The sequence below is a fragment of the Georgenia sunbinii genome, from assembly GCF_036421875.1.
Taxonomy (GTDB): domain Bacteria; phylum Actinomycetota; class Actinomycetes; order Actinomycetales; family Actinomycetaceae; genus Georgenia_B; species Georgenia_B sunbinii.
Map to the genome: position 1 here is coordinate 1 of NZ_JAZGOL010000002.1, position 57671 is coordinate 57671.

The window sequence follows — 57671 nt, forward strand, 5'->3', positions numbered from 1 at the left end:
CTCGTACGACCCGGCCTCAACCACGTCGTCACCGATGAGGTACTCCACGCCATCGACCGCAGGAACGGTGTAGGAGTCGTTCTCCGTCCCGTCCTCGTCGATGAACGTCACCGCGTGCGGCACGACCACCGGGTCGGGGTCGGGACCGGGCTCATCGCCGGCGACCGCGAACGTCAGCTCCTGGATGTCGCTGATGTTCCCGTCGGCGTCGGTGGCACGGAACTCCACGGTGTGGTCACCGGGCTCGACGACCTCGACCGCGGACTCGTAGGCCAGCCAGTCGCCGCCGTCGATCCGGTACTCGACCGTGTCGACGCCGGAACCGTCGCCGTCATCGGCGTCGAGCACCAGCGAGGCCGGTGCGTCGTAGGCCGCGAAGTCGGCGCACACGATCGGCAGCCCGGGGAGGCCCGACTCGTGGATCATCACCGACAGCGGCTGCTGCCGGACGATCCAGTCGGCGAGTCCCCAGCCACGTGCCACGCCCTGGGCGTTGGGCACGAGGTCGCCCCGGGGGTCGGTGTTGGACGACACCCAGATCTCGTTCGGCGGTGCTGACGGCCCGTTCGGGTCGTGCTTGTAGTGCCCGCCGTGGGTCTGGCACGAGCCGTCGTGCAGGTGCGCCGGGTACGGCTGACCAGGCAGCAGGCCGCTGGCCTGGATCATCACGCTGGTCCCGGCCGTGCTCTTGGTCATGGTCGCGGTGCCCTCGACGGTCAGGTCGCTGGTGCCGTGGCCGTGGTCCATCGGGCCGAACTCACCCGTCGACGTGCCGAGGACGTTGCCCGACACCGTCGGGGCCTCCTCGTCGACCGGCGGCGTGACGTCGTCCTCGACCACCCGGAAGTAGTCGAAGCTGACGGTGGTCGGCTCGGTCTGCTCCGGTCCGATGGCCACCAGGCCGAAGGTCGAGAGGTCACCGGCGTGCGTCACCGCGTCGCCGAGCGAGGTCCAGGTCTCGCCGTCCTCGCTGACCCAGCCCTGGTAGCTGTCACCGGTGCGGGTCATCCGCAGGTGCCAGTAGTCACCCTCGGGCTCACCGGCGAGGTCGATGCCCCGGTTGCCACCGGCACCGAAGCCGCCGTTGACCTCCGAGACGAGCTCGGCACCGAGCGCGAGCGGCTGCCCGGCCTGGTTGCGTGCTACGACGTCGAGCTTCACGTAGTCGTCGTCGCCGCCGTACGCCAGCAGGCCGGCGTACTGCCACTGGTGGATCAGCGGGGCGTGGAACCGGGTCTCGATCGTCCAGTCGCCCGCCGGAGCGGACTGCAGGATGAAGTTCTCCGGCGAGATGGGGTTGTCGTTGTTGACGTCCCCGGGCTGGGTGACGATGTGCAGCTCGCCGTCGGCGACCGAGACGTTCTCCGCCTGGTAGCGCACCGTGCTGTCCCAGCGGCAACCGTCGAGCGCGTCGCCGTCGAACTCGTCGTTCGGCTCCCGCTCGCCGGTGTCCTCCCGGTCAGGGGTGACCCGGAAGTGGTCCACCGCCGCGACGACATCGGGCTCGCCGGTGTCGCCGGCAGCCACGACGCCGAAGGTGGCGTCCGGGTCGAGGACCGCGGACCCGTCCAGCGTGGTGAACTGCTCGCCGTCCAGCGAGTAGGCCGCCGTGAGGCTCTCGCCGTCACTGGTGAGGCGCAGGTGGACGGCGTTCGCGGCGTCAGCCGGCAGGGTGACGTTGCCTGCGTGCTGGGTCCGGGAACCGTTGGACTCGGTCCAGAACTCCAGGAAGCGGCTGCCGTTCTCGTGCTTGGTGAACGTCAGCTTGGTGTAGTCGTCGTCCCCGGAGTGCACCATGAGGCCGCTGTACTGCCAGTGCCGCCCATGCTCGACGCTGACCTGCGTGTCGACCTGCCACTCGCCTGACGGCACGGGCTGACCGACGTAGCTGATCGGGCCGGTGTTCGCGCCGTCGATGTCAGCGCCGGTGACCGGCAGGTGCAGTGCACCGTCGGCCACCGTCACCGGTGAGCCGTCGGCGCTGCGCACCGTCGTCCAGCGCTGACCGTTGAGGTCGTCGCCGTCGAACTCGTCGCTCATCGTGGTGGCGCAGATCGGTCCGGGACCCGGCTCGGGGTCCGGGTCCGGGTCGGCCGGGTCGTCGTCGAAGACGAAGTCGGCGAACTCGACCTCACTCGTCGCGGACGCGTGGTGCGCGGTGACGAACAGCCCGATGTCCTGGACCGACGCCGCACCCGGCAGCTGGACCGGGGCGCCGATGCGGGTGAAGTTCTCACCGTCGGTGCTCCAGAACGCGGTGTAGTCGTCGCCGTTGCGCTCGAGGCGCATCCACGCCGGGTAGCTGGTGCTGCCGGCGTCGCTCGAGGCGTTGAGCTGCCCCGAGGTGTTGGTCGACCGCAGCCACTCGAACCCGCCGTTCGGGCGGAGCCCCAGCGCGGCGTACCCGGCCGACTCACCGGGAGCGGTGACGTCGTTGCGGACGATGAGGCCCGCCTTGGCGCTGCCGTGGCTGTTGCCCTGGCTGTTGATCTTCACGGTGGCGGACCACCGCTCGTCGGCGCCCGCGGGCATGTAGAGCGCGCTGTACTCGTCGACCGCGTTCCACATGTTGCCACCACCGGAGTTGATGGTGAACGTGCCGTCCTCGCCGCGGCTGAACTCGCCGTCGACGTTGGAGAACGTGAGGAAGTCGCCGAACGCGTCACCGATGGTGATCGGCACGATCCGCGACGTCGTCTCGGCGCCGTTGTTGTTCGTGGCGACCGCGGTCAGGTGGTAGACCGCCTCGTCCGCGGCGTCCCAGGTGACGCTGTACGGCGCCTCCTCGTCGACCCCGAGAGACTCGTCACCGACGAAGAACTCGACCTGGGTGATCTCGTTCTCGGCGTCGGTGGCGTCGGCGGTCACCGTGACCTCACCGACCTCGACCTCGTCGGCCACGGTCGGTGCCGTGATCGCGACGCGGGGCTTGGAGGTGGGCGAGATGCCCTGGCCGTCGGCCTCGATGAAGTTCAGCCGTCGCTCGCCCTCGCCCGGGAAGACGACGAAGAGCTCGAAGGACTCCCCCGGGTCCTCGATCTCGACGGCGACGTCGGTGTACCGCGCCAGTCCGCCGGTCGAGGGGACCTCCGCGGTGGCGAGCAGCTCGCCGTCGACGCCGTCACGCCGCAGCTCGATGTCCCCGCCGGTGGCCGAGGCCACCCGCAGCACGAGCTGGTCGATGTTCACCAGGTTGATCGGGTCGTAGGACGCCCATGCGCCGTCCTGCCCGCCGATCGAGGTGCCGTGACCCTCGATGTCGCGCGAGGCTGTGGCCGTCATCCCCTCCGAGTCGGTGAAGAACTCCGCCTCGCGGATCTTGCCGAACAGCAGCGAGGTGTCCTGACCGGTGAGGGCAGGCACCCCGTCACCGCCGGAGTCCTGGTAGCGGGCGTCGAGCACGTAGAAGACGTTCATGTCGTCGCTGTGCCCACCACCCAAGCCGGTCTCGACCGACCCGGTGCGGCCGGTGTACGGCTCGGCCGGGTGGGCGTGGCCGTCGTGGCCCAAGGCGGGCTGCACGATGAGCTCGGAGTCGTCGATCTCGTCCTCGGCGTCGGACGCGTCGATGTCCCAGGTGACGACGTCACCGAAGTCGAAGAACGCGCCGGTCGGCGGCAGGTTGAAGCTGATCTCCGGCCGGGTGTTGCCGACGGTGATCGGCACCGTGGTGGTGCCGGTCTTGCCGTGCGGGTCGGTGACCGTCAGGCGAGCGTCGTAGACGCCGTTCTCCTCGTAGGTCGTCGTCGGGCTGACGTCGGTGGAGTCCACCTCGCCGTCGCCGTCGAAGTCCCAGGCGTAGCTGAGCTCCTCGTTCTCCGGGTCACTGCTCGTGGACCCGTCGAAGGTCACCTCCAGCGGCGCGAGGCCGCTGTCCGGGGTGGCGGTAGCGACCGCGGACGGCGAGCGCGAGCCGGAGACGTAGTCGATGCGGTGCAGGCCCGAGTCCGGGTTGTGCCGGCCGAAGCCGCCGCCCCAGTCGAGCACGTACATCGAGCCGTCCGGGCCGAACTTCGCCTCGATCGGCGCCATGAACGGCTCCGACGGCAGGAACGCGTTGACCTTCTCCAGGCCGGTGCCGGCCTCGTCGAGGATGAAGGAGTACATCTTGTTCCGCGCCCACTCGAAGAAGAAGGGCTGGCCGTCGAACGACTCGGGGAACTTGGTGTCCGACTCGGACGCGGCGTCGAAGTTGTAGAACGGGCCGCCCATCGGGGCCAGGCCGCCACCCTGCGTGATGATCTCGGGGTGGGAGGCGCGCTGGTAGCCGTACCACATGTCCGGTGCGACGGCTGCGGGCAGCTCGGTCAGCCCGGTGTTGAGGATCGAGTCGTTGACCGGGGCGTCGCAGTCGAAGAACTCGCCGACGGCGGGTGGCTGCTGGCGGTAGTCGACGTCACGGAACGGCTCGTTGTTACCCATGCACAGCGGCCAGCCGTAGAAGCCGGGCTCGTCGATGATCATCCACTCGGCGATGCCGGCAGGCCCGCGGTTGGCGGGGTTGTCACTGCCGTTGTCCGGGGAGTAGTCGGCCATCGAGATGTTGCCGGTGACCTCGTCGATGGCGAACTGGAACGGGTTCCGGAAGCCCATCGCGTAGATCTCGGGCAGCGTCTTGTCCTCGGTGTCCTCCGCCTCGTCGAACATGTTGCCCTCGGGGATGGTGTACGTCGTCCCCACTCCGGGCTCGGCGTCGGCCGGGATCTCGTCCAGCGGCGTGATGCGCAGCAGGCTGCCGCGCAGGTCGTTGGAGTTGGCCGAGGTGGCGCGGGCGTCGTGGAACTGGCCGTCGCGCTCCGACAGCGGTGCGTAGCCGCCGGACGGCTCGGAGTGCGGGTTCACGTCGTCGCCGACACCCAGGTAGAGGTTGCCCTCGGCATCGATCTCGACGACACCACCGGTGTGGCCGGGCTCGTCCGGCAGCCGCCGGGCGGGAACCTCGAGCAGCACGCGCTCGGTGTCGGGCTCGATCAGCCCGGTCTCGTGGTCCATGGTGAACCGCGAGAGGTTGCTGTAGAAGTTCGCCGGGTCGGTGTCGTCCTCGCTCTCCGGCGAGTAGTAGAGGTACAGGTGACCGCTCTCGGCGAAGTCCGGCGCCAGCGCGATGCCGAGCAGGCCGTCCTCACCGCCGGAGTACACGTCGAGCTGCAGGGCGGTGGTGGTGGTGTGCGAGGCCGGGTCGTAGACCTGGACCTGCCCGCGGACCAGCTCGGTGAAGAAGACGCGGCCGTCGTCGGCGATGTCCATCCCGAACGGCGCGGAGGTGTTCTGGTCGAGCGCGACGCGCTCGTACATGCCCCAGTCGGTCCCGCCACAGTCACCCTCGACGAGGCCCGCGGCCCACTGCACGCCACCGAGGATGTGCTCGACCAGGTCGGGCTCGTCGGTGAAGTGGGAACCGAAGTGGCCCATGCCGGTCATCCAGGCGCGGCCACCGTCGTAAGGCTTGCACCAGGAGATCTGGTGGTCGTAGCCCATCGCGTTGCCGCCGGGCTCGTAGGTCGACTCGTCCATGGTGGCGAGCACGTGCGCCTCACCGCGCACGTTCGCCGAGTAGTTGTACCACTCGTCGGCCCGCTCCCACCGCTGGGGCAGGTGCTCGGTCGACGGGTGGGTCTGGTCCTCCACCCGGACGGTGCCGGGGAGGCCCGGGTCGGAGCCGGTGGCGGCGTGACCGGGCATCAGCGCGCCGATCATGTCGTCCCACCAGTCGTAGCTCCCGCGCATGTCGGTGGCGTTGTGGATGGCAACGATGCCGCCGCCGGCCTGCTGGTAGCGCTCGAGGGCGGCCTTCTCGTCGGCGTTCCACGGGTCGCCCGAGGTCTGGAACATCACCAGCGCGTCGAACTTGGCGAGGTCCTCGTCGTTGAACAGCGAGGAGTCCTCGGAGTGCACCGACTCGATGCCGGCGTCCGCGAAAGCGTCGATGAGCACCGGGGTACCGACGTCGATCGCGTCCTCGTGCCGGTACTGGGTGGTCGCGGTGAAGATGAGGACCTGGGGGTCGTCATCGTCGGCAGGCGGCGGCTCCGTGCCGGCCACCGCGGGTACCGCAGTTAGTAGTGACAAGGTCAGCACACTGGCGGACGCTGCAGTGAGCGTTCGCCGCAGGCGGCTCTGCCCGAGAGTGCGAGTCATAGTTTCCTTTCAAGGGTCGTATCGGTCGGTAGTGACGGTTGGTCGCCCCCCGTCGGGACGTCGCGTCCTCGCGAGTCCCGGTCAGCTCAGCTGTGCGCCATCAACCTCCTCAGGTGGGCCAGACCATCGACGGCGATGGCGTCCTGGGTGACGGCCAGCGGGCGCCAGATCGACGCCGCGGTCGCGATGGTGGCGTTCTCCGCGGTGAATGACTCGATGCAGATCGGCCCGGTGTAGGCGGCGTCGTCCAGCGCGCCGAAGATCTCGGACCACGGCAGGTGGTCAGCACCGGGGGCGCCGCGGTCATTCGCAGAGACCTGCACGTGAGCGATCCGGGCGCCGGCGCGTCGGATCGCCGCCGGCACATCGGTCTCCTCGATGCTCATGTGGTAGACGTCGAGCAGCAGGCCGACCTCGGGCAGCGGCGCCAGCGCCGTCAGGGCCTGGTCGACCGTGTTGATCAACGACGTCTCGTACCGGTTGAGCGGCTCGACCGCGATCTGCACACCGGCGCCGCGGCCGTGCTCGGCAACCGGGGCGAGGTGCTCGACGAGCTCGTCGTAGCAGCCCTGCCGCTCGGCCTCGGTCATCCGCCAGGTGCGACCCACCGAGGCGTAGGCGGGCCCGGCGATGACCGCCGAACCCACGGTGTGCGCGACGTCGATCACGCCGCGCAGGTAGTCCTGGGTGGACCGGACGATCGCGGCGTCGGTGGCCACCAGCTCCGACCCCTCCCCCATCACCAGGGTGACAGTGGCGCCGAGGCCGAGGTCGGTGAGCAGCGCGGCCGCCGAGTCGGGGTCCCAGTCGCCGAGGTTCTCCACCGGCAGCTCGATGACGTCGAAGCCCCAGTCCTTGATAGTCGGGGCGAGTCGTCGCAGCGACTCATCGGTCAGCGGGGAGGTCCATACCCAGGTGTTGACGCCGATCCGGCGTCGCACGTCAGACGTCATCGTCAGTCCACTTCGTCGTCGATGTAAGCAGCGGTGCTCGGGTGACGCTGTGGGGCGCGGGCCTCGCGCCGGGACGTGGTCCGGCGGCGGTCGCGCGCCCCACAGCGGGTGGTGCTAGTTGCCCTGCCAGGCCTCCGGGAACCCGGGCAGGTCCTCGCCACCGAACTTCGCGTAGTGCAGCGACGGCATGTCGGCGTTGCGCTCGAGGTAGTCGGCCAGGTCGGCATCGGTGACCGGCTGCTGCGGGAGCACCCACTCCGCGGGGACCTCTTCGCCGTTCCAGATCATCTCTGCGGCGAGCACCGGGGTGCGCCACTGGAAGTTGGAGTAGCTGAGGCCGACGGCGGTCATGCCCGTCTCGTCCCACTTGCGCATGAAGCTGAGCTCGTCCTCACCGGCGAACACCGGGTAGTCCGCGCCAGCGTCCTCGAATGCCTCGACGGCGGCGACGGCGCCGTCGCCGGCGTCCATCCAGATGCCGTCGACGTCGCCGCGCTGCAGGTACTGCGTGACGATGTCCTTGATCTTGGCCGCGTCACCCTCGGTGAACTCCTCGCCCACGACCTCGAGCTCGCTGCCGGCGAAGATGTCGTTCGCCGCACCCCAGCGGTGCTCGAGGACGTCGACGCCGGGCAGGATGCGCAGCGCGAGGACGGTCGAGCCGGGCTCGAGGTTGTCGACGAGGAACTCCGCACCGGTAGCACCATAGGCGTAGCCACCGATCGGGTGGATGAAGGTGACGGCGCAGTCGGTGTTGACACCGCGGTCGAACACGATGACCGGCGCGCCGCTCTCGCACGCCGCCTCGACGGCCGGCGTCAGGGTGGCGGTGGTGGAGGGCGAGATGACGATGGCATCGCAGTCGCCGTCGGAGATGAAGGACTGGATGTCGGAGATCTGCTTGTTGTCGTCGTCTGCGGCGTCCGCCACGCGGAACTCGCCGATGACGCCCTCGTCCTGGAGGACCTTCACCTGCTCCTGCATGGTGATCCAGCCGGTGTTGCGCCACGGGTTGGAGACCGAGGCGTTGGAGAAGCACAGCGTGTTGTCGCCGCTGTCGGAGGCGAACTCGGTGGTGTCGACCATCTCGCCGGGCTCGATCATCTGCAGCCACGGAGTGGCGTCGTCGCCCTCGGGGGCCATGTCGCGCTGGGCGAGCTCGCGCTCGAAGTCCGCGCGGACGAAGAACTCGCCCTCGGGCGTGCCCTCGGCGTCAGCGTCGACATCGGTGTCGGCGTCGGCGTCGGTCTCCTGGGTGGTGGGCGTGTCCGGCTCGTCGCCCTCGGTGGGCGCGTCGGTGGTGCAGGCGGACAGGACCAGGCCCATGCCGAGGAGGCCTGCGGTGAGGCGGATAGTACGGCGCATCAAATACCTTCCTTGGTAACGATGTGAGTGAAAAGCTTCGGGGGATTCTCGGGGGGACGTGAGGTGCCGCAGCGTCGCGGCAGCGGGGTGATCAGGTCATCCGACTCCCACGGGCTGAGGTTCGGCGGGGGTCTGGGCCGCGACGCGGGTCCGCCGGGTACGGGACTGGTTCGCGGCGAACGCGACGGCCGCGATGATGATGACCCCCTGGATCGTGGGGTTGAGGGTCGAAGGCATGTCCAGCTGGACGAGCAGCCGCGAGAGCAGCTGGTAGGTGAGGGCACCGGCCATCGCGCCGACGATCCAGCCTCGTCCGCCGCCGAGCAGCACGCCACCGAGCACGACGGCGGTGATCGCGGTGAACTCCATGCCCTGGCCGACCTGGGCGGTCACGCCGGCGAAGCCCCCGATGAGGATGCCGGCGACGGTGGCCAGGAGCGAGGAGAGCACGAAGGCGGTGGTACGCACCCGCCACACGCGGCCGCCGGCAAAGGTGGTGGCGGTGTCGTTGTCGCCGGTCGCGATGAGGACCCGGCCGTACGACGAGCGCATGGCGAGCACGCCGATGACGGCGATGACCAGCATGATGAGCAGCGCGTACGGCAGCTGGCGCAGCACCGGCATGTCGATCCCGGTCCTCCCCCACTGCCGGAAGCTCTCCGACAGCGCGCCGGTCGGCGCGCCGCCGGTCCACAGCCGGATCGCCCCGTAGAGCACGAGCATCGTGCCCAGCGTGGTGATGAACGACGGCACGCGCAGCAGGGTGGTCACCAGGCCGTTGACGAGCCCGACGACCAGCCCGAAGCCGATCATCAGCGCGATCACCGGCCAGGTGCGGCTCTCCTCGCCCTCGATGAGCCGTGCGGCGATGACCACCTGCGCACCGACGAGGCTGCCCACCGACAGGTCGAACTCACCCGAGACGATGACGAAGTACTGGCCGATCGCCAGGATGACGAGGGGTGCTGCGCTGCGCAGGAACGCCATGAGCGACGGCGGCTCGAAGAATCCCGGGTTGAGGAACAGCATCGCGACGACGAGCACGGCGAGCACGATGAACACCGGCCCGCTGCCGTTGCGACGGAGCCGTTCGCGAAGGGATGGGGCCGCGGGGGCCGCGGCGGGTCGAGACGTCATGACCGTCCTCCTCGGGCGGTGCGTGCCGCCGGTCTGCGGCGACGCGAGGACGTGAGGTCCTGGAACCGTGCTCGGGCCTTGTTGGGATCGATCTGTCGCCGCGCGTACATCGCGACTGCGGCGATGATGATCGTGCCGCGCAGCACGTCACGGAAGAACGGGTTGATCTGCAGCTCGTTGAAGAGACTGTCGAGCACGCCGAGGATGAGGACCGCGGCGATGGTGCCGCCGATCCCGCCGCGGCCGCCGAGCAGCAGCGTGCCGCCGAGGACGACGGCGGCGATGGAGTCGAGGTCGTACCCCGAGCCGTAGATCTGCGCGCCGACACCGGTGCTGAAGCGGGCGGCGAGCAGCAGCCCGGCCAGGCCGGCCATCGTCGAGCACATGACGTGCGCGATGATCAGCGTCCGGTCGGTACGGATCCCGGAGAGCCGCGCGACGTCGATGTTGCCGCCGACGGCGAACATGCTGTGCCCCAGCCGGCTGCGGTGCAGCATGACCGCGCCGAGGACGGCGATGAGCAGCATGATCACCGCCGAGAGCGGCAGGATACCGATCCTCGTGTACCCGAAGCCCTGGAACGACGCCGGGACGGACCCCGAGGGGCCGGGGAACCGGGTGTCGAGGAAGCCCTTGATGATGAGTCCGGCGCCGAGCGTGGTGATGAAGGCGTGGACACCGAGCTTGGTGGTGACGATGCCGTTGAACAGCCCGACGGCGGCGGAGACCGCCAGCGCGGCGGCGACGCCGAGCAGCACCCGGGACTCGTCGCCGTCCATGACGACCGCGGCGACGAGGCTGCTGAGGGCGGCCACGTAGCCGACCGACAGGTCCAGCGAGCGGCACAGGATGACGAGCGTCTGGCCGATCGCGATGAACCCGAGGAGGCTCGATCGGGTAAGGATGTCGATGATCGAGCCGCCGCTGAAGAGGTTTTCGCCGCGGGTTGCCAGCAGGATGGCGCCGATGACGAGGATCGCGAGCAGCGCGACGTAGATCAGTGGGATGGAGCGCAGCGGGGACTGGCGCCCCGGTGCCTTCTTGGTGGGGGCAGGCGGCCGGGGAGCCAGCCCGACGTCTGGTGTCGCGGTCATGCGCTTTCCTCGATGGTGTCGTGGCGGGTGGCCAGGGCCATGACGGCTTCTTCGTCGCATCCGCCGGGCAGCTCGCCGCTGATCTCGCCGTCGTGCAGGACGATGATCCGGTCCGCCATCCCGATGACCTCGGGCAGCTCGGAGGAGATGAGGACGATGGCGACCCCCTCGGCGGCGAGGTCGCGCATGAGCTCGTACACCGCTCGCTTCGCGCCGACGTCGATGCCGCGGGTCGGCTCGTCCATGACGATCACGCCCGGGTCGGTGAGCAGCCACTTGGCGAGCACGACCTTCTGCTGGTTCCCGCCGGAGAGGAACCGCACCTCGTGGGCGCCGCTGCGCGCGGTCAGCTCGAGGGAGGAGAGGATCCCGGGAGCGCGGCGGGCACCCTCGTCGGCCCGGCGGGGCATGACGGCGTCGAGGACGAGGCGGGCGTTGGCGGCCACCGACTGGTTGAGGGCGAGACCCTCGACCTTGCGGTCCTCGGTCACCAGCGCGATGCCGGACCCGATCGCCTGCCGCGGCGAGCTCGGGTCGACGCGGTTGCCGTCGACGTAGACCTCGCCCTGGGCGAAGCGCTCGACGCCGAACAGCCCGTGGGCGATCTCGGTGCGGCCGCTGCCCTGGAGGCCGGCGAGCGCGACGATCTCTCCGCCGCGGACCTCGAAGCCGATGTCGCGCACCATCCGGTTGCCGGCGCCGCGGACGGCGAGGCGGACGTCGCCGAGCGTGGTGCCCTCGCGAGGTTCGGGGAAGATCGAGCTGATCGATCGCCCCACCATCTTGCGCACGAGCTCGTCGCCGCTGATGGCCGAGGCGTCGACGGTGTCGACGAGGGTGCCGTCCTTGAGGATGGTGATCCGGTCGCAGAGGTCGAAGATCTCCTTGAGCCGGTGCGAGACGTAGAGGACGGCGACGCCGCGCTCCTGCAGCCGTCGGACGAGGCGGTAGAGCAGCTCGACCTCGTGGTCGGCGAGGGCGGCGGTGGGCTCGTCCATGGAGATGATGCGGGCGTCGAAGGACATCGCCTTGACGATCTCCACCACCTGCTGCTCGGCGACCGACAGGCCACGGACCTTGCCGTAGGGCGAGATATTCTCGATGCCGAGGTCCTCGAGGAGCTTGGCGGTGTCCCGGACCATCGCAGCTCGGTCGACGAGTCCGTAGCGGCGCGGCTCGCGTCCGAGGTAGACGTTCTCCGCGACCGTTCGCTCGGGGAGGAGGTTGAACTCCTGGAAGACCGTGGTCACTCCCGCGGCTTGCGCCTCGAGGGGATGGGAGAAGCTCACCTGTCGGCCCTGGAGGGTGATGGTGCCGCCGTCGGCCGGGTGGACGCCAGCGAGGATCTTCATCAGGGTCGATTTGCCCGCGCCGTTCTCCCCGACCAGGGCGTGCACCTCGCCGGGGTAGACCTCGAGGTCGATCCCATGGAGGACCCGGACCCCGAAGAACGACTTGGTGATGCCGCTCACTCGCAGGAGCGGTCCATCGCCCACGTCCACATGTTGGTTCACAAGCTCTGCCTCTCGTCGTCGGCCCTGACGGCGTCCATACTGAGCGGTATACTAGTCGGGTACTTCCAGTTCCTGTCAACCTTGAGGCGAAAGCCTGATGTAGCAATACGGCTCAGGTGCGGACTGGAGCGCGCAGCGCGGCACCTGACACGGGCCGGGATCCAGCATCGTGGCGCGGATCGACCGAGCCGTGCACAAACAACCTCGGAGTGCGGGCTGAGGACCTAGCGGCCCGGGGTCGTCGGCCGGCCGAGGAGCGAGGCGAGCTGCCGGCGGATGCGCACTTCACTGTCCGGTGCGGCGGTGAACGGGCGGAACAGTGCCAGTTGTTTGACGCCCTCCATCGCGGAGACCATCACCTCGACGGCGCCGTCGACGTCGTCCACTTCGAGTTCACCGGCGCCCACGGCACGATGGACCAGCCCGAGGAAGTGCCGCTCAACCTCGTCCTGGAAGCCCGCCCAGCTCGCGCGGATCTCCTCGTCGTACAGCGAGCTGGCAATGATCTCCAGGGTGAACACGCGGTTCGCGTCATCGAGCAGACAGTCCCGCACCGAGAAGGCGATGGCCGCCTCCACAGCGGCAAACCTGCTCTGCGCACCCTCGAGGGCGGCCCCCATGTTCTTGCGCCAGCGCTGGTAGTACACCGCGCACGCGGCCAGCACGACCTCCTTCTTCGAGGAGTAGTGCCAGTAGAGACTGCCCTTGGTGACTCCTGCCTCCGCCGCGATGGCGTCCATGTTGACGCCGGCGATCCCGCGCGAGGAGAACAGGCGAAACGCCGCCTGGGCGAGCTCGTCACTGCGCGCAACCGGCGCTTCGGTGGTCGGCACGGTCGTCGCGGTCATGCCAACATGCTAGCGCTATACCGTACGCGTCGGTACAGCAGCTCAGAATCCGGCGGTCCCTCGCCGACGAACTGCCGGTTGGCGGACTGGCCTCAGGCGAGGACCAGAGGAAGCCCGCCGTACCGCCGGGTACAGAAGCGCATCGAGCGGTACCCCACACCGTGTCACCGCTCGACCTCCACCCAGCTGCGCGATGCGGCGGACTGCACGACGGCGTCGGCGAGGCGCGCGGCGCGCAGCCCGTCGGCGAAGGTCGGCAGGCCGTCCGGGGCCCCGCCGCTGATCGTCCGGGCGGTGTCCGCCACGAAGCTGGCGAAGCACTCCTGGTACCCCTGCGGGTGGCCGGCCGGGACGAGGGCGTACTTCGCCGCAGCGGTGGAGAGCGTGTCGGGGTCGCGGACCAGCAGCTGGGAGCCCTCCCGGCGTCCCTGCCAGAGCTTCTCGGACTCCTCCTGGTCGAAGGCGAGGGTCGACTCCGAGCCGGAGACCTCCAGCATCAGGCGGTTCTTGCGGCCCGGGGAGACCTGGGAGATCGTGGCGGAACCCAGGACGCCGGCAATGGTCTCGAACTGCAGCACGACGAGGTCCTCGGTCTGCACCGAGCCGGCTCCGTCGCCGCGCTGCTGGTTGACGGTGTCGCTGCGGGCACTGACCGCACGGATGGGGTCACCGGTGACGAACTCCAGCAGGTCGCACCAGTGCGAGCCGATGTCGCCGAAGGCGCGCGTCGCGCCGCCGAGACTGGCGTCCACCCGCCAGTTGTCGTCGGCGGTGGCGCTGAGCCAGTCCTGCAGGTATGAGCCGTGGGCGAGGAAGACCCGGCCCAGCTCGCCGCGGCGGACCCGCTCACGGGCCTCGCGGACCATCGGGTGGAACCGGTAGACGAAGGGCACGGCGCCGACCTTGCCGCTCCGCTCGAGGGCGGCCCACATGCTGTAGGCGTCGGCGGGGTTGGTGGCGAGCGGCTTCTCGCAGACGATGTGCTTGCCGGCCTCGATGGCCCGCATGACGAGAGGGTGGTGGAGGTAGTTCGGGGTGCAGACGTGGACGACGTCGATGTCCTCGGCGGCGAGCAGCTCGTCCACCTCGGCGAACCGACGGCTGGCCAGCATGGTCTCCGCCGCCTGCGCCGAGCGCTCCTCGTTGCTCGCGACGACCCCGACGACCTCGCCGCCGTTGACCCTGATGGCGCGGGCATGGACCTCGCCCATGAAGCCCGCACCGATGATCCCCGCGCGATAGCCGGTGGTGATCACGGCCGCGCTCCCCGTGTCAACAGTGACACCCGTAACAGTCATGGGTGGAAGATATGGGGACTTTTGCGCTTTGTCAACGCAAAGTCGAAAGATGTGGGCGGGACATATGTGCGAATGGTTGCGAGAAACGTCACACCCGCCCGGAACCCCCTGCCGGGTCGGGGATCTCGTGGGGCCGGTAACCAGGCAGCCGACCCGCCGGCACGATCGCGGTCGCGCTGACCGCCGCGAGCAGGAGCAGGCCGAGCTTGAGCGTGCGCAGCCGGGCGTCCTCATGGACGGCGACAACTGCGTCGACCTGCTGCGGCTCGGCGTCGGTGGTGGCCAGCACGTCGCGGAGCTCGTCGTTGCTCACGAAGTCCGCGTCGTCGAGCTCCGCTTCGATGACCAGCTCGGGCGGCACCTCGACGTCGTCCATCAGCGCCCGCCCGACGTTGAGGCTGAGCAGGGTCACCAACAGCGCTGCCACCACGGCGGTCCCGACCGCGGACGCGAGGTTCTGGGTGGTGCCGCGGATCGAACCGACGTCCCCGGCGGACTGCTTCGGCGCCGCCGTGATGAGGACGTTGAAGACCAGGGTGACGAGCGCGCCCTGGCCGACCCCGAAGACGAAGAGGCCGAGGATCGTCGGGAGGGTCTCCCAGTTGTTGGTGACCACGAAGGCCAGCCACACCAGTGCCGCGGTGGTCAGCACGAAGGAGAAGACACCGATCGCGCGTGGGCTGTACCGCTTGTAGAAGCGCACGACGACGGTGGCGGTGACGAACACCGTGAGGTTGAACGGCATCATCGCCAGCGCGGTGTCGAACGGGGTGCGGCCCTGGACGATCTGGATGTAGAGCGGGACGGTGAAGTTCAGCGCGGCCTCGAGGGCGACGACGATGAACATCGCGTACACCGCGGCGCGCTCCCGGCCCGAGCTGAGCACCCCCAGGTCAACGAGCGGGACCTTGCCGGCGGCGATCCGTCGTCGGGTCCACCAGAAGAATGCTTGTCCCAGCACGATCCCGACGACGACGAAGACCGGGGCAGGCGAGACACCGAGCAGGTCGAAGGGCGCTCCGGCCGAGGCGTAGAACAGGCCCCAGGCGTTGAGGTTGTTGAAGCCCAGGGTCAGCAGCACGATGGCGACGCCGATCAGCAGCGCGGCCACCAGGTCGATACGGATCCCGGGGTCGCCGCGATCGGACCGCAGCTGGAAGCTGAGGACGAACACGACCACTGCCAGCACCAGCACGATGCCGAAGACGGGCCGCCAGCCGACCAGCGTGCCGAGCGCCCCGCCCAGGAAGAAGGCGCTCACCCCGGAGATGGCACGGGCCGACCCGAGGGAGCCGACCGCCGTCGCCTGCTGGGCGCCGCGGTAGTTCTCGGCGATGAGCGCCACGAGCGACGGCACGATCATGGCGGCGGAGGCGCCGGCAACGGCCTGACCCGCGATCGCCCAGCCGACCGTCGGGGAGAAGATCATCATGAGGGCCGAGACGGCGAAGGTCGCGATGACGACGCGGAAGATCACCACCCACCCGACTCGCTGGCCGAGCTTGGCCCCGGTCATCACCAGAGCCGCCACCGCCAGGCCGTAGACCACGATCGTGGAGCTGACGACGGTGGGCGCGACGCCGAACTCCTCGACCATACCGCCGAGCGAGACCGGCAGCGCCGCGACGTTGAAGGACATGAGCACCTGGGCGAGGAACAAGCCCACCATCGGCAGCCACGAGCGCCGCTCCTCGACCGACTGCGGCAGCGCGGCCTGGTCGGTGGTCATGAGGCACCCTCGGCGCCGTCGTGCTGGGCCGAGGCGAAGACGTTGAGCCCGAGGGTGCGCGACAGGTGGGCGGTGGCGAGCTGTCCGCGCACGCTGTTGCCGGCCGGGTCCAGCAGCGGCGAGTAGGAGCCCAGCGCACCCTTGCCCGGGGCCACCGCCATGATCCCGCCGGTCACGCCAGACTTCGCCGGCAAGCCGATCTCGAACAACCACTCACCGGAGTGCTCGTACATCCCGGTCGCCGCGAGCACGGCCAACGTGTCACGGCAGACCGCGGCGGAGACGACGCGCCGGCCGGTCACCGGGTTGACGCCGCCGTCGGCCAGCGTGGCGCCCATGACCGCCAGGTCCCTCGCGGACACCAGCAAGGAGCACTGCCTGGTGTAGACGTCGAGCACGGTGAGCGAGTCGTCCCCCAGGCGCCCGTAGCTCTCCAGCAGCTGCGCGATGGCCCGGTTGCGCTGGTTGGTCGCCGACTCCGAGCGGTACACGACGTCGTCCGTGGCGAGGTCGCGGCCGGCGAACTGCGAGAGGCCCGAGCGCAGGTGCTCCCACGTCGCTGCGGCGGTCTCCCCCGGCATGAGCGACGTCGTCACCAGCGCCCCGGCGTTGACCATCGGGTTCATCGGGTGCCCGTCGTTGAGCTCGAGCGCGATCACCGAGCTGAAGGGGAGGCCGGTGTTGTTGACGCCCACCCGCTCCCGGACCACCTCATGGCCGTGGGCCTCGCACACGAGGGCATAGACAAAGGCCTTGGAGACCGACTGGATCGAGAACGTCACGTCCGCGTCGCCGGCCACGTGCATCGCACCGTCGGTACGAGCGACGCACAGCCCGAAGTGAGCCGGGTCCGCCTCGGCGAGCGCGGGGATGTAGTCGGCCTGGGCGCCGTCGTCGCGGTGCCGGTAGCGTTCGTAGGCCTCCGCGACGAGACCCTCGACCGCTGCCCAGCGCGGCAGCGAGCCGGTCGAGACCTCCTGCACCACGCCGTCGACGTCTGTCTCCATGGCCCCCTCCACGGTGTGGGGTGCGATGCTGCCACGCTTCGGCGTGCGTGACCAGGGTGCGGGCCGATCCCCGACCGCAGAGACACGAAATCCCCGCCAGGCTGGGCCTGACGGGGATGTCATGTCGCTGTCTCAACGAGCGCGCCCGAAGGGACTCGAACCCCCAACCTTCTGATCCGTAGTCAGATGCTCTATCCATTGAGCTACGGGCGCATGGCCACGGTGGGCCGTGACCGAGCATAGCGTTCCGAGGCGGGCCGGGGAAACCGAGGAGCCGATCGGTGGACGTGAAGTCCACCACGCCCCTCGCCCACGGGCCGTGCCGGACTACGCCGAGTGGCGCTCCCCGAGGGCCGCGAACAGCCGGGCGCTGAGGTCGAAGGCGACGCCGGCCTCGTCGACCGCGGCCTCGATCTCGACGTCGGTCAGCTCGAGGCCGTCCAGCCGTGCCCGGTAGGTGTCCTTGAAGATCTTCGGCTTCTCGATGGTCTCGAAGGTGTAGAAGGCGACGCCGTCCTCGCCGAGACCGTAGTGACGCTGCACGAGCCGCTTGATCGCCTGGCCGCCGGAGAGGTCGCCGAGGTAGCGGGTGTAGGCGTGCGCGGCGTAGCGCGGCAGGTCGTCACTCACCTCGGCGACCCGCGCCGCGTACTCGTGCGCGACCGGCAGGACGTCGATCTCGTCGCGCCACTGCGGGCCGAACAGGAACGCCAGGTCGGTCTCGATCGACGGCGTGCGGGTGAGGCCGTCGAAGACGAGCGACTGGCCCCGCTCCGAGCCGCGCATCTGCTCGCTGGCGGCCTCGAGCGCGATGTAGAGGCCGTACTGCTGCGCGGCGAGGTCCGCGTAGGCGGCGGTGCTCAGCCGTCCCTGCATGAGGTCGGTGATGAACGTGACCGTCTCCGCGCGGTCGTGGGCGGCGCGGGTGCCCTCCCGCAGACGGGTCGACAGCGGGACAACAGCGGCGTCGATCACGGGCGCGCTCATAAGACTCCTCATCGGGGTTCCGCTCGCGAGACGCGAGGTTAGGCAGGCCTATCCTAGGCGGAGTTCCGCGCTTTACGCTACATCCGTGTTGCGTAATTCGTCTGATGAACTTTCCCGGTACGACGACGGCGTCCCCGCTCTCCGGGGCGCGGAGAGCGGGGACGCCGGGCCGATCAATGCGGCCTGGGCCTAGCGGGTGGCGATGGTCCGCCGCCGCAGCAGGACCGCGCCGGCCGCGAGGAGCAGCAGCATGGCGAGGACCGCAGCCGTTACCGTGACACCGGTCGACGGCAGCGAGCCGCCGCCGCCGCTGCCGTCGACGTCCATGCCGGGCTGGCCGCCGCCGTCGCCAGGTGCCTGGTCGCCGCCGGGCACCTGGTCGTCGTCGCCAGGCGTCTGGTCGTCGTCGCCAGGCGTCTGGTCGTCGTCGCCGGGCGTCTGGTCGTCGCCGGGCTCGGTCGGCTCGGGGTCCGTCGGCTCCGGGTCCGGGTCGGCCGGCTCCGGGTCCGGGTCCGGGGTCTCGGTACCAGCGAGCACCGCCGGCACCGAGTGGACGACGTTGCCGTCGACGTCGGTGACCGCGGCGAACCAGAGCTGGTCGGTGGCCGCCCGCTCCAGCTCGACGCTCACCGGGGCGCCGGTAGCGGTCTGCGCCGCGGCGACCTCGGCGGACTCGCCGGTGACCGCCCACGACGTCGTCGTGACGTCGGTCGACCGGATGAGGTCCACCTCGACGACGAACTCGTCATCGCCGTCGTCGTAGCGAGCGGCCTCGCCGCGGTAGAGCGGCTCGTCGTAGCGCCACGCCTCGAAGGAGTCGAGCGTCGGGGAGTAGGCGTTGACGGCCATGAGCGAGGCGTCCAGGTCGAGCTGCAGCAGCCGCTGGAAGCCGGTGTCGCGGTCGAGGAGGTCCGCGCGGGTGACCGTCGGGTCGTCCTCGAGCGTCGAGCGGTAGCCCTGGTAGTCGGCGAGCATCTCGACGACCGTGCGACCGGTGGCCCCGACGTTGGTCACCGCGACGGTGTCCGTACCCACCTCGGTGGCGTCGGTGCGCTCCCCGGTGACCGGGTCGGCGTAGATCGTGGAGACGCCGTGGTAGTGACCGCCGAAGACGAGGAAGATGTTGTCGCTCGGTGCCACGACGCGCTCCCACAGGTCGTACCCGGTCGCGGTGTAGCGGTTGTCGACGGTCTCCCGCTCCCCGCTGGGGTGCAGGTAGGAGTGGGTGGCCAGCACGACGTTGTGGTCCGGGTGCGCGGCGGCCTGCGCCTGCGCCCAGTCCATCTGGTCGTGCGAGGCCCGGTACGGCAGGCTGATGACGAGGAAGTCGACCCCGGCGGCGGAGAAGTAGTCGGTGTGCGCGGAGTTGTCGCCCGGCGCCCACGCCTCCCCGAACCACGGCTTGTCCTCGTACATGCTCACCGGGAAGTAGTCGTTGTACTTGTCGTTGTCGTGGCCCCACAGGTTGTCGTGGTTGCCCGGAAGGACGCCGTTGGGGATGTCGGCGTCGTTGATGAGGTCCATGATGTCGCGGGCCGCCTGGAACTCGCGGTCCGCACGCTCGGCGGAGTTGTTGCCGTTGATCCAGTTCTGGATGATGTCGCCGGTGAGCGAGTTGTAGCCGATCTTGCGGTCGTCCGCGTTGGCGACGACCCAGCTGGCCATCTGCCGGAAGACGTCCTGGAAGCTCTCGGCGTAGAACTGCGTGTCGGTCATGTGGTTGATCGCGACGTCGTAGCTGCCGGGGTTGGCGAAGGCCTGGTCGGTCACGCCGACCTCGTCGATGAGCCCGCCGGTGGTGCGCGGCCCGTCGATGACCATCAGGTTCGCGACGCCGTCGACGACGGCGGCCGGCTCGACCGCGCCCACGAGGGTGATGTCGCCGTCGGCGGACGGCACGCCAGCCGCGGCCGGCTGCCACGCGCCGTCGGACCACACGAGGAGCTGAAGCTCGTTGCGGGGCTCGGCGGTGCCGGTCCACACGAACTCGCTCACGCCGTCGGCCGGGACCTCGAAGCGCAGGTAGGGGAAGCCGTCCGCGGTGCCCTCGGCGAGCGGCGCCGCCGGGTCCTCGACGACGGTCTCGTCGTCACCGGCGAGGGCCTCGGGGACCGGGAGGGTGCTGACACCCGCGTGCACGACGGCGTTGCTCGCGTCGCGCAGCTCGGCGGCGCGGACCGCGACGTCCAGGTCCGTGCCGTTCTCGTCGATGGTCGTGATCGTCACCGCGGTGCCGTCCTCGGAAGCGACGGCGGGCGTGCCGGGCACGTGGTCGGTCGCGACGTCGACGGCGTCCGTCTCGCCCGGCAGCGGGACGGTCGGGTCGACGTACTCAGCGTCGACGAGCTCGCCGGGCGTGCGCTGGGCGGCGACGAAGTCGAGCTCGTTGTCGCCGAGCGACTGGGCGCGGGTGTAGCTCTCGCCGAGGTCCGTCTTCGTGTAGTTGCGGGCCTCCTCGCCCAGCCGGCAGGGGGTGTACTGGTTGACACTGACGTCATAGGCGGCGAACGCGTCGACCAGCGCGCCGTCGGCGTCGGTGATGTACATGCCGTAGCCGTCGGTCTGGTTGAGGCCGGTGCCGTAGGTGGCGTCCGCGATCTCGAGGAGCGCGGCGGGGGCGCCGGCGGGAACACCGACGTAGGTGTCGCCGGGCTGCAGGGTGATCTCGCCGAGGTCGTCGATCTGCGCGTTGGTGCCGACACCGGGCTGGCCGGTGCCGTAGCAGCGGTAGGCCGACCAACCTGAGAGGTCGACCGGCTCGCTGCCGTAGTTGCCGAGCTCGAAGAACTCGTCGTTGCCGCCCGCCGGGCCGCTGGCGATGACCTCGCTCAGCCGGACGTCGCCGAAGCCCTCGAAGCTCGGCACCGGGGCGTACTCCGCGGCGGCGTCGTCCACGCCGGGGGTGCGGGTGGTCGTGGTGATGAAGTCCGCGGCGTTGTCACCGGTGTCGGAGACGCGCTGGTAGACGCCGTCGTCGAAGTGGTTGAGCTTCTCGTCGATCGGCGCGCCGTCGCTGCAGGGGCTGTTGCGGTTGTCGTAGACGCCCACGCGGTCGACGATCTCGTCGTCGTCGGTGAGGAGCATGACGCCGAAGTCGCGCCAGTGCATGCCCGTGCCGTAGGTGGCGTCGGCGTCTGCGGCGTACTGGCCGCCGCTGTGCGCGATGACGTAGCTGTCGCCCGGCTCGACGACCGACCCACCGGCCAGGTCACCGTTCTGCAGGTACTGCGTGCCGTTCTCGCCGCACCGGAAGAGCTGGTAGCCGCTCACGTCGACCGGCGCCGTGCCCTGGTTGGTGACCTCGACGTACTGGTCCGCGGTGGTCTGCGAGCCGCTGCTGGTGAACTCGGTGATCCGCAGGCCGTTGTCGACGCGGGCGACGTCGCCCTCGGTGACGTTCGCAGCGCCGACGGTCCGCGGCGCGATGACCCAGTCCTGCTCGATGTCACCGGTGTTGGACACCCGCTGGTGGGAGTCGTCGAGGCGGTGCTGCAGGCCGCGCTGCAGCCACTGGCCGTCGACGGCGCAGTCGGTGGCGATGTCCTCGTGGTAGAACCCGATGGCGTCGACCCGCTGCCCGGAGGCGTCCTCGATGAAGGCGCCGAAGCCGAAGCTGTGCAGGCTCGTGCCGTAGTAGGAGTCGGCGTCGTAGCCCGAGCCCTCGCGGGCGGTGGTGTACTGCTCACCTGCTGCCAGCGTGGTGCCGTCCGCGACGACCGCCTGCGGCCCGTAGCCGCCGCCGGTCTGGCCGCAGCGGTAGATCTTCCAGCCCGAGATGTCCATCGCCGACTCGCCGTAGTTGGTGATCTCGATGAAGTTCTTGTTGCCGTCGCGGTTGGCCTGCGACGTCGCGCCCGCGCCACCGTTGGCGATCTCGCTGATGAGCACCGGCGAGCCGGGCTCGATGTCGTAGCGCATCGGCACGACCGGCACGAGGCCGGCGGCGCCGGCCGGGATCGCGGCGCTGAGCGACACGGCCGCGGCGGCGGCGGCGGCCGCGATGAGACCACGGCGCCGGTGCCCCGCACCGGATCGCTCGGGTGGACGTCTGAGGGCACGGAACAAGGCGGATCCCTTCGCTGGATGACCGCAGCCGCCGACGACGACGGCTCGGGGCAGCCCGGCAGAGGACCGCCGGAGCCCACCCTGACGGGGCCGGGTAAACGCCCGGGGCGCACCGGATGACGGGCCGATGAACGTCCGGTGGACGGCAGCGGAACTGGTCATCGCCCGACCCAGCTCACCCACTGGCTGGTGACGAACTCAGCGGAACGGCTCCGCACCTGGCCGAGGCTGGGTACCGGGGTGTCGACGTGAGATGGGGGAAGACCCCCGAGTGGGGTGTGGAACTAGCGAGGAACCACACCCCAGACACTCGGGGGTCTTCAACACCTAGCGGGTGGCGATGGTCCGCCGCCGCAGCAGGACCGCGCCGGCCGCGAGGAGCAGCAGCATGGCGAGGACCGCAGCCGTCACCGTGACACCGGTCGCCGGCAGCGAGCCACCGCCGTCGCTGCCATCGACGTCCGACCCGGGCTGGCCGCCGTCGCCAGGTGCCTGGTCGCCGCCGGGCCCCTGGTTGTCGTCGCCGGGCACCTGGTCGTCATCACCGGGAGCCTGGTCGTCGCCGCTGGGCACCTGGTCATCGTCACCGGGCGTCTCGTCGTCACCGGGCGTCTCGTCGTCACCAGGCGTGTCATCGTCACCGGGCTCGGTCGGCTCGGGGTCGGTCGGCTCCTCCGTGGGCTCCTCCGGGTCGGTCGGCTCCTCCGTGGGCTCCTCCCCCTGCGCCGGCAGCGCGGCGGGCAGCGAGGTGACGGCGTTGCCGTCGTCGTCGGCCACGCGGACGTACCAGAGCTGGTCGACCTCGCCGGCCTCGCGCGCCAGCTCGACCGCCTCACCCGGTGCTGCGGACGCGGCCGCAACCTCGGCCGAGGGGCCGGTGAGCGCCCACGACTCCGGGCTCAGGGTGGTGGACCGGACCAGGTCGACCGCGACGACGAACTCCTCGTCGCTCGCGTCGTAACGTGCGTTGTCGCCACGGAAGGCCGGCTCGTCGTAGCGCCACGCCTCGAAGGTGTCGAGAGTCGGGGAGTAGGCGTTGACGGCCATGAGCCCGGCGTCGAAGTCCAGCTGCAGCAGCCGCTGGAAGCCGGTGTCCCGGTCGAGCAGGTCCTCGCGGACGACGGTCGGGTCCTCCTCGAGGGTGGAGCGGTAGCCCTGGTAGTCGGCGAGCATCTCGACGACCATCCGGCCGGACGCGCCGACGTTCTCGACGGCAACGGCGTCCGGACCCACCTGGGTGGCGTCGGACTGCTCACCGGTCACGGGGTCGCCGTACTGGGTGGAGACACCGTGGTAGTGACCGCCGAGGACGAGGAAGATGTTCTCGCTCGGGGCGACGACCCGCTCCCACACGTCCTCGCCCGTGGCCGAGTGACGGAACCCGAGGTGGTCGCGCTCTCCAGTGGTGTGCAGGTAGGAGTGCGCCGCGAGGACGACGCTGTGGTCCGGGTGGGCCTGCGCCTGCTCGGCCGCCCAGTCCATCTGCTCGTAGCTGGGCCGGTACGGCAGGGAGATGACGAGGAAGTCCACGCCACCCTCGGAGAAGTAGTCGGTGTGCGCGGAGTTGTCCCCCTCTGCCCATGCCTCTCCGTACCAGGGCTTGTCCTCGTACATGCTCGGGCCGAAGTACTCGTTGTACTTGGTGTTGTCCCGACCCCAGAGGTTGTCGTGGTTGCCGGGCAGGACGCCGTTGGGCACGTCGGCCTCGTTGAGGAGAGCCATGATGTCCTTGGCGGCCTCGAACTCCCGGTTCGCACGCTCGTGCGGGTGGTTGGCGTTCATCCAGTTCTCGATGATGTCACCGGTGAGGGTGCTGTAGCCGATGTTGCGGCCATCAGCGTTCGCGATCACCCAGGTCACCATCTGCCGGAAGACGTCGTGGAAGCCCTCGGCGACGAACTGGGTGTCGGACATGTGGTTGATCGCCACGTCGTAGCTGCCCGGGTTCGCGAAGGCGTTGTCGTGCACCCCGATCTCGTCGATGAGCCCGCCGCTGGTGCGGGGGCCGTCGATGACCAGGACGTGGGCCACGCCGTCGGCCGACGCCGGGGCGGCACCGACCAGGGTGACGTCACCGTCCGCGGAGGGCACGGCCGCGTCGACCGGGCGCCAGGCTCCCGCGACCCACAGCAGCATCTGCAGCTCGTTGCGCGGGTTCGCGGTACCCGTCCACACGAGCTCGACCGGCTCGTCGGTGGGCACCTCGAAGCGCTGGAAAGGGTAGCCACCGTCGGCCGCGGGGACCTCGTCGGAGGCGTCGACGATCTCCTCGCCCTCGATCTCCAGGGTGGCGGGCACCGGCTCGGTGCTCACGCCCGCCCGCACGACGACGTCGCCGGACTCGCGCAGCTCGGCCACGTGGGCGCTGAGCTCGAGACTCGTCCCGCCCTCGTCCGTCGTCGTGACCGTCACCGTCTCGTCCTCGCCCCCAGTGACGACCGGGGTGCCGGGCACATGGCTGGTCTCGACCTCGACCGGGTCGAGCTCGCCAGGCAGCGGCTCCGTGGGGTCGATGATCTCGGCGTCGACGAGCTCACCGGGGGTGCGCTCGGCGGTGACCGCGAAGTCTCGCTCGTTGTCCCCGGTGCTCTGGGCACGGGTGTAGCTCTCGCCCTGGTCGCCCTTGGTCCAGTTGCGGGCCTCCTCGCCGATGCGGCAGGGGGTGTACTGGTCGAGGATGACGTCGTAGGCGGCGAAGGCGTCGACCAGCCGGTTGTCGGCGTCGGTGACGTAGAGACCGTAGCCGTCGGTGTGGTTGAGGCCGGTGGCGTAGGTGCCGTCGGCGATGTCCACCAGCGCGGCCGGAGCACCCTCGGCTACCCCGAGGTAGGTCTCACCGGGCTCGATCGTGGCGTCGAGGTCGGCGATCTGCACGGAGTCACCCACGCCGGGCTGGCCGGTGCCGAAGCAGCGGTAAGCGCTCCACCCCGACATGTCGATGGGCTCGTCACCGTAGTTCCCGAGCTCGAAGAACTCGTCGCTGCCGCCAGCAGGGCCATTGGGCGCGATCTCGCTGATCTGCACGTCCCGGAAGCCGCCCCACTCGGGTGCGGGCTCGAAGTCCATCGTGGGGTCGTTGGAGCCCGGGGTACGGGTCGCGGTCTGGATGAAGTCGGTGCGGTTGTCGCCCGTGTCCGAGACGCGCTGGTGCGTGGTGTTGTCGAAGGCGTTGAGCTTCTCCTCGATCGGCCGACCGTCGCTGCAGGAGCTGTTCCACTTGTTGAAGACGCCCACCCGGTCGACGATCTCGTCCTCCGCCGTGTAGAGCACGGCGCCGGAGTCCCGCCAGTGCATGGCGGTGCCGTAGGTGATGTCGGCGTCCTCGGCGTGGGCGCCGTTGGCCCGCGCGGCGACATAGCTGCTGCCTGGCTCCAGCGAGGTGCCCTCGGGCAGCGCGCCGATCTGGAGGTACAGAGTGCCGTTCTCGCCGCAGCGGAACAGCTGGTAGCCGGACATGTCGACCGTCTCGTCACCGTAGTTGGTGACCTCGACGTACTCGTCCCAGTTGGAGGTGCTGCCACCGTTGTTGAACTCGGAGAAACGCAGCCCGTTGTCGACGCGGGGCACGTCCTCCTCGGTGACGTTCGGCTCGCCGACCGTGCGCGGGGCGATGACCCAGTCCTGCTCGATGTCACCGGTGTTGGACACGCGCTGGTGGGACTCGTCCAAGCGGTGCTGCAGAGCGTCCTGCAGCGCCTCACCATCGACGTTGCAGTCGGTGGTGCCGCTCTCGTGGTACGAGCCGATCGTGTCCAGGCGCTGACCGGTGGAGTCCTCGAGGATGGCGCCGTAGTTGTACCCGGCGAGGTTGGTCGAGTAGGTGGAGTCCACCTCGTAGGGCGAGCTCTGACCCGCCGTCGTGTACTGGTCACCGGGCTGGAGCACGGTGCCCTCGTCCACGACCGCCTGCGGGCCGTATGCGCCGCCAGGGCCGCCGCAACGGTGGATCCGGTACCCGGAGATGTCGACCGGCGCGTCACCGTAGTTGGTGATCTCGATGAAGTTCTTCGGTGAGTAGCGGCCGGACTGGAGCGTGGCACCCTTGCCCCCGTTGGCGACCTCGCTGAGAAGCACGTCCGAGCCGGGCTCGATGTCGTAGCGCATCGGCACGACGGGCACGAGGCCGACGGCGCCGGCCGGGATCACCGTGGTGAGCGCCACGGCCGCAGCAGCGGCCGCCGCGATGAGACCACGGCGCCGGTACCCCGCACCGGATTGCTGGGGCGGACGTCTGAGGGCACGGAACAACAAGGCTGGTCCCTTCGCTGAATGACCAAACCGCCGACGACGACGGCTCGGGGCAGCCCGGCAGAGGGCCGCCGGAGCCCACCCTGTCGGGAACGGGTGAACGACCCGGGTGCGCCGAGCGACGGGCCGATGAACGTCGGGGGGCCAGCAGCGGAACGGACCTGGCGGACGACGAAGGCCCCAGCGCCGTTGTCGTTCCAACGGTTCCGGGGCCTTCATCCACGAGCGGAGACGGTGGGATTTGAACCCACGGACGGGTTGCCCCGTCACGGCCTTAGCAGGGCCGCGCACTCGACCTGGCTATGCGACGTCTCCAATGGTCTGGATCAGGCTACCGGGCCGAGGCGGAGACCTCAAAGTCGCAGCGGCGGAGACAGTGGTCACCCGCCCGCTTCGGGCCGCGGTACGGTCAGGCCACCATGGGGCGACCTTCCTCGTCGGGGCTGAGCCGCGGCACGCTGCTGCTCCTTGCTGTCGCCACCGGCATGCTCACCGGCGGCAACTACCTCAACCAGCCGCTGCTCGCCGACATCGCGGTCGCGCTCGAGGTCAGCGACGCCGCCGCCGGGCGCACCGTGACGATCGCGCAGACCGCGTACGCGCTGGGCCTGGCGTTCCTCGTGCCGCTCGGTGACCGCTTCGAGCAGCGCAACCTCGCCGTGCTGCTGGTGACGCTGACCGCTGCGGGCCACGCACTGGCTGGCTTCGCTCCCGGTTTCAGCTCCCTCGTCGTCGGCATCGCGCTGGCCGCGACGGCGTCGGCCGCGGCCCAGGTGCTCGTCCCGATCGCGGCCGCGCTCTCGCCGCCGGGGCGTAGCAACCGCAACGTCGGCCTGGTGATGTCCGGGCTGGTCACCGGCACGCTCGTCGCGCGGGCGGTGTCCGGCATCCTTGCCGACCTCGGCGACTGGCACACCCCCTACCGGGTGTTCTGCGTCGCGCTGCTCCTCATCGCCGTCCTCATCTGGTGGCGGGTCCCCCAGGTGCCCTCGACGATGCGGCTGTCGTACCTGCGGATCCTCGCCTCGGTGGTGCGCCTGCTGCGCGACCAGCCCCGGCTGCGGCTGCGCGGGCTCACCAGCGCGCTCACCTTCGCGTCGGTCTCCGCGCTCTACGCGACGATGACCTTCATGCTCGCCGGCGAGCCTCACCACCTGAGCCCCACCCAGATCGGGCTCGTCACGCTCGCCGGCGTCATCGGGGCGCAGGCCGCCACGGTGGCCGGCAGCCTCGCCGACCGCGGCTGGGCCCAGCGCACCACCGGTGCGGCCCTCGCGCTGCTGCTGGTGTCCTGGGCGATCCTCGTCCCGGCGTCGCGCTGGCTCGTCGCCATGGTCGTCGGCTTCGTGCTCATCGACGCCGCACTGCAGGCGGTCCACCTCAGCAGCCAGTCGATCGTCTACGCGCTGTCGCCCGAGAAGCGGGCCCGCATCAACTCCGCCTACATGACCAGCTACTTCATCGGCGGGGCCGGCGGCTCCGCCGTCGGGGTGTGGGCCTGGACCACGTGGGGCTGGCACGGCGTCTGCGTCGTCGCCGCCGCGCTCGGGCTGGCCGCCATCGCGGCATGGACCGTCGACCTGAGGGCCGCCCGCCGCTGACCCGGGCAGTGGCCCGGCACAGCGCCGGGTGGCCGTGCGAGACTGCCGGACATGCAGAAGCTGCTCACCATCGTGCTCGTCGTCGTCGCCATCATGCTCGCCTGGTGGCTGGTGGGCTTCCTGTTCAGCGCCGTCTGGCTGCTCGTGCGGATCGTCGTCGTCCTCGTCGTCGCCGCGATCGTCTACGCCGTGCTGCGCGGGCTCCTCCGCAGCGACCGGCAGGGCCGCTGACCTCGTGGCCACCCGGCCAGCCGGCGGCGCTCGATGAGTTCCGCGACCTCATAACCCGATGCGGCGATCTTATGAGATAATCTTGTAGCCCATAAGTTCGCAGGAGGTGCGGTGGAGCACTCGAGCACGCCGGGGTTGCCGAGCGGGCCGTGGCCGGCTGTGGCGTGGGAGGCCCAGACGTGGACCCCGAGCTCGTCGTTGGGCACGCGCGCTGACAAGGTCGCCTTCGGTGCGCCGTACACGTCGGCCGTGCCACCGGCCATCAGCACACTGACGCCAAGAACCGATCGGCACGTGACAGCGGCTGCCGAGGAAGCGACCCAGGAGCTCACGCGATTCGACGCCGAGCTCGGCTCACGCGTCGCCTCCGTCGCCCCCGTCCTTCTTCGCTCCGAAGGCGCCTCCTCCTCCCAGATCGAGAACCTCACGGCCTCGGCACGTGCCGTGTTCAGCGCAGAGCTGGGAGCACGCACCGGCCGCAACGCGCAGCTCATCGCGGCGAACACCCGAGCGCTACGCTCCGCCATCGAGCTCTCGCGACACATCACCTCCGAGGCCATCACGCAGATGCATGCGGTGCTGATGGCCGATGAGCCGCGGCACCGACCAGGGCACTGGCGCGAGGAGGCGGTGTGGATCGGCGCCCGGTCGGACAGCCCTGTCGGCGCGTCATTCGTCGCTCCCCACCACTCTCGCGTGGCAGACCTGATCGACGATCTGGTCGCCTTTGCGGGACGAACGGACGTCCAGCCGCTGGTGTCCGTCGCCCTCGCCCATGCCCAGTTCGAGACCATCCACCCGTTCACCGACGGCAACGGCCGCACCGGCCGGGCACTAGCGCAGGCGCTCCTCCGGTACCGCGGTGTCACGCGGAACGTCGTCGTTCCCGTATCCGCCGGCCTGCTCGCGGACGTCGACGGCTACCACCGAGCGTTGACGGCATACCGGGAGGGTGACGCCGGTCCGATCGTGCAGGCGTTCGCGGACGCATCGTTGCGGGCAGTTGGGAACTCGCGGCAACTCATCACCGAGATCGACACCATCAGGACCGATTGGGGGGCGCGACTCGACGTGCGCCGGGACAGCAACGCGTGGAAGCTGCTCGACGTGCTCGCACATCGACCCGTCCTCGACTCCGCCACCGCCGCGCGTGAGCTGGGCGTCAAGCAGCCGAACGCCTACCCACCCCTGCGGGCACTCGTGGAGGCCGGCATCGCGAGCTCGAAGGCCGAGCACCGGCTGGATCCGTTCTGGCGGAGCGACGAGGTGCTGGCGGCGATCGACCGGTTCGCCGACAGGGCCGGACGCCGCGAAGCACGCTGATCGGCCTCGGCCTCGGGCACGAGCCCGCCGGCCGGTGGCGGAGGGCAAGGGATTCGAACCCTTGGTGGGTTGCCCCACAACGGTTTTCAAGACCGTCACATTCGGCCGCTCTGTCAGCCCTCCCTGCCGCGTACGGGGCACGAGGCCGCCCACACAGCGCGGCCCAGTCTAGCCAGCCGTGGCGGCCGGCCTCGTCAGCCGGCAGCCCGCCGGCAACCGGCCCGGCCCGCCGGGCGTCAACCAGCAGGCGCGCACCGACCACGAGCGACGATGATGGGACCATGCGAGCCATCACCGTCACCGCCGAGGGCGAGCTCGCGCTCGCCGACGCTCCCGACCCGGTTCCGGGTCCAGGCGAGGTGCTCGTCACCGTCGCCGCCGCCGGGGTCAACCGCGCCGACCTGCTGCAGCGCGCCGGCCACTACCCGCCGCCGCCCGGTGCCAGCGAGACCATCGGGCTGGAGGTCTCCGGCACGGTGGCGGCGCTCGGCCCGGGCGTCACTACGTGGGAGGTCGGCGACCGGGTCTGCGCGCTCCTCGCCGGCGGCGGCTACGCCGAGCAGGTCGTCGTCCCGGCGTCGCAGGTCCTCCCGGTACCCGCCGCGCTCGACCTGGTCGACGCCGCCGCACTGCCCGAAGCGGTCTGCACCGCGTGGTCCAACCTCGTCCTCACTGCCGGTCTCACCGCCGGCGACACCGTGCTTGTCCACGGCGGCTCTGGCGGCGTCGGCTCGGTGGCGGTCCAGCTCGCTCGCGCGGTCGGTGCCCGGGTGCTGGCGACGGCCGGCAGCCCGGAGCGTGCCGACAGGTGCGAGCAGCTCGGCGCCGACGTCGGCATCGACTACCGCGGCGACGTGCCCCACGCCGTCGCCGCTGCTACCGACGGCCGCGGCGCGGACGTCATCCTCGACGTCCTCGGTGCCGGCGGCCTGGCCGACAACCTCGCGATGCTCGCCACCGGCGGCCGCCTCGTGGTCATCGGCACCCAGCGCGGCGCCCGCGGCGAGGTCGACCTCCTGCGACTGATGGCCAAGCGGGCGAGCATCCACGGCACCACGCTGCGCGGCCGGCCGGTCGCCGAGAAGGCCGCCATCGTCGCCGAGGTCCGCGCCCGGGTGTGGCCGATGCTCGACGACGGCCGGCTCGCCGTCGTCGTCCACGACCGGCTCCCGCTCGCGCAGGCGGGGCGGGCGCACGAGCTGATGGACAGCGGCGAGGTGTTCGGCAAGCTGCTGCTCCTGCCCTGAACGCCGCCCGGTACGGGGGTGCTTGACCCTCACGCGACGTGAGGCAGGACGGTTGAGCCATGACCGCGACAGACGAGGAGACAACGGTGCTGACGGTGGGCCAGGTAGCCGCGAGCTACGGCGTCACGGTGCGCACGCTGCACCACTACGACGACGTCGGGCTGCTCACGCCCAGCGTCCGCAGCCACGCCGGCTACCGGCAGTACACGCAGGAGGATCTCACGCGGCTGCAGCACATCGTCGTCTACCGGCGCCTCGGCTTCCCGCTCGAGGCGATCGCCGAGCTGCTGGACGACGGCGCCGACCAGCGCGCCGTCGTCGAGCATCTTCGGCGTCAGAAGGCAGCGGTCATGTCCCGGCTGGACGAGATGAAGGACCTCGTCACGGCCATCGACCGAGCATTGGAGCAGGAGATGAACGGAGTCAACCTCACCCCCGACGAGCAGCGCGAGCTGTTCGGTGACGGGTTCAGCGACGAGTACGCAGCCGAGGCGCAGGAGCGCTGGGGCGACACCGAGGCGTGGCGGCAGTCGCAGGCACGGACCTCGGCGTACACGAAGGCCGACTGGGAGCAGGTCAGCGCCGAGAGCGAGGCCATCAACGCGGCCTTCGTCGCCGCGATGACGGCGGGGCTGCCGGCCTCGAGCCCCGAGGCGATGGACGCGGCAGAGCGGGCCCGCGCCCAGATCAACGACCGCTTCTACGACATCGACGCCGAGTTCCACCGCAACCTCGGTGACATGTACGTCGCCGACCCGCGCTTCACCAAGACGTACGAGGACATCCGGCCTGGTCTGGCCCAGTACGTCCGGGACGCGATCCACGCGAACGCCGACCGGCAGGCCCAGGCCGGCTGAGCGGGCCCCGGCCCTGCGCCACCTCTGCGGTGGCGCAGGGCTGTGGTTCCGGCCGAGCCGGGCGCCGCCGCCTCGCGCTCAGGGCATCGGGTGCCGGTTGTCCAGCAGGCCCAGCGCCAGCGCGGGCGCAAGGGCCGGGGAGAGGGGCAGGCGCGCGATGAGGGCGGTCTGGAGCGCGTGATAGATGTCGGGTTTGCCCGACCAGGTGGTGGCGCTCGGGCCGTTCTGCGGGCTGAGCTCGTGGCGCCACGCGCCCGGGCGTTCGATGAGGTGCTCGGCGGCGTACTCCCAGGTGCGCTGGTACCACTGCTCGTACTGGGCCTCCCCGGTGACCAGCTCGAGCGCCGCGGCCGCGCCGATCGCCTCGCACACCACCCAGTGCATGCGCTCGCGGACCACTGGCCGGCCATCGAAGTCGACGGTGTAGACGAAGCCCGGTGCGCCGTCGACCTGCCAGCCCTCGCTCACCGAGCGGTCGAACAGCGCACGGGCCGACTCCAGCATCCACTCCTCGGGCGCCATGCCCCGTGCGACGAGGGCGGCGCGGGCGTGCAGCGCGAGCCGCGCCCACTCGAGCCAGTGCCCCACCGTGGCGCCGAAGGGCCGGAACTGATGGGCACGGTCGGCGGAGTTGTAGTCCAGCAGCGGCTGCCACGACTCGTCGAAGTGCTCCGGGATCCGCCAGCGGTTCTCCCGGGCGTACCCGTCGAGCACCCGGCGGGTGATCCGCACCGCGCGCTCCAGCCAGACGTCCTCGCCGGTGACGTCGGCGGCAGCGAGGTAGGCCTCGACGGTGTGCATGTTCGCGTTGACGCCCCGGTAGGGCTCCGCGGTGGTGAAGGCCCGGTCCCAGGACTCGAGCACCGCGCCCTCGTCCTCCCGCCAGAAGTGCGCCTCGCTGACCCGCAGCGACTCGTCGAGCAGCTCGCGGCCGCCTGGGCGCCCGGCGGCGGCGGCCGAGGCGCCGGCGAGGATGACGAACGCGTGCGCGTAGGCCTCCTTGGCGTCGTTACGTGGCCCGCCCGCGCCGACGGCGGAGAACCAGCCGCCGTGCTCGCCGTCGCGGAAGTGGGTCGCGAGCGCGGTGACGCCGTGGTCGGTCAACGCGCCGTACCCCGGCACGCCGAGCAGGGTGCCGAGCGCGAAGGAGTGCGTCATCCGGCAGGTGAGCCACAGCTCGACCGGCTGCTCCGGGTCGACCACCCCCTTGGCATCGAGGTAGCCGAAGCCCTCCGGCACCGATGCCGCCCTCGCGAAGGCGAGCAGCGCGTCGGCCTCCGCGGCGAGCCACCGCGCGTGCGCAGGTGCGCCGAGCCATCCCATCTGGTCCTCCTCCACGTCGTCGCCGTCCCCACCGACACCGTACGTCCGATACCCAGACCGAAGGTTTGGGCGCCCCTTCTCGCCGAGCTCGGGTATCTCGGCGGCAAGGGTGGTTAGCCCTTGACGGAACCTGCGAGCAGGCCGCGGACGAAGTAGCGCTGCAGGAGGAGGAACACCACGAGGGGGAGGATGATCGACACGAACGCGCCGGAGGTGAGCAGGTGCCAGTCCTGGCCCCGGGAGCCGGCCATCTCGGCCAGCCGGGCGGTCAACGGTTGCACCGCGTTGTTGCCCCCGGTGAAGGTCAGCCCGACCAGCAGGTCGTTCCACACCCACAGGAACTGGAAGATCGCGAACGCCGCGATCGCCGGCACCAGCAGCGGCAGCATGACCTTGAAGAACACCGTCACGTGGCCGGCGCCGTCCACCCGCGCGGCCTCGATGAGCTCGCGCGGGATCTCCGCCATGAAGTTGTGGAGCAGGAAGGTCGCCAACGGCATCGCGAACGCCGCGTGGGCGATCCACACCGCCAGGTACGGGAACGCCTCGGCGGCGGCCGACCCGGAGAAGATCCGCAGCAGCGGGATGAGGGCCATCTGCAGCGGCACGATCTGCAGCGCGAACACGATGACGAACACCGTGTCCCGGCCCCGCCACGCCAGCACCGAGAAGGCGTACGCGGCCAGCGTCGCCCCCACGAGCGGGATGAGCGTGCCGGGCACGGTGATGACCACCGAGTTGAGGAAGAAGTTCGACAGCGCACCGGAGGATGCCCGGCCGAACAGCACCTCCTGATAGTTCTCCAGGGTGAACTCCGGGTTGGTGAAGAACGTCCACCAGCCCGAGCTGCGGATCGACCCCTCCGGCCGGATCGAGCTGATGAACAAGCCGATGGTCGGCACCGTCCACAGGATCGCGATGACGATGGCGACGGCGGAGCCCACCCGGGAGGTGAGCATCGACCGTGCGCGGCCGGCACTGGTCGTCCGGGCGCCGCGCATCGGGTCGGGCAGCGACCGGGACGCGCCGTCCTCGGTGATCGCCGGGTTGGCAGGAGCCACACTCATGTGCCACGCACCTCTCGGTTACGCATCATCTGCCGGACGTTGAAGACGACCACCGGGATGACGAGGACGAAGATCATCACGGCCAGCGCCGATCCGATGCCGTTGTTGCCGAAGGTGAAGGACTGGTCGTACATGAGGTTGGCCAGCACCTGGGTGTCGAACCGGGCGCCGGTCATCGTCCGGGGGATGTCGAAGATCTTCAGCGTCGCGATGATGATCGTGGTGAGGACGACGACGAGCGTCGGCCGCACGCTGGGCACCGTGATGCTGCGGAACATCTGCCACGCGCTCACGCCGTCGAGGCGCGCGGCCTCGACGATGTCGCTCGGGATGCCCTTGATCGCGGCCGAGAGCAGCACCATCGCGAAACCGGCCTGGATCCAGATCATCACGACGATGAGGAAGAAGGTGTTCAGCGGTGAGTCTTGCAGGAACCGCACCGGCTCGAAGCCCAGCCCGGTGATGATCGCGTTGAGCAGGCCGATCTGCTCCTGCGCGGCGCCGCGGTACTCGTAGACGAACTTCCAGATGATGCCGGCGCCGACGAACGAGATCGCCATCGGCATGAACAGCAGCGACTTCGCCAGCTTCTCGAAGCGGGAGTTGTCGACGAGGATCGCGTAGACGAGCCCGACGACGGTCGACACCAGCGGGACGAGCACCACCCACCAGAAGGTGTTGATGAACCCCTGCAGCGAGTCCGGGTTGGTGAACACCCACTGGTAGTTCTCCAGGCCCACCCAGGTGTCGGAGCGGCGGTCCATGAAGGACATGATGATCGTGCGGATCGCCGGGTAGATCAGCCCGACGCCGAGCAGCAGGAACGCCGGGCCGCCGAAGGCGAGGACCACCCAGAAGGTGCGCGACCGGCCGGCGAACCGGTCCGCCAGCCGGGCACCGCCCATGAGCACGGCGACCACGGCGAGCAGCGCGATGATGGCCAGCAGCATCTGGCCGATCTTGGAGTACAAGAAGAAATCCACTCACGGCTCCTTCGTCGTGACGGGGCGACCACGGACCGGGGGCACGGCCTCACGCCGTGCCCTCGTCCGCTCTAGCGGGTCCGGCTCACGGCCAGGAGGACTCGACCTGGTCGAGCACCGCCTGCGTCTCGGATCCGTTGATCCAGTCGACCATCGCGGTCCAGAAGGAACCGGCGCCGACCTCGGACGGCATGAGGTCCGAGCCGTCGAACCGGGCGACGGCGTTCTCGTCCTGCAGCAGCTCGATGGCCAGCCGCAGCACGTCGGAGGAGGCCAGCGACGGGTCGACGGCGTTGTTCGCCGAGGTCACGCCGCCGATCTCGACGCGGGTGTTGGCCCACTCGCCCGAGGCCATGTAGGCCTGGACGGCCTGGGTGGCCTCCTCGTCGTTGAACGCGCCGACGAACTCACCGGCGACGAGCAGCGGGCTCTCCTCGGCGGTCATGCCGGGCAGGTAGAAGGCGAACACGTCGCCCTCGGGGCTGACGTCGGTGCCCTCGGGCCACTGCGCCTCGTAGAAGGAGGCCTGTCGGTGCAGGAAGCAGTTGCCCTCGAGGATCGGCAGCCCGCCGTCGTTGAACGAGGTGGTGGCGATCGAGCGGGAGTCGCCGATGCCGCCGTTGACGAAGTCGTCGTTCTTGAGGATGGCGCCGGCCATGTCCACGGCGTCGACGATCTCCGGGGAGTTGAAGGCCAGCTCGTTGCTCACCCACTGATCGTAGGCGTCCGCGCCGGCCGACCGCAGGACGACGTCCTCGATCCAGTCGGTGGCAGGCCAGCCGGTCGCGCCACCGGACTCGATCCCGGCGCACCACGGCTTGACGGAGTCCGAGCCGTGGTCGTCGGCGATCTGCTGGGTGAGCGTCATCATGTCGTCCCAGGTGGTCGGCACCTCGTAGCCGTTCTCCTCGAACGCGGTCGGTGAGTACCAGACGAAGGACTTCACGCTGGCCATCAGGGGCGCGGCGTAGAACTCGCCGTCGACGGTGCCGTAGTTCTTCCAGTCCTCGGTCCACCCTTCGTCGACCTTCGCCTCGACGGCGTCGGACGCCGGCACCACGTGCCCGTCGCCGACCATCCGGGCGAGCAGGCCGGGCTGCGGGAAGACCGCGAGGTCCGGCGCCTGGCCACCTTCGGCCTGCACGACGACCTGCTGCTCGAACTCGCCGGAACCGTTGTGCTCGACGGTGATGCCGGTGCACTCGGTGAACGTGTCGAAGGTGTCCTGCAGCTGGTCCGCCTCGACCTCCCGGATCGAGCTGAAGAGCGTGACGGTCTCGCCGTCGAAGGTGCCGTACTCCTCGAAGTCGGCGCAGTCGGCGCTCGTGGTGGTCTCGTCATCGGTATCGCCACCACCGCCGCCGCCACCTCCGCCGAGGTCGTCGGCGCCACCGCAGGCACCGAGCATGAGTCCCATCGCGGCCATCCCTGCCACTGCAGCGACCCCACGCCGCCGGCTTCGAATCTTCATCGACTCCTCCTCGTTGCAGCACTTTGTGGCGTAGGTCACGCCGCATGGTGCCCAGCGAACCGCCGATGCCGCATTTATGCCAGTGTTTCAGCCCAAAAATCCGTAACAATCTGGTCACTCAACGCCAGGAAGTGGCGTAAATCAGGGCAGCAGCGCTCGCAGCACGGGGACGACGCCGTCCTCCTCCACCGCCGCGGTGACGAGGTCGGCGGCCTGCCGGGTGACGTCGTCCGCGCCGCCCATCGCGACACCGAACCCGGCCCAGCCGAGCATCTCGATGTCGTTGCGCCCGTCGCCGGCCGCGACGCTCGCCCCCGCTGCCAGCCGGAGGCGCTCGCGCAGCATCTCCAGCGCGCTGGCCTTGGAGACGCCGTCGGGCGCGAGGTCGAGCCACGCCGTCCAGCCCACGGCGTAGGAGACGCCGTGCAGCCCGACCCGGTCGACGAGGGCGTGGAAGTCGGCGGCGGACAGGTGCGGCGCCCGCAGCGTCACGCGGGACGCCGGTGCCTGGCACAGCTCCTCGAAGTCCACCACGGTGACCTCACCGGAGAGCTCGCCGAGGGGGAACGGGCTGGAGACCTTGTAGCCGCGGCCGACGTCCTCGACGGCGAACAGCCCCTCGGGCAGCTCGGCCCGCAGCAGCCGCAGCGCGGGCTCCGGGTCGAAGGTGACGACGTCGCTGATCTCGTGCCCGCCGTCGAGCGCTGGGTCCAGCCGCAGGCACACCGCCCCGTTGGAGCACACCGCCCAGCCGTGGTGCAGGTCGAGCGCCTCGAGGATCGGCAGCGTCGCGGACATCGACCGGCCCGTCGCCAGCACCACGTGGGCGCCGGTGTCGCGCAGCGCGGCGACCGCGTCCCGCACCGCAGCGGTCATCCGCTGGTCGTGGTCGATGAGCGTGCCGTCGATGTCGAGGGCGACGAGCAGCTCGGGGCCCGCAACCGGCACCGCGGCCGGGAGCGCGGCGCGGACGTCGTCGACGCTGACCTCGACCGGCGTCGTCATCGGCCCACCACCGGGGTGAGTACCTCGAGGCCACCGAGGTAGGGCTGCAGGCCCGCCGGCACCCGGACCGAGCCGTCGGGCTGCTGGTGGTTCTCCAGGATCGCCACCAGCCAGCGGGTGGTCGCCAGCGTGCCGTTGAGGGTGGCGACCGGCTCGTTGCCGCTGGCGCCGCGGTGGCGGATCCGCAGCCGCCGGGCCTGGAACGACGTGCAGTTCGAGGTGGAGGTGACCTCCATGTACCGCTCCTGGCTGGGCAACCACGCCTCGCAGTCGAACTTGCGGGCGGCGGAGGCACCGAGGTCACCGGCGGCGACGTCGATCACCCGGTAGGGCAGCTCGACCTTGGCGAGCATCTCCTCCTCCCAGGCGAGCAGGCGCTCGTGCTCGTCCGCCGCGTCCTCGGGAGCGGTGTAGCTGAACATCTCCACCTTGTTGAACTGGTGGACGCGGATGATGCCGCGGGTGTCCTTGCCGTAGGAGCCGGCCTCGCGGCGGTAGCAGGTGGACCAGCCGGCGTAGCGCATCGGGCCCTGCGAGAGGTCGAGCAGCTCGTCGGCGTGGTAGCCGGCGAGCGCGACCTCCGAGGTGCCGGTGAGGTACAGGTCGTCGGCCGGCAGGTGGTAGATCTCGTCGGCGTGCGCGCCGAGGAAGCCGGTGCCGGCCATCATCTCGGGGCCCACCAACGTCGGGGTGATCATCGGGGTGAACCCGGCGGCGATCGCCTGGTCCATCGCCGCGTTGAGCAGCGCCAGCTCCAGCCGGGCGCCGATCCCGGTGAGGAAGTAGAAGCGGGCGCCGGCGACCTTCGCGCCGCGCTTCATGTCGATGGCGGCCAGCCCCTCCCCCAGCTCGAGGTGGTCGCGCACGTCCCCGGCGAGCTCGGGCCGCGCGCCCTCGTGGCGCAGCACGACGAAGTCGTCCTCACCACCGGCGGGCACGCCGTCGAGGACGATGTTCGACAGCTGCCGCAGCACCTGGTCGGCAGCCTCGCCCGCGGCGGTCGCGGTGACGTTGGCCGCCTTGACCCCCTCGGCGAGCTGCTTGGCGCGGGCGAGCACCGCGGGCCGCTCCTGCGGCGACGCCTTCCCCACGCTCCGGCTCACCGTGTTCTGCTCGGCCCGCAGCTCCTCGAAGGCGGTGAGGGTGGCGCGGCGCTGCTCGTCGGCGGACAGCACCGCGTCCACGAGGTCGGGGTCCTCGCCCCGGGCGCGCTGGCTGGCACGGACGGCGTCGGGGGTCTCGCGGAGGGTTTTGAGATCGATCACGCCCCGAGCCTAACCGGGCGGGCGGCGTCAGGGGGTTCGCACCAGCAGCCCGCCGGGCTGCACCCGGGCATGGACGGCGACGGCGTCGCCCAGCAGGTCGCCGTCGACCTGGACGGGCTCGGGCTGCGAGGTCCGCACGGTGACCGTCTGCGAGCGCCGGAAGTCCATCGTCCCGGTGGCGTAGGGCAACCGGTCGTTACGGATGCCCAGCCCCTGCAGCACCACCTTGCCGAGCAGGTCCACCCAGCCGATGAGGCCGCCGCGGGTGTCGATCGCGGCGATGTCCAGCCAGCCGTCGTCGAGCTGCGCGTCGGGGAACAGCACGACGCCGCCCGGCAGCCGCCCGCAGTTGGCGACGAGCACCGTGCGGGCATGGAACGCCGCGGACTCCTCGGAGCCACCGATGACGATCGTGGCGTGGATCTTGCGCCCGACGAGGTGCCGGACCCCGCCGACGAAGTACGCGATCCAGCCGATCTTGGCCTTGAGCTCGTCGTCGGCCCCGCCGACCATCGCGGCGTCGAAACCCATCCCGCCGATGACGAGGAACACGTGCTCACGCTCGTCCGACCCGGTGGGGACGGGCGGCGGGGCAACGGCCGTGCTGCCCGCCGGCGCGCCGTCGTCGCTGCCGGTCTGCGCCTCGCCGGCTGCCGGCTCGTCACCGGGGGCGGGCTCGGCCCGTTCCAGCCGTAGCCAGCCGAGGTCCATCGGCCGGTCGCGGCCGGTGACCGCCACCGTCACCATGTCCCGCATCCCGATGAGGGGGATGTCGAGGTTGCGGGCCAGCAGGTTGCCGGTGCCCAGCGGCAGCAGCCCCATCGGGACGGTGCCGCCCGCCAGCCCTTCGGCCACCGCCCGCACCGTGCCGTCCCCGCCGGCGGCGATGACGACCGACGCGCCACGCGCGACCGCCTCGCGCGCCGGGCCGGCACCCGGGTCCTCGACCGTGGTCTCCAGCCAGATCGGCTCCGGCAGCCCGGTCTCGCCGGCGACCTGGGCCACCAGCTCGCGGATCCGGTCCCAGTCACGTTCCTTGGACGGGTTGAAGACGACCGCCGGTGGCCCTGGCGGCTCCTCGGACCGTGCCGCCGCCGGCTCGTCGTTCGCGAACGACGGCGTGCGGCGGCGCAGCGCCCGCCAGACCAGCAGCCCGACGACCAGCCCAGCGATCGCGACGACCAACGCCGCGACGGCGATCCACATCTCCCAGCCCATGGCCGAACCGTACTGCCTGGCGGTGCGCGCCACCGGGCGAGGCACCGCACCGGCGCCGCGCCCGGGCACTGCCGCGGCGCCGGCTACTGCGGAGCGGGCTCGTCCTCGGAGCGCAGCCGCGGGACGGGACGGGCGCCCTTGACCCCCACCTTGCCGGCGTAGAACGCCCGGACCCGGTCCATGTCGGCGGTGACGTCGCCGGTGAGCGTGAGCGTCGGGCCGAGCCCGGCGGTCATCACCCGGCGGTCGACGTAGCCGAGCGTGACGGGCAGCCCGGCCTCCCGCGCGATCCGGTAGAAGCCGGACTTCCAGTACGGCGCCGGGCCGCGGGTGCCCTCGGGGGTGATGACGAGGTAGGCCTGGCGGCCGCGCAGCTCGGCGACGAGCTCGGGGACGAGCCGGCTCGGATCGTCCCGTTGCACCGGGATACCGCCCAGCGCCCGCATCAGCCGGCCGAACGGACGCGTGAAGAGGCTCGCCTTGCCGAGGTAGCGCACCGGGATCCCCCAGTGCCAGGCGAGCGCGAGCATGAGGACGAAGTCCCAGTTGGAGGTGTGCGGGGCACCGAGGAGGATGCCGCCGTCGCCGGGGGGCGGCTGCGGGTCCGGCTGCCAGCGGCTGCACCGCCAGTACAGGCCCGCGAGCGCGCGACGGGTCCGCACGAGGCGCCGGCCGTCGCCGCCGGCGCTCACACCCCACCGCCGAGGAGCGTGGCCGCCCAGTCGCGGGCGGCGACGAAGTCGGCGTCGTGGGTGCCCGCCGCCAGGTGCGGCCGCTGCCGGTCGGCGCGCGGGTAGGAGCCGAGGAACCGCACGAGCGGGCACACCCGGTGCAGCGCGATGAGGGTGGCCCGGACCCGCTCCTCGGTCACGTGCCCCTCGATGTCCATCGAGAAGGAGTACCGCCCCAACGAGTCGCCCACCGGCCGCGACTCGATGCGGGAGAGGTTGACGCCACGGACCGCGAACTGGTCGAGCATCCGCAGCAGCGCGCCGGCCTCGTTGTCGGCCAGGTGGACGACGACGGTCGTCTTGTCCGCCCCGGTCGGTGCCGGGAGCACCCCGGGACGCGACACGACGACGAACCGGGTGACTCCGTGCGGGTTGTCCGCGACGCCGCCGGCGAGCACCACCAGCCCGTAGCGCTCGGCGGAGAGCTCGGAGCACAGCGCGGCGTCGTAGCCTGCCACCGCCCGGCTGCCGGCCTCGGCGAGCTCGGCGGCGGCCGCCGCCGTGGAGGTTGCCGGCACGTGGACCGCGCCGTCGAGCCGGCGCGCCGCCCACCCCCGGCACTGTGCCCACGCGTGCGGGTGCGTCGCGACCCGGGCGACGTCGTCGAGCGTCGTCCCCGGCAGGGCCGCGAGCACGAACTGCACCGGCACCACCACCTCGCCGACGACGACGAGCGGCCCGGCCGGTCCTGCCAGGCTGTCCAGGGTGGCGTTGACGCCGCCCTCGATGGAGTTCTCGATCGGGACCACCGCGCGGTCGACGGCGCCGGTGCGCACCGCGTCGAGCGCCGCGACGACGTCGGTGCACGGCACCGCGTCGACGTCCTCGCCGGCCAGGTGGCTGCGCAGGGCGGCCTCGCTGAACGTGCCGGCCGGGCCCAGGTAGGCGTAGCGGCTCGACGGCGTGTCGACCATGGCGTCCCTCTCCGCGTGACGACGCGCACCGCACCAGTGCGCGTGCCGAGCCTATGGCAGCGACGAGCCGCCCCGGCACGGCACGTAGGCTTCCGGCGTGAGGCGACGTAACCGACCCCTGGTCCGAGTGGGCATAGCTCTGCTCGCGCTCATGCTCGTCGCCGCGCTCGTCGTGCCGCTCGCCGGCTCGGCGTTCGCCGCGGTCGAGGACGAGGCGCCGACGACCGGCGACGAGCTGCCGGACGCCACCGCCGGCGTCGTCCTCCTCGGTACCGCCGGCCTGCGGTGGGAGGACCTCTCGGCGGTCGCCACCCCCGAGCTGTGGGCGCTGGCCGAGCGTGGGGCGATCGCGAACCTCGTCGTCCGCTCGGTCCGGACCAGCGCCTGCCCGGCCGACGGCTGGCTCGCGGTCTCCGCCGGACGGCGCGCGGCGGACGTCCCCGCCGCACAGACCGGTGCGTGCCGCCTGCTCGCCGACCCCGTCGACGGCGAGGTCCCCGGCTGGTCGACGTACCTCGAAGCAGCGGCGGACGCCGACTACGACGCCCGCCTCGGGCTGCTCGGCGACACGCTCACCACCGAGGGCGTCACCGCCACCGCGGTCGGCCCCGGGGCGGCGGTCGCGCTGGCGGGCGCCGACGGCACCCTGGCGGCCGACTACCTCCCCCGCCCGGCGGCACCGGAGGAGCTCGGCGCCGCCACCGCAGCAGCGACGGCGGGCTCCGCGATCGTCGTCGTGGACGTCGGCGCGGTCCGGGACCGCGGCAGCCCGCTGGTCCCGGCCGACGACCCCGCCTTCGCCGGGCCGCTGCCCGAGGAGAGCGATGACCCGACCTCGCCCGCGGACTGGCCGCTCGCCGGACTCGACCGCACCGAGCAGGTCGCCGCCGTGGAGGAGCGCGTCGGCGCCGTCGTCACCGCGCTCGGCCCGGACGCCACGGTGCTGCTCGGCTCGTTGGCGGACTCCGGCACCGAGCCGCTCATGCAGGTCCTCGCGCTGGACGGCCCCGGCCTGGAGCCCGGCCTGCTCGGCACCCGGTCCACCCGGCAGCCGGGCATGGCGCAGACCACCGACGTGCTGCCGACGGTGCTCGACCTCCTCGGGGTGCCGGCACCGGGCGGCCTCTCCGGGGCACCGGTGCTGCCCGCGCCCGACGGCCGCGGCGGCGCCGCGCGGATCGCGGTGCTCACCGACGAGAACCGCCACGCCGTGGCCGTGCGGCCGCTGACCGCACCATTCTTCTCCGGCCTCATCCTCGTCAACCTGCTGCTCTACGCCGCGGTGACGGTCGGCTTCAACCGGCGCTTCCTCGACCGCGTCGCCGCCTGGCTCGACCGCCGTCAGGCCGGCCGGTGGCGCCGCTCGGTGGCCGCCGACCCGTCGGTCGCGCTGATGCCGCTGCGGGCGGTCGCGGTCACCGTCGCGGCGATCCCGGTCGCGAGCTACCTCACCAACCTGCTGCCGTGGTGGCGCACCGGCTCGCCCGGACTGGTGGTCTACACCGCGACCGTCGCGATCGCGGCACTGGTCTCCGGCCTGGCGCTCGCGCGGCCGTGGCGCCACCACATCCTCGCCCCGGTGGCGGTGGTCGCCGGCCTCACCACCGTCGTCCTCGCGGTCGACGTCGTCACCGGTGCGCGGCTGCAGCTCGGCGCGCTCATGGGGATCCAGCCGCAGGTCGGCGGCCGGTTCTACGGCTTCAACAACTCCTCGTTCACGCTGTGGGCGACGGCGACCGTGCTGCTCGCCACCTGCCTCGCCGAGCCGCTCGTGCGCCGCGGCCGGCGGCGGGTTGCGGCGGGCGTCGTGGCGGCCGTCGGCCTCGTCGCCACCGCGCTCAACGGGCTGCCGGGCATCGGCGCGGACTTCGGCGGGCCACCGGCCCTCGTCCCCGCCTTCACGCTGCTCGCGCTGCTCACCCTGGGCGTCCGGCTCAGCTGGCGGCGGGTCCTCGCGGTGCTCGGCGTCACCGCGGTCATCACCATCTCCTTCTCGGTGCTCGACTGGCTGCGGCCGGCGGCGGACCGCACCCACCTGGGACGGTTCATCGAGACCGTGCTCGACGGCGGCCTGGTCGACGTCGTTCTGCGCAAGCTCGGCCAGAACCTGTCGAACCTGTTCGGCTCCACCCTGACGTTCCTCGCGATCGGCGGGATCGCGCTCGTCATCGTCGTCCTCAGCCGGCCGCTGCGGGAGGCCGCCCGCCGCGGCGACCGGGCGACCTACGGCTGGCTCGCCGAGGGGTCCTCGCTGCACCGGCTGGACGCCGACGCCCGGATGCTGCGCCCCGGCCTGGTGGCGCTGGGCGTCGCCCTCGGCATCGGCTTCGCGGTGAACGACTCCGGCATCGTCATCCCGGCGATCGGGGTGGCGATGGCGGTGCCGCTGCTCATCGCCGTCATCGCCGGCTGGCTGCTCACGCTGCGCGGCACGCTGCAGCCGCCCGCCGGACGCTAGGCGTCGGTGGCCGGCGCGGGCCGGGCGGCGATCGCTCGGTAGGGCTTGCCGGGCCGCTGCGTCGCGGGCCGGTCACCGAGCTGCTTGAAGCTGAGGCCGACGCCGCGGGCGCGGCGCACCGTGGTGGCGATGGAGACGTCGCGGTACTGCGCGGCGCGGTGGAACTGGCCACCGAGGTCGTTGCGGCTGGGGCGGTGCCGCAGGTCGCACGGCACCTCCACGAGCGTGAAGCCCTGCACGAGGAGGTCGATCGTCATGCCCGTCTCCACGCCCCACCCCGAGGCGAGCGGGCGCGCGGCCTCGAAGGCGGCCCGGGTGAGGCACCGCTGGCCGGACAACGGCTGCGTCGGGACCCAGCCGGTCGCTCGGGCGATCGCCCGCCGGGCCCGGCCGGTGACGATCCCCCGACCGCCGGCACCAGGCTGCGGCGGCAGCACAGCGATCGCGCAGTCGGCGGTGCCCCCACGGATGGCGGCCACCAGCGGGGCGACCCCGACGGCGGTGTCACCGAGATCGGCGTCGATGAACAGCAGCAGCCGGGGCGGCCCGTTCTCGACGTCGCGCATCGCCGCCACCGAGGCGCCGGTCTCCATCGCCGAGGCCTTGCCCCGGTTGACGGAGTGACGCACGACGACGGCGCCGGCAGCCCGGGCGACGTCCTGGGTGTTGTCGGCGGAGCCGTCGTCGACGACGAGCACGAGGTCCACGTGCGGAATCGCCCGCGCGGCTCGGACGGTCGCCGCAATCCGGCCACTCTCGTCCTTCGCCGGAATGATGACGGCGACCCGCTGAGTCTGCGCGCGGCCGGTCACATCTCGAAGAGTAGTCACTGGGAGGTCCGTTACGCAGGTCCTACGCCTCGACTCGCCGGTCCGCTATCGCAGCGTGACCTGCCGGGACACGATCCCGGCTCGGGCGCGGCGTGCCTCGGCGTCGAGCGGGTCCTTCTCGGCGAGCGCGGCAGTGAGCCGCTCGTCGAGCTCGCGGCACGGGCCGGCGAGCTCGTCCGCCTCGGTGCCCGGGGCCAGCTCCCAGACCGGGATGAGCAGCCCGCCGGCGCGGAACGCGCCGACGAAGCGTGAGCCCTCGTCGAGCGCCGACTCGCGGCGGGCGTGCAGCCGGGCGATGGCGTCGAGAACGTCCTCCTGCGGCTCGGGACGCGCCCAGCGCAGGAACTCCCGGCCCATCCGGCACCAGTACGCGGAGCTGACGCCCTCGACCGGGACGGTCTCGACGATGCCCTCGCTGGACTCCTCGAGGGCTGCGGTGACCTCCGCGGTGCGCTCGGCGTCGGCGCCCAGCCAGTAGGCGAAGTCGTCGTGGATGGTCGGCTCGAAGGGCTGGTCGAGGTCGAGGATGTCCTGCAGCCGCGGCCCGGGCTCGAGCTGGCCAAGGCTGAGCACCGGGTCGCCCGGCTCGGCCTCGAGCGCGAGGAGCAGCGCGGCGGCGACGTCGCGGCTGGCGTCGCCGGACTTGGCGGCGGTCTGCAGCGCGACGAGGATCTGGCCGTCCTCGCGGTGCAGCGCGGGCCACAGCTCGGGGAGCATGGTGGCGACGAGGACGTCGCGGCCGCCGTACTCGGCGGTGGTGCGCACCGTGGCGGTGGCTGCCGGCACGATCTCGCGCATCGCGACCCAGTCGGTCTCCCCCGGCAGGCCCTCGAAGGGACGCTCGACGAACGGGATCTCGACGCGCTTGACGCGGTTGCTCGGCTGCTGCCGGCGGCTCTTCTTACCCATGGTGCAGCAGCCTATCCGCGTCCGGCGCCGCCGGCCGCACGGGCCGCGCCGGGGATGCCCCGGTAGGTATCAGAGGACGCGCGGCTCGGCGGCGCCGTCGGCCCGGACCGGCAGCTCCGCCGCGGCCCAGGCCTTCATGCCGCCGTCGAGGTTCCGCGCGTCGTAGCCGGCCTGGTTGAGCCACGCCGTGGCGCGCGACGAGCGCCCGCCGGAGCGGCAGACGACGAGGAGGTCCTCCTCGGGCAGCTCGTCGATACGGGCGGTCAGCTCACCGAGCGGGATGTGCAGCGCGCCCGGCGCGTGGCCGGCGTCCCACTCCTCCTGCTCACGGACGTCGAGCAGGACGTGCCCGGCGGGGACCGGGGCAGCGGGGTCGAGGTCGGAGACGAGGAGGTCGGGCTGGTCGATGGAGCTCATGCCAGCCAGGCTAACCGAGGAGCCGGGCCTCTCGTCGAGCGGGCGCTGCCGCACCTGCCGGTCGCGTCCGACCGCTCTGCGGCGTCGCGCGAACTGCCCTACGGTTCGCGTCATGACTCGTCCGGCACTCGGCGCCTCGCTGGAGGACGGCTTCAACCGCCGTCTCATCCCGTTCCTCCGTCGGCGCGGGTGGCGCCCCACCACCATCGCCTTCACCGGCTACGGCAACCTGGACTCGCTACGCGTACTGGCCCGCGTCGTCCTCACCCGCGACGACGACGGCGCACCACCGGCCGCGGACGCCGGCGCCACCGGGACGGAGCTCGCCGAGGCCGCCGAGGCGGTACGGGGCTGGCGCTCCTTCGTCACCGCACCCGTCGCGTTCCTGCCGGTGGAGATCCGCATCGGCGCCGCCACCCACGCAGCGCGGGCCGACCGCGGCGGCTACCTCGACCTCCTCGTGCCGGACCACCGGCTGCCTGCCGGCTGGCACGACATCACGATCAGCGCCCGTGGCGCCCGCCCCACCACTGCGCGGGTGCTCGTCATCGGGCCGGAGACGCGCCTGGGCGTCGTCAGCGACATCGACGACACCGTCATGGTCACGCGCGTGCCACGGCCACTGGTCGCGGCGTGGAACACCTTCGTCCGGCACACCACCGCCCGTCAGGCGGTCCCGGGCATGGCGCAGCTTCTCCGGTCGCTGCACGACTCCCGGCCCGCCACCCCCGTGCTCTACCTGTCCACCGGGGCGTGGAACGTGGCGCCCGCCGTCGAACGCTTCTTCCGTCGGAGCGGCGTCCCCGCCGGACCGCTGCTCATGACCGACTGGGGACCGACCAACACCGGCTGGTTCCGCAGCGGCCAGGAGCACAAGCGCACCACCCTCCGCCGGCTCCTGATCGACTTCCCGCAGGTGCGGTGGCTGCTCATCGGCGACGACGGCCAGCACGATCCCGAGATCTACACCGAGCTCGCCCGGGAGCATCCCGACCGCGTCGCGGCGATCGGGATCCGGCAGCTGACGGCCGGCGAGCACGTCCTGGCCCACGGCACCCCGCAGGCGCTGGACGCCGGAGGCGGGCACGACGGCGGCGGGCTGCGCGGCACGCCGGACGTGCCGGTGGTCGCCGCACCCGACGGCCACGGGCTGCGGCGGGCGCTGGCCCCGCATCTCGACCGAGGCGACGGCCGGGGGTAACGGCAGACACCGGGCGACGGCGGTGGCAGGATCGGGTCATGCATGAGCGAGCCGGTACCCGCGCCCTTCCCGCTGACCTCATCGACGTCGATGCCGTCATCGGTGCCTACTACGACCGCGAGCCCGACCCCGAGGACCCGGCACAGCAGGTGGTGTTCGGCACCTCGGGCCACCGCGGCTCGAGCCTCGACGGCGCGTTCAACGAGGCGCACATCATCGCCACCACCGCCGCCATCGTCGAGTACCGCCGCAGCCAGGGCACCGACGGTCCGCTGTACATCGGCCGGGACACCCACGCGCTGTCCGAGCCCGCGTGGCGCACCGCCCTCGAGGTGCTCGCCGCCGCCGGCGTCGAGGTGCGGGTGGACGCCCGCGACTCCTGGACCCCCACCCCGGCCGTCTCGCTGGCCATCCTGCGCGCCAACGGTGCCGGCACCGGTGAGGGCGCCCGCGTCGCCGGGCCCGGCCGGGCCGACGGCATCGTCGTCACCCCGTCGCACAACCCGCCGCGCGACGGCGGGTTCAAGTACAACCCGCCGCACGGCGGGCCGGCCGGCTCCGACGCGACCGGCGCGATCGCCGACCGCGCCAACGAGATCCTGCGCTCCGGCGTCGGCCAGGTGCCCCGGGTCTCGGTGGAGCGGGCGCTGGCTGCCGAGACCACCCGCAAGCACGACTTCCTGTCCTCCTACGTCGACGACCTCGGCGGCGTCGTCGACCTCGGCGCGATCGCCTGGTCCGGGGTGCGGATCGGCGCCGACCCGCTCGGCGGCGCGGCGGCGGAGTACTGGGGCGCGATCGGCGAGCGCTACGGGCTCGACCTCACCGTGGTCAACCCGACGGTCGATCCGCAGTGGTCCTTCATGACCCTGGACTGGGACGGCAAGATCCGGATGGACTGCTCGTCGCCGTCGGCGATGGCGTCGCTGCTGGGCGTCATGCGCCCGGCAGACGGCTCCCCCGCGCCGTACGACGTCGCCACCGGCAACGACGCGGACGCCGACCGGCACGGCATCGTCACCCCCGACGGTGGGCTGATGAACCCCAACCACTTCCTCGCCGTCGCCATCGAGTACCTCTTCAGCCACCGGCCCGGCTGGTCGGCGGGCGCCGCCATCGGCAAGACGCTGGTCTCCTCCGCGCTCATCGACCGGGTGGCGGCGGGCCTGGGCCGGCGGCTCCTCGAGGTCCCGGTGGGCTTCAAGCACTTCGTGCCCGGGCTGCTCGACTCCTCCGTCGGGTTCGGCGGCGAGGAGTCCGCCGGGGCGTCCTTCCTGCGCACCGACGGCACGGTGTGGACCACCGACAAGGACGGCCTCATCCTCGCGCTGCTCGCCGCCGAGATCATCGCGGTCACCGGCCGCAGCCCCAGCCAGCTCCACGAGGAGCTCGTCGAGCGCTACGGCGCCTCCGCCTACGCGCGGATCGACGCGCCGGCGAACCGGGAGCAGAAGGCCAAGCTCGCGGCGCTCAGCCCGGAGCAGGTGACCGCCACGACCCTCGCCGGGGAGCCGATCACCGCCCGGCTCGTCGAGGCGCCGGGCAACGGCGAGAAGATCGGCGGCCTCAAGGTGACCACCGAGAACGCCTGGTTCGCCGCGCGCCCGTCCGGCACCGAGGACGTCTACAAGATCTACGCGGAGTCCTTCAAGGGCGCCGACCACCTCGCCGCGGTGCAGGCCGAGGCGAAGTCCGTCGTCGACGCCGCGCTCGACGCCTGACGTCCCGCCCGCGCGGGTGGCGCGCCCGCCGGGGCGTCCAGCCGCGGCGGGCGCGCGGTCGCGGCGGCGCGGTCTCGCGCGCGCTGGGCTTCGCTGCCGGCGGGTGAAACGGGGGTTCGGCTCAGCCCGCCCTGTTGCAGACCCCGGACGATGACCGCACCCCCCGGTCGACCGTGAGCAGGGACGCGGGGCCGCGCGGGCGCGGAGTCGCAGGGACGCGGGGCCGCGCGGACGCGGGGCGGCGCGGACGCGGGGCGGCGCGGGCGGCGGCCCGGGGGGATCGGGCGGGTGGGGCATGATGGCGCGGTGCTCAACCCGTACCGCGGGATCCTGGCTCGGCCCGGCGCCCTGCAGTTCTCCGCCGCCGGACTCATCGCCCGGCTGCCGATCTCCATGGTCGGCATCGGGATCGTGCTGATGGTCTCGGCGCTGTACGGCTCCTACGGCCTCGCCGGTCGGGTGTCGGCGGTCTTCGTCGTCACCCAGGCCGTCTGCTCCCCGCAGCTGGCCAAGCTCATCGACCGCGACGGCCAGGCCCGGGTGATGCGCCCGGCGCTGGCCGTCGCGTGCGTCGGGCTCGCGGCGCTCATCGTCGCGGCCGTGCTGCACGCACCGGAGTACGTGCTCTATGCGACCGCCGTCGTCGGTGGCTCGACGATCGGCTCGATGGGCGCGCTGGTCCGGGCACGGTGGGCCCGCACGGTGTCCACCCCGGGCGAGCTGCACACCGCCTACGCCCTGGAGTCCGCGCTCGACGAGCTCACCTTCGTCGCCGGGCCGGTCATCGCGACGCTGCTCGCGACCGGGGTGAGCGCCTGGTCGGCCCTGGTGGCGCCGCTCGTCGCGGCCCTCGTCGGCGGCTACTGGCTGCTCTCCCAGACGGCCACCGAGCCCCCGCCGTCGGGCCGGCACGACGACGCGACGGCGGCCGGCGGCGTGATGAGCCCGGCGATGCTCGTGATCATGGGGATCTTCCTCGCCTGCGGCGCGGTGTTCGGCGGCGCGGACGTGTCGGTCGTCGCCTTCACCGAGGAGGCCGGGGCCAAGCAGCTCGCCGGCCTCGTGCTCGGGGCGATGGCGCTCGGCTCGCTCATCTCCGGCCTCGCCTACGGCGCGCGGCACTGGGCCAGCCCGCTGTGGCTGCGCTTCATCCTCGGCACGGCGCTGCTCACCGCGGGGACGGCGGCCTTCTTGCTCGCGCACTCCCCCGCCGTGCTCGCCGCCATCGCCTTCGTCGCCGGCTTCGCGATCGCGCCGACCCTCATCAACGGCAACGGTCTCGTCCAGTCGCTCGTGCCACCGCGGCGGCTGACCGAGGGGTTCACCTGGCTCGGCGCGGCCGTCGGCGTGGGCGTCTCGCTCGGGGCGTCGGTCTCGGGCACCGTCATCGACGCGGTGGGTGCGCGCGGCGGTTTCGTCGTCATCGCGCTGGCCGCGGCGCTCGCGCTGGTCATCGCCGTCGCCGGCTTCCCGACGCTCCGCCGCCGGGCCGGGCGCGAGCTGACCGTCTGACTCCTGCCGCCCGGATGCGCCGTCGTCGCCTCACCGTCAGACTTGGTCCGAGCAGTTCACTCGACGGAGCGGAGCAGTCATGGGTATCGGCGGCGGGATCTTCCTCATCGTGGTCGGCGCAATCCTGTCCTTCGGACTGGGCCCGGACACCTGGGAAGTGTTCAACATCAACACCATCGGCTACATCCTCATGGCGGTGGGCGTCATCGCGCTGATCCTCGCGTTCGTGATGCAGCGCCAGCGCCGCAACACCAGCCACACCGCGTACGTCGAGCGTCACGACATGGGCAACCCGCCTCCCGGCAGCCCGCCGCCGGCGGTCTGAGACCAGTACGACGACGGCCGGTGGCCCTGGAGCTCTTCCTCCGGGACCACCGGCCGTCGTCGCGCCGGGTGGACGCTCAGGCGGTGGCCGGGCGTCCCCCGAGGTAGAGGTCGCTGAGCTTGGGGTCCGCGAGCAGCTCGCTCGCAGGACCGGTGGCGAAGACCCGGCCGAGGTCGAGCACGCAACCGATGTCGGCCATCTGCAACGCTCGGCGCGCGTTCTGCTCGACGAGCAGCACCGCCACCCCGTTCTGCCGCATCCGGTCGACCTCCTCGAAGATCGTCGTCGTGCGCTTGGGGTCCAGCCCCATCGAGGGCTCGTCGAGCAGCACGACGTCGGGCCGGATCACCATCGCGCGGGCGAACTCGACCTGCTTCTGCTGACCGCCGGAGAGCAGCCCGGCGGTCGCCTTCCACCGCTCCGCCACGACCGGGAAGACCGACTTGACGAACTCGCACCGCTCCTCGAGGACGGACTGGTCAGGCAGCGAGTACCCGCCCAGCCGCACGTTCTCCTCGACCGTCATCTCCCGGAACACGCTGTGCCCCTGGAGCACGTGCGACAGCCCGTTGCGGAGCAGCTGCTGCGGGCCCCGCCCGGTGACGTCGGTGCCACCCAGGACCACCCTGCCGGACCGTGGCCGCAGCATGCCGCTGGCCACCTTGAGGACGGTCGACTTGCCGGCGCCGTTGGGCCCGACGAGGCAGACCACCTCGCCGCGGCGCACCTGGATCGAGAGCCCGCGCAGCACGAGCGCGGCCTTGCCGTAGCCGGCCTCGACATCGACCAGCTCGAGAACAACGTCAGACGCCAAGGTATGCCTCCAGGACTCGCGGGTCGGACTGGATGACGCCCGGGGCACCGGCGGCAATCTGCCGGCCCCGGTCGAACACCACGATGTGGTCGCACAGGCTCATGATGAGCTCCATGTTGTGCTCGACGATGAGGAAGGTCTTGCCCTCGTCGTTGAGCTCACGCACGAGCACGGCGATCCGCTCGATGAGAGCCGGGTTCACCCCGCCGGCGGGCTCGTCGAGCATGACGAACGGCGGGTCGGTCATCAGCGTCGAGGCCAGCTCGAGCAGCTTCTGCTGACCGTAGGAGATGTCACGCGCCTCGGAGCTCTCGAGGTGGTCGATACCGACCCGCTCGAGCATGGCCCGCGCCCGGTCGACGGTCGCCCGGTCGCGGGTGTTGGCCAGGTACTCCCGCAGCGAGCGCGGCTGGACCGCGACCAGCATGTTCTCCAGCACCGTCATCCGGGGAAACACCCGGCACAGCTGGAAGCTGCGGCCCAGGCCGGCGCGGGCGATCTTGTGCGGCGCCCACCGGGTGACGTCCCGGCCGTGCATGGCGATCGTGCCGGAGTCCGGCCGGATCATCCCGGTGACGCAGTTGAAGAACGTCGTCTTGCCCGAGCCGTTGGGGCCGATGAGGCCGTTGATCTTGCCCTCGTAGAAGGTGGTCGTCGCGCCGTCGACGGCGTGCACCCCGCCGAAGGACTTCTTGAGGTCGGTGGTCTGCAGCACCGCCGGCGCGTCGATGGCGTTCGCGGTCATCGGGTCTCCTCGGTGGTCGGGTCGGTGGCGCCGTCGTCGGGCGTGCGGACCGCGACCGGCGGCGCCTGCTGACGGTTGTCCTGCTCCGCGCGCAGGTCCTCGGCCGACAGCTCGCGGATCGAGGTGGCCTGCGGCCGTAGCCGTGCCCGCAGCTGGGCGACGCCGGTGAGGACGCCGTCGGGCAGGAAGAGCACGACGACGGCGAGCAGCAGGCCGGTGGCGATGAGGTGGAACTGGGTGTCGCCGTAGTTCATGACGAAGTACTCCAGCGCGGTGCCGATCACCAGCGCACCGAGCAGGGGCCCGAAGAGGAACCGGATCCCGCCGAGCAGCGCCATGAGGACGACGGTCGAGCCGAGCACGATGTCGAACTGGAAGATCGGGTCGAGGTCGCCGAACCACAGGCCGTACAGGCCACCGGCCACCGCGACGAACCCGGCGGAGATGACGAACGCGACCAGCTTGAGGTTGGCGGTCGGCGCGCCGAGCGACTCGGCCTTGTCCTCGTCCTCGCGGACGCCCTTGAGCGCCGCACCGAACCGCGACCGGTCGATGACCGACCACACGACCATGGTGACGGCCAGCAGCCCGAGGAAGAGGTAGAAGAACAGCTCGTGGTGCTCGGGGCGCAGGAGGTCCGGGAACGGACGCGGCACGACCAGGCCCGACGAACCGCCGGTGACGACCTTCCAGCTCTGGAACACGAGCTGGAGGACGAGCACGAGGGCGATCGTGACGATGACGAACGAGGCCCCACGGACCCGCAGCGCGGCGAAGCCGACCGGGATCGCGATGATCATGGTGCCCACCATCGAGATGAGGATGGCGAGCGCGAAGTGGATCTCGGTGTGGATCACCAGCAGCGCGGTGCCGTACGCACCGAGGCCGAAGAAGGCCGCGTGCCCCAGCGAGATGTACCCGGTGAAGCCGCCCATGATGTTCCACGCGGTAGCGAACACCGCGTAGTTGAGGACGACGACGCCGGCGCTGAGCATGTAGGAGTTCGGCGCGATCGACGGCCACAGCGCCAGCAGCGCGATGGCGACGACGATGCCGAGGATGGGGCGCCACCGTGAGGGGCTGCCGCCACCGACGGTCAGGCTGCGCCGGGTGGAGCGAGTGTCAGAAGCGTTGCGCAAGGCGACCTCCGAAGAATCCCTGCGGCCGCACCATGAGGGTGAGGAACAGTGCGAGATAGAAGATGGTCTGCGCCCACGTGGGCGTCAGCGGGATCTCGAGCATGACCCGCAGCACGCCGAGGAGAAGGGCGGCGACGGCCGCCCCCGGCACCGAGCCGAGGCCGCCGACGACGATGATCGCCATCAACGGGCCGATCCAGTGCCAGTGGAGGGACGGGAAGATCGTCGTCTGCAACGACAGCGCCGTGCCGCCGACGGCGGCGGTGGCCAGGCCGAGCCCGAAGCCGAAGCCGGCCACCTTGTCGGTGTCGATGCCGACGAGCTGGGCGGCGTCCTTGTGCTGGATCGTGGCCCGCAGCGCCCGCCCGAACTTCGTCTTCTTGAGGACGAGGTAGAGCGCGACGAGGCTGACCGCGGCGAGCGCGAAGGAGATGATCTGCACGACCGGGATCGCGGCACCGAAGAAGTCGATGCTCGACGCCCCGTACGGCAGCTGGATCCGTCGCTGGGTGCCGCTGAAGACCATCCCGAGCAGGCCCTCGATGATGAGCGCGATGGCGAAGGTGATGAGCACTGACATCATCGTCATGGTCGCCGGCTTGAGCCGGGAGATGAGGTAGCGCTGGATCGCGTACCCGATGCCGAAGAACAGCGGGATGGTGATGACCAGCGAGAGCATCGGGTCGAGCCCGGTGGTGCTGGAGAAGCGCCAGGCGATGTAGGCGGCGAGGACGATGAACGCCGCGTGGGCGAGCATCACCACCCGCATGATCCCGAAGTAGAGCGTCAGTCCCGCTGCCAGGAGGGCGTAGAGCCCTCCCAGCAGCACGCCGAGGATGAGGCTCTGGAAGAGCAGAGTCCCAGTGATCACCCGTGGATCACCACTCGGGCTTGGGGTAGACGAGCTCGGCCTCGGCGGCGTCCTCGGGCAGCACGATGGCGATCTCGCCGTCGACGTACTGCAGGATCATGTGCGCGCCGTTGGGCCGGCCGGCCTCGTCCCACGCGAGCGGGCCGACGACGGTGTCGACGGTGGCGTCGCGGAGGTAGTCGATGAGCTCCTGCTGGCACTCGCCCTGCTCGGCGCAGCCGACCGCCTCGACGGCGGCGGCGACGACCTGGCCGGTGGTGTAGGCGTTGGCCTCGTCCTCCTGCGGCGGCTCGCCGTGCAGCGCCTCGTGCGCCGCGACGAACTCGTCGTTCGACGGCCAGGGGGCGTTGTTGTCGTACCCGGTCGGGGAGAGGATGCCCTCGACGTCGCCGCCGATGGCTTCGGGGAACTCGGGGTTCGTCGGTGCGGTGGAGAACGCCGCCATCCGGGGCTGGTAGTTCAGCTGCTGCAGCGCGAGGATCAGGTTGACCGCGTCCTGGTACTGCGTGCCGCCGACGACGAGGTCGGGGTCGGCGTCGGCGATCTGCGCCGCGATCGCGCTGAAGTCGGTCTGGTTGGGCGGGTAGACCTCGTCGACGACCACCTCGACGCCCTCGGCGGCGAGCTTGTCGCGCAGGCCGTAGGCGGTGCCCTGGGCGAACGGGTCGTCCATCGCGGCCACGGCCATCGTCTGGGGGCGCTCGTCCTCGGGCATCGCCAGGATGTAGTCGACCAGGTGGTTGTAGTGGTCGGGCGCGATCGCCGGGGCGGCGTAGAAGATGTTCTCGAAGCCGTTCTCGAACACCTCGGCGGCCGCGGCCGCCGGCTCGACGAACAGCATCCCGTACTCCGAGGCGACCCGGGAGGCGGGCACCACGAGCCGGGTGGAGAAGGGGCCGAAAACGAGGTCGACCTCGTCCTGAGCGATGAGCGACTCGTAGTCGGAGACCACCCGGTCCGCGGAAGACGCGTCGTCGAGAATCTTCAGCACGACCTCACGCCCGAGCAGGCCACCGTTCTCGTTGACGACCGACGCCCACGTCTCGTAGCCGCGCTGGACACCCATGCCCGGCTCGGCGAAGTCACCGGTGAGTGGCAGCGAGATCCCGACGACGATGGTGTCGTCGGTGCCACCGCCGCCACCATCGCCCTCGTTGTCGCCGCCGCCGTCGCCGTCCCCGCAAGCAGCGAGCGCGAGCATGCCGACAGCCACTGCCGCCGTAACCCGAGTCAACTTCCTCGTCGACATCCGTCCTCCATCGTTGGTCTGGACGCGCTCTTCGAAAGCGCTTTCCCGACGGTACGGGTCCGGCGCTTCCGGCGCAAGAAGTTTGCTCGATCGTTATCCGAACGACGTCCGACCTTCGGCCCGCCCCCTCGACCCACCGGGCGGAAAGCGCTTGCCACGGCGGCGGTGATGGCCCATGATGGACGGGGCCGGCACCACGCCGTCGTCCGTTCCCGGGCGGCGCGCGACGCGGCGCCGGCCCGCACAGATACGTCGTCGATGAGGAGCGTCCGTGGCCAAGGTAGCGATGGTGACCGGTGGCAACCGGGGGATCGGGCTGGGCATCACCACCCGGCTGCTGGACGAGGGTTACGCGGTCGCGATCCTCGCCACCCGCGAGGAGCCCGCCGAGCTGATGGCCGAGCTCCGTGAGCGAGGCGAGGTCATCTACGTCCGCGGCTCGGTCGCCGAGATCGATGACCACCGCCGCTACGTCGAGGAGACCCTCAGCGCCTTCGGTCGCATCGACCTGCTCGTCAACAACGCCGGCGTCGCGCCCGCGGTGCGCGACGACATCGTGGTCGCGACCACCGAGAGCTACGACCGCGTGATGGACATCAACCTCCGCGGCCCGTACTTCCTCACCCAGGCCGTCGCGAACGCCATGGTCACCCAGCGCGGCGCGATCAGCGAGCTGCCCGACGTCCCGGTCGGCACGATCATCAACGTCTCCTCGACCTCCGCTGTCACGGTGTCGACCAACCGGGGCGAGTACTGCCTCTCCAAGGCCGGCATGGCGATGGCGACCCAGCTGTGGGCCGCCCGGCTGGCCCCCGAGGGCATCGTCGTCTACGAGATCCGCCCCGGCATCATCGCCACCGACATGACCGCCGGCGTCACCGAGAAGTACGACGCCTTCTTCGCCTCCGGCGCCGTCCCGATGCCGCGCTGGGGCCGTCCCTCCGACGTCGGCGGCGCCGTCGCCCAGCTCGCCGCCGGGCAGATGCCCTACTCGACCGGCAACATCATCGACGTCGACGGCGGCATGCACATCCCACGGCTCTGAGCCCTCCCCCGCAGCACCGACGCGCCGCGGTCCGGTGCACCCCCGTCCCGAGCAAGGAGCCGACCCCGTGAGCCACGACCCGCAGCCGATGACCATCGGCGGTCTCGAGGTCCCCGTCATCACCGCCAACACCGTCGTCGTCGGGACCGGCTCCGCCGGGTACGCCGCGGCGCAACGCCTGGTGGAGTTCGGCCAGGACGACGTCGTCATGGTCACCGACAAGATCGGTGCCGGCGCCAGCCGCAACGCCGGTTCGGACAAGCAGACGTACTACAAGCTCACGCTGTCCGGCGACCAGCCGGACTCGGTGCGCGAGATGGCCCAGACGCTGTTCGCCGGCGGCGCGATGGACGGCGACAACGCGTTGGCCGAGGCCGCGCTCTCCGCCCGGGCGTTCCTCCACCTGGCCGACCTCGGGGTGCCGTTCCCGCAGAACCGCTACGGGGAGTTCATCGGCTACAAGACCGACCACGACCCGCGTCAGCGGGCCACCTCGGTGGGGCCGTACACCTCGCGCAGCATGGTCGAGCAGCTGGAGAAGCGGGTCAACGCCAACGGCACCCGGATCTTCCCGGAGTGCCGGATCGTCGACATCATCACCGTCGACGGCGCGGTCGCCGGCCTGCTCGTGCTGCGCACCGACGTCCCGCACGACGGCAGCCAGAGCCCCTACCTGCTGCTGCGGTGCACCAACGTCGTCTACGCCACCGGCGGCCCCGCCGGGCTGTACGCCACCCGGGTGTTCCCCAACGGCCAGTGGGGCGCGTCCGGCGCCGCCTACCGCGCCGGCATCCACGGCAAGAACGTCACCGAGTG

At 71.3% G+C, this 57671-nt stretch carries 42 protein-coding genes and 3 tRNA genes (1 of these 45 running past the window's edge); 12 read left to right on the plus strand and 33 right to left on the minus strand.

Going from position 1 to position 57671, the window contains the following annotated elements; all coding sequences use genetic code 11:
- The 15 genes from V2J52_RS04525 to V2J52_RS04595 form a co-directional block, all read right to left on the minus strand.
- Positions 1–6042, minus strand: a 6042-nt coding sequence (locus V2J52_RS04525) for a ThuA domain-containing protein (RefSeq protein ID WP_331226497.1), incomplete at its 3' end; no start/stop codon positions are given.
- Positions 6043–6224: 182 nt separating this feature from the next.
- Entirely contained in the window at positions 6225–7091 is an 867-nt protein-coding gene (locus V2J52_RS04530) for a sugar phosphate isomerase/epimerase family protein (RefSeq protein ID WP_331226498.1), read from the minus strand.
- 114 nt (positions 7092–7205) lie between these two features.
- Positions 7206–8456 carry a substrate-binding domain-containing protein gene (locus tag V2J52_RS04535; protein ID WP_331226499.1) on the minus strand — a complete coding sequence of 417 codons (1251 nt, stop codon included), beginning with the start codon at positions 8454–8456 and terminating at the stop codon, positions 7206–7208.
- Between the two features lie 96 nt (positions 8457–8552).
- Positions 8553–9593, minus strand: a complete 1041-nt coding sequence (locus V2J52_RS04540; RefSeq protein ID WP_331226500.1) for an ABC transporter permease — start codon at positions 9591–9593, stop codon at positions 8553–8555.
- Positions 9590–10687 (minus strand): ABC transporter permease, encoded by a 1098-nt coding sequence (locus V2J52_RS04545; protein ID WP_331226501.1) that lies wholly within the window; start codon positions 10685–10687, stop codon positions 9590–9592. The genes V2J52_RS04540 and V2J52_RS04545 overlap by 4 nt, the downstream gene beginning before the upstream one ends.
- Entirely contained in the window at positions 10684–12183 is a 1500-nt protein-coding gene (locus tag V2J52_RS04550; RefSeq protein ID WP_491062167.1) for a sugar ABC transporter ATP-binding protein, read from the minus strand. The genes V2J52_RS04545 and V2J52_RS04550 overlap by 4 nt, the downstream gene beginning before the upstream one ends.
- 242 nt (positions 12184–12425) lie before the next feature.
- Positions 12426–13049 (minus strand): TetR/AcrR family transcriptional regulator, encoded by a 624-nt coding sequence (locus V2J52_RS04555; RefSeq protein WP_331226503.1) that lies wholly within the window; start codon positions 13047–13049, stop codon positions 12426–12428.
- Between the two features lie 164 nt (positions 13050–13213).
- Positions 13214–14347 carry a Gfo/Idh/MocA family protein gene (locus tag V2J52_RS04560; protein ID WP_491062168.1) on the minus strand — a complete coding sequence of 378 codons (1134 nt, stop codon included), beginning with the start codon at positions 14345–14347 and terminating at the stop codon, positions 13214–13216.
- An 88-nt stretch (positions 14348–14435) separates the two neighbouring features.
- Positions 14436–16076, minus strand: a complete 1641-nt coding sequence (locus V2J52_RS04565) for an MFS transporter (protein ID WP_331226505.1) — start codon at positions 16074–16076, stop codon at positions 14436–14438.
- Positions 16073–17083, minus strand: coding sequence for a glutaminase A (glsA, locus tag V2J52_RS04570; RefSeq protein WP_331226506.1), 1011 nt, complete (start codon positions 17081–17083; stop codon positions 16073–16075). Before glsA ends, V2J52_RS04565 begins: the two co-directional genes overlap by 4 nt.
- A 140-nt stretch (positions 17084–17223) precedes the next feature.
- Positions 17224–17296: transfer RNA gene (locus V2J52_RS04575), tRNA-Arg, on the minus strand.
- 114 nt (positions 17297–17410) lie between these two features.
- Complete coding sequence (locus tag V2J52_RS04580; protein ID WP_331226507.1) at positions 17411–18070, minus strand: biliverdin-producing heme oxygenase; 660 nt, start codon at positions 18068–18070, stop codon at positions 17411–17413.
- A gap of 189 nt (positions 18071–18259) precedes the next feature.
- Positions 18260–22135 carry a lamin tail domain-containing metallophosphoesterase family protein gene (locus tag V2J52_RS04585; RefSeq protein WP_331226508.1) on the minus strand — a complete coding sequence of 1292 codons (3876 nt, stop codon included), beginning with the start codon at positions 22133–22135 and terminating at the stop codon, positions 18260–18262.
- Between the two features lie 327 nt (positions 22136–22462).
- The gene (locus tag V2J52_RS04590; RefSeq protein ID WP_331226509.1) at positions 22463–26296 is read right to left on the minus strand and encodes a lamin tail domain-containing protein; all 3834 of its coding nucleotides are present in this window, start codon (positions 26294–26296) and stop codon (positions 22463–22465) included.
- Positions 26297–26609: 313 nt separating this feature from the next.
- Positions 26610–26698, minus strand: a tRNA-Ser gene (locus V2J52_RS04595).
- Positions 26699–26802: 104 nt separating this feature from the next.
- On the opposite strand from V2J52_RS04595, the gene V2J52_RS04600 reads away from it, so the two are divergent.
- The 3 genes from V2J52_RS04600 (at position 26803) to V2J52_RS04610 (ending at position 29538) form a co-directional block, all read left to right on the plus strand.
- Positions 26803–27984, plus strand: a complete 1182-nt coding sequence (locus V2J52_RS04600; protein ID WP_331226510.1) for an MFS transporter — start codon at positions 26803–26805, stop codon at positions 27982–27984.
- A gap of 51 nt (positions 27985–28035) precedes the next feature.
- Complete coding sequence (locus tag V2J52_RS04605) at positions 28036–28215, plus strand: hypothetical protein (protein ID WP_331226511.1); 180 nt, start codon at positions 28036–28038, stop codon at positions 28213–28215.
- Between the two features lie 294 nt (positions 28216–28509).
- On the plus strand, positions 28510–29538 hold the full coding sequence (locus V2J52_RS04610; protein WP_331226512.1) for a Fic family protein: 1029 nt from the start codon (positions 28510–28512) through the stop codon (positions 29536–29538).
- Positions 29539–29573: 35 nt separating this feature from the next.
- Here V2J52_RS04610 and V2J52_RS04615 read toward each other — a convergent pair.
- Positions 29574–29661, minus strand: a tRNA-Ser gene (locus V2J52_RS04615).
- A 158-nt stretch (positions 29662–29819) separates the two neighbouring features.
- On the opposite strand from V2J52_RS04615, the gene V2J52_RS04620 reads away from it, so the two are divergent.
- On the plus strand, positions 29820–30785 hold the full coding sequence (locus V2J52_RS04620; protein ID WP_331226513.1) for an NAD(P)H-quinone oxidoreductase: 966 nt from the start codon (positions 29820–29822) through the stop codon (positions 30783–30785).
- A 59-nt stretch (positions 30786–30844) separates the two neighbouring features.
- Positions 30845–31642 carry a MerR family transcriptional regulator gene (locus V2J52_RS04625; RefSeq protein WP_331226514.1) on the plus strand — a complete coding sequence of 266 codons (798 nt, stop codon included), beginning with the start codon at positions 30845–30847 and terminating at the stop codon, positions 31640–31642.
- Between the two features lie 78 nt (positions 31643–31720).
- On the opposite strand, the gene V2J52_RS04630 is transcribed toward V2J52_RS04625, so the two are convergent.
- From V2J52_RS04630 to pheA, 9 genes are all read right to left on the minus strand, one after another.
- A complete protein-coding gene (locus tag V2J52_RS04630) occupies positions 31721–32965 on the minus strand; it encodes an AGE family epimerase/isomerase (RefSeq protein ID WP_331226515.1) in 1245 nt (414 codons plus the stop codon).
- 113 nt (positions 32966–33078) lie between these two features.
- Positions 33079–33966 carry a carbohydrate ABC transporter permease gene (locus V2J52_RS04635; protein WP_331227105.1) on the minus strand — a complete coding sequence of 296 codons (888 nt, stop codon included), beginning with the start codon at positions 33964–33966 and terminating at the stop codon, positions 33079–33081.
- 62 nt (positions 33967–34028) lie between these two features.
- On the minus strand, positions 34029–35015 hold the full coding sequence (locus V2J52_RS04640; RefSeq protein WP_434056372.1) for a carbohydrate ABC transporter permease: 987 nt from the start codon (positions 35013–35015) through the stop codon (positions 34029–34031).
- 85 nt (positions 35016–35100) lie between these two features.
- A complete protein-coding gene (locus V2J52_RS04645) occupies positions 35101–36486 on the minus strand; it encodes an ABC transporter substrate-binding protein (RefSeq protein ID WP_331226516.1) in 1386 nt (461 codons plus the stop codon).
- Positions 36487–36627: 141 nt separating this feature from the next.
- The gene (locus V2J52_RS04650) at positions 36628–37491 is read right to left on the minus strand and encodes an HAD family hydrolase (protein WP_331226518.1); all 864 of its coding nucleotides are present in this window, start codon (positions 37489–37491) and stop codon (positions 36628–36630) included.
- Positions 37488–38756 (minus strand): serine--tRNA ligase, encoded by a 1269-nt coding sequence (serS, locus tag V2J52_RS04655; RefSeq protein ID WP_331226519.1) that lies wholly within the window; start codon positions 38754–38756, stop codon positions 37488–37490. The genes V2J52_RS04650 and serS overlap by 4 nt, the downstream gene beginning before the upstream one ends.
- Before the next feature lie 27 nt (positions 38757–38783).
- Complete coding sequence (locus V2J52_RS04660; RefSeq protein WP_331226520.1) at positions 38784–39974, minus strand: diacylglycerol/lipid kinase family protein; 1191 nt, start codon at positions 39972–39974, stop codon at positions 38784–38786.
- A gap of 83 nt (positions 39975–40057) precedes the next feature.
- Positions 40058–40666 (minus strand): 1-acyl-sn-glycerol-3-phosphate acyltransferase, encoded by a 609-nt coding sequence (locus V2J52_RS04665; RefSeq protein WP_331226521.1) that lies wholly within the window; start codon positions 40664–40666, stop codon positions 40058–40060.
- Positions 40663–41619 carry a prephenate dehydratase gene (gene pheA / locus V2J52_RS04670; RefSeq protein ID WP_331226522.1) on the minus strand — a complete coding sequence of 319 codons (957 nt, stop codon included), beginning with the start codon at positions 41617–41619 and terminating at the stop codon, positions 40663–40665. Before pheA ends, V2J52_RS04665 begins: the two co-directional genes overlap by 4 nt.
- Before the next feature lie 97 nt (positions 41620–41716).
- Here pheA and V2J52_RS04675 point away from each other — a divergent pair, with 97 nt between their 5' ends.
- A complete protein-coding gene (locus V2J52_RS04675) occupies positions 41717–44077 on the plus strand; it encodes a hypothetical protein (protein ID WP_331226523.1) in 2361 nt (786 codons plus the stop codon).
- Here the strand turns inward: V2J52_RS04675 and V2J52_RS04680 are convergent.
- The 3 genes from V2J52_RS04680 to V2J52_RS04690 form a co-directional block, all read right to left on the minus strand.
- Positions 44074–44907: a glycosyltransferase family 2 protein gene (locus V2J52_RS04680; protein ID WP_434056373.1), complete on the minus strand. Its 834-nt coding sequence runs from the start codon at positions 44905–44907 to the stop codon at positions 44074–44076. The genes V2J52_RS04675 and V2J52_RS04680 overlap by 4 nt on opposite strands.
- A 45-nt stretch (positions 44908–44952) precedes the next feature.
- Positions 44953–45816 (minus strand): DUF5926 family protein, encoded by an 864-nt coding sequence (locus V2J52_RS04685; RefSeq protein ID WP_331226525.1) that lies wholly within the window; start codon positions 45814–45816, stop codon positions 44953–44955.
- 69 nt (positions 45817–45885) lie between these two features.
- Positions 45886–46233 carry a rhodanese-like domain-containing protein gene (locus tag V2J52_RS04690; RefSeq protein WP_331226526.1) on the minus strand — a complete coding sequence of 116 codons (348 nt, stop codon included), beginning with the start codon at positions 46231–46233 and terminating at the stop codon, positions 45886–45888.
- Between the two features lie 112 nt (positions 46234–46345).
- Here V2J52_RS04690 and V2J52_RS04695 point away from each other — a divergent pair, with 112 nt between their 5' ends.
- The 4 genes from V2J52_RS04695 (at position 46346) to V2J52_RS04710 (ending at position 50992) form a co-directional block, all read left to right on the plus strand.
- Positions 46346–47434, plus strand: a complete 1089-nt coding sequence (locus tag V2J52_RS04695) for an App1 family protein phosphatidate phosphatase (protein WP_331226527.1) — start codon at positions 46346–46348, stop codon at positions 47432–47434.
- Between the two features lie 38 nt (positions 47435–47472).
- Entirely contained in the window at positions 47473–49155 is a 1683-nt protein-coding gene (gene pgm, locus V2J52_RS04700; protein WP_331226528.1) for a phosphoglucomutase (alpha-D-glucose-1,6-bisphosphate-dependent), read from the plus strand.
- Between the two features lie 306 nt (positions 49156–49461).
- Positions 49462–50667 carry an MFS transporter gene (locus V2J52_RS04705; protein WP_331226529.1) on the plus strand — a complete coding sequence of 402 codons (1206 nt, stop codon included), beginning with the start codon at positions 49462–49464 and terminating at the stop codon, positions 50665–50667.
- A 79-nt stretch (positions 50668–50746) separates the two neighbouring features.
- Positions 50747–50992, plus strand: coding sequence for a DUF6458 family protein (locus V2J52_RS04710; protein ID WP_331226530.1), 246 nt, complete (start codon positions 50747–50749; stop codon positions 50990–50992).
- Between the two features lie 76 nt (positions 50993–51068).
- Here the strand turns inward: V2J52_RS04710 and V2J52_RS04715 are convergent, their stop codons facing one another.
- From V2J52_RS04715 to V2J52_RS04735, 5 genes are read right to left on the minus strand one after another with little or no spacing between them, the layout of a single operon-like run.
- On the minus strand, positions 51069–51806 hold the full coding sequence (locus V2J52_RS04715) for an ABC transporter ATP-binding protein (protein WP_331226531.1): 738 nt from the start codon (positions 51804–51806) through the stop codon (positions 51069–51071).
- Entirely contained in the window at positions 51796–52551 is a 756-nt protein-coding gene (locus tag V2J52_RS04720) for an ABC transporter ATP-binding protein (RefSeq protein WP_331226532.1), read from the minus strand. The genes V2J52_RS04715 and V2J52_RS04720 overlap by 11 nt, the downstream gene beginning before the upstream one ends.
- Entirely contained in the window at positions 52548–53690 is a 1143-nt protein-coding gene (locus tag V2J52_RS04725; protein WP_331226533.1) for a branched-chain amino acid ABC transporter permease, read from the minus strand. Before V2J52_RS04725 ends, V2J52_RS04720 begins: the two co-directional genes overlap by 4 nt.
- Complete coding sequence (locus tag V2J52_RS04730) at positions 53674–54558, minus strand: branched-chain amino acid ABC transporter permease (RefSeq protein ID WP_491062174.1); 885 nt, start codon at positions 54556–54558, stop codon at positions 53674–53676. Before V2J52_RS04730 ends, V2J52_RS04725 begins: the two co-directional genes overlap by 17 nt.
- A 10-nt stretch (positions 54559–54568) precedes the next feature.
- A complete protein-coding gene (locus V2J52_RS04735) occupies positions 54569–55810 on the minus strand; it encodes an amino acid ABC transporter substrate-binding protein (RefSeq protein WP_331226535.1) in 1242 nt (413 codons plus the stop codon).
- Between the two features lie 271 nt (positions 55811–56081).
- Here V2J52_RS04735 and V2J52_RS04740 point away from each other — a divergent pair, with 271 nt between their 5' ends.
- Both V2J52_RS04740 and V2J52_RS04745 read left to right on the plus strand, forming a co-directional pair.
- Complete coding sequence (locus V2J52_RS04740; protein WP_331226536.1) at positions 56082–56855, plus strand: 3-ketoacyl-ACP reductase; 774 nt, start codon at positions 56082–56084, stop codon at positions 56853–56855.
- An 88-nt stretch (positions 56856–56943) separates the two neighbouring features.
- A protein-coding gene (locus tag V2J52_RS04745; protein WP_491062175.1) for an FAD-binding protein crosses the window boundary here: on the plus strand, positions 56944–57671 show its 5' portion. It continues 1294 nt past the right edge of the window; only the first 728 of its 2022 coding nucleotides appear in the window; the start codon lies at positions 56944–56946; its stop codon lies beyond the right edge, outside the window.

What these genes read in the sequence shown, in the direction of transcription:
- V2J52_RS04530 (WP_331226498.1), bottom strand. Translation starts at nt 7,091, where the DNA reads ATGACGTCTGACGTGCGACGCCGGATCGGCGTCAACACCTGGGTATGG.
- V2J52_RS04535 (WP_331226499.1), bottom strand. Translation starts at nt 8,456, where the DNA reads ATGCGCCGTACTATCCGCCTCACCGCAGGCCTCCTCGGCATGGGCCTG.
- V2J52_RS04540 (WP_331226500.1), bottom strand. Translation starts at nt 9,593, where the DNA reads ATGACGTCTCGACCCGCCGCGGCCCCCGCGGCCCCATCCCTTCGCGAA.
- V2J52_RS04545 (WP_331226501.1), bottom strand. Translation starts at nt 10,687, where the DNA reads ATGACCGCGACACCAGACGTCGGGCTGGCTCCCCGGCCGCCTGCCCCC.
- V2J52_RS04555 (WP_331226503.1), bottom strand. Translation starts at nt 13,049, where the DNA reads ATGACCGCGACGACCGTGCCGACCACCGAAGCGCCGGTTGCGCGCAGT.
- V2J52_RS04560 (WP_491062168.1), bottom strand. Translation starts at nt 14,347, where the DNA reads ATGACTGTTACGGGTGTCACTGTTGACACGGGGAGCGCGGCCGTGATC.
- V2J52_RS04565 (WP_331226505.1), bottom strand. Translation starts at nt 16,076, where the DNA reads ATGACCACCGACCAGGCCGCGCTGCCGCAGTCGGTCGAGGAGCGGCGC.
- glsA (WP_331226506.1), bottom strand. Translation starts at nt 17,083, where the DNA reads ATGGAGACAGACGTCGACGGCGTGGTGCAGGAGGTCTCGACCGGCTCG.
- V2J52_RS04580 (WP_331226507.1), bottom strand. Translation starts at nt 18,070, where the DNA reads ATGAGCGCGCCCGTGATCGACGCCGCTGTTGTCCCGCTGTCGACCCGT.
- V2J52_RS04600 (WP_331226510.1), top strand. Translation starts at nt 26,803, where the DNA reads ATGGGGCGACCTTCCTCGTCGGGGCTGAGCCGCGGCACGCTGCTGCTC.
- V2J52_RS04605 (WP_331226511.1), top strand. Translation starts at nt 28,036, where the DNA reads ATGCAGAAGCTGCTCACCATCGTGCTCGTCGTCGTCGCCATCATGCTC.
- V2J52_RS04620 (WP_331226513.1), top strand. Translation starts at nt 29,820, where the DNA reads ATGCGAGCCATCACCGTCACCGCCGAGGGCGAGCTCGCGCTCGCCGAC.
- V2J52_RS04625 (WP_331226514.1), top strand. Translation starts at nt 30,845, where the DNA reads ATGACCGCGACAGACGAGGAGACAACGGTGCTGACGGTGGGCCAGGTA.
- V2J52_RS04630 (WP_331226515.1), bottom strand. Translation starts at nt 32,965, where the DNA reads ATGGGATGGCTCGGCGCACCTGCGCACGCGCGGTGGCTCGCCGCGGAG.
- V2J52_RS04635 (WP_331227105.1), bottom strand. Translation starts at nt 33,966, where the DNA reads ATGCGCGGCGCCCGGACGACCAGTGCCGGCCGCGCACGGTCGATGCTC.
- V2J52_RS04645 (WP_331226516.1), bottom strand. Translation starts at nt 36,486, where the DNA reads ATGAAGATTCGAAGCCGGCGGCGTGGGGTCGCTGCAGTGGCAGGGATG.
- V2J52_RS04650 (WP_331226518.1), bottom strand. Translation starts at nt 37,491, where the DNA reads ATGACGACGCCGGTCGAGGTCAGCGTCGACGACGTCCGCGCCGCGCTC.
- V2J52_RS04660 (WP_331226520.1), bottom strand. Translation starts at nt 39,974, where the DNA reads ATGGGCTGGGAGATGTGGATCGCCGTCGCGGCGTTGGTCGTCGCGATC.
- pheA (WP_331226522.1), bottom strand. Translation starts at nt 41,619, where the DNA reads ATGGTCGACACGCCGTCGAGCCGCTACGCCTACCTGGGCCCGGCCGGC.
- V2J52_RS04685 (WP_331226525.1), bottom strand. Translation starts at nt 45,816, where the DNA reads ATGGGTAAGAAGAGCCGCCGGCAGCAGCCGAGCAACCGCGTCAAGCGC.
- V2J52_RS04690 (WP_331226526.1), bottom strand. Translation starts at nt 46,233, where the DNA reads ATGAGCTCCATCGACCAGCCCGACCTCCTCGTCTCCGACCTCGACCCC.
- V2J52_RS04695 (WP_331226527.1), top strand. Translation starts at nt 46,346, where the DNA reads ATGACTCGTCCGGCACTCGGCGCCTCGCTGGAGGACGGCTTCAACCGC.
- pgm (WP_331226528.1), top strand. Translation starts at nt 47,473, where the DNA reads ATGCATGAGCGAGCCGGTACCCGCGCCCTTCCCGCTGACCTCATCGAC.
- V2J52_RS04710 (WP_331226530.1), top strand. Translation starts at nt 50,747, where the DNA reads ATGGGTATCGGCGGCGGGATCTTCCTCATCGTGGTCGGCGCAATCCTG.
- V2J52_RS04720 (WP_331226532.1), bottom strand. Translation starts at nt 52,551, where the DNA reads ATGACCGCGAACGCCATCGACGCGCCGGCGGTGCTGCAGACCACCGAC.
- V2J52_RS04735 (WP_331226535.1), bottom strand. Translation starts at nt 55,810, where the DNA reads ATGTCGACGAGGAAGTTGACTCGGGTTACGGCGGCAGTGGCTGTCGGC.